A 57671-nucleotide genomic window follows, 5' to 3' on the forward strand; every position below is an offset into this window, starting at 1 on the left:
CTCGGCTGGGCCAGCCGGGCAGTGTGCGCGACATGGTGGAACTGGCCAACAAAAACGGCTTTTACTGGGGCGGGCACTTCGGCGGCAGCCGCACTGATGGCATGCACTTCGAGATAGCCAAGCTGCTGTAGCAGCCCAGGGCATTGCAGGCAGAGTTGACGGCAGAAATGCAGTCATCGGGCCAGGCTTGTGGAAGCGTCGGGTGATGAAATGGCTATAACCGTATGCCGGAACAGGTTTAGGGAACAATTCTTGCGCGGAGTCGGGCCCAGCTTCTTTTCCCTGTTTCCCTATGCCCAACGCTACTTTATTCGCTTGGCTGGCAGCCGGCTCCTTGGCTTTGCTGTCCCTGTTGCCATCCACCTCACAGGCCCAGCAGCTCGACCCTACTTTCCATCCCCCGCATTTTGAATTATTTGCCGGGCAGGACGGCTTTGTGCAAAGAGTGCTCCGGCAGGCCGATGGCCGATACTTGGTGATGGGCGCCTTTCAATTGGTAGATGGCCGTGCGGCGTCAGGCTTGGTCCGTTTGCTTCCCAATGGCTCTGTAGACACCACTTTTGTGTATCGCTCGGGCACTACGACCAGTACCAACTGGCCGGGTTATCCTGCGGTAGCTGTACAGGCAGATGGAAAAGTGCTGATAAAAGCAGCTAGCAGCACTTATCAGCCATTAATTCTCCGGTTACTGCCTTCGGGGCAACCAGACAGCACCTTTCGATTTGTGCTGCCCCCGCGGCTAGGCAGCAGCGGGCGATTTAGTCTTTATCAGATGCTGATGCAGCCCGATGGAAAGCTGCTGCTAACGGGCTTCGTTTCCGATTCGGTCAATACGGGGTTACTTCGACTTATGCCCAGCGGACGGGTTGATTCGACGTTTACTCCGCCAGCCACAATGCCTCCTGCCACAAGTGCGCTGCTGGAACCTAACGGCCGGATAGTGTACGTGAGTGCCGACTTTGCCTACAACGGCAGTGGTTCGCGGTTGGGCCGCCTGTTGCCTTCCGGGCGGGCAGACTCTTCCTTTGTTTTCACGCCTCAGGCTAATGCCCGTATTGGCAGTATCGCGCTTTGCCCCGATGGCAGCTATGCGCTGGGCGGCGCAATGATTGTTCCTGCGGTTTCTACCTCAACCGTAGCCCGGCTGCTGCCAAATGGTGCTTGGGACACCCAATTTCCCTTTTCCCTGCAAGGTGGAGCAGTTGCCACACTGGGCGATATTCCTGATTTTGTGTCGACGCTTGCTGTGCAACCTAATGGGCAAATAATTGTCGGCGGCTACCTGCGTTCGGTAACGTATGCTGATGCGCCAATTGGCCGTACGCTGGCCCAGGGAGGCACGGATACCAGCTTCGATGTCGATTTTATCAGGCTGCTACGTACAGTTGGCCCTGCATCCAATCCGATTCTGGTTTATAACGCGGCTCGGATTAATACCTTATCCGTAGAGTCCGGCAACCGATTGGTTGTGGGTGGAAGATTTGAGCAGGTGGGTGGAGTACCTCATTTTGGCTTGGCCCGTTTGCTGCTCACTGGTCCGTTAGCTACCGCCTCAACTCAGAAATCTACGCCATTAGAAGTGTGGCCCGTGCCCGCGCACGGCGAGTTGCATGTGCAACTGCCCGCTACGCAAGCTGCCCAGCAAGTTGAGCTGTTGGATGCCACCGGCCGCCGCGTGCTCACCCAGCCAGTGCGCACGGCCGCACTCACGCTTCATACCACGGCCTTGCCAACCGGCCTATATGTGCTGCGCGTGCGCTACACCGACGGCACTGCTGCCACGCGCCGGGTTGTGCTGGACTAAAGCACGATTTTAGAACCGGGCCAGCTCATTTTCTGCAAAATCCCACTCCGGCGTAGCCACCGTTCCATCTTCAGCCTGAACCTTGAACCAGGGGCTGACCCCATCGTCCTTGTGCAGAATATGGATGCTCTGAGCCGGCATGTAGCTCTGGGCCAATAGCATAAATTTCTCGTGCGTTTTTGGGTTCTCGGCCACGTCTACCACCAGCACGGCGTGGCCGGGCGCGCCGCCATGAATGAGGACATCGCCGGGCTGCACCTGGGCCAGGGGCCGGGGTGTCAGCTCACGGCTGAGCGAGAGCGTACCCGCGTAGCCGAACGTGGGGATGAGGTAGCGGGCCAGTGCCGCGTGCGTGGTCGCTTCGGCCGGCCGGGCAGCGGGCGTCACTTCTTCCCCGCGCACCTTGAATGTTTTGCCGGCCACGTAGTCCGAAAACCGAAAATCATAGCCCGTGGTAAGGTGGAAATGCACCTTGTTGGGGTCGTGGCTGAACAAGTACTCCGCCCGCAGGCGAATCACGGCATCGGCGCACTGCTGCAAATCCTGGGTGCCCACGTCGATGTCGACCACGGCCGCCACCACTTCGGGGCGGGCTTTGGGCTTGCCGTCATACGTGCGCGCTTTGGTGCCCACGGGCTGCAGCGGGAGCCAGCGCAGCCACTCGCCCCAGGAGCCTGCCACCACCGGCATGCGCTGGCTCCCGGCCGGCGGCGCGAAGCGGGCCGCCAGTGCCTGGCCGGGGCTGCCGGGCTGGGCCAACCAGGGGTAGGAGAGGCCGGCCGGGCGCGTTGGCATTGCGGGCGACTTGGCGGGCGGGGCTGCGGGCGGCGTTGCACGCACGGTGCCAGGGCTGGCCGGGCAGCTGGTAAGGGTGAATAAAAGCGCCGAAATAAGGAGGTGGCTGCCGTGAGTGGCCATGAGGAAGCGTAAGAAAAGCGCGGGTAATTCGGGTAAAGAGTTGCCGGACGCAGCGCCAACGCGGAAATGCGGCAGCTATTTCATCGGAGGTGGTTTTCGGCGACTTTTAACCGGGGTGTGCAACCAGGCGCGCAATATAAATATCTTTGCTGCTCTATGTCTGCCCCCGCCGAAGATGCTACCCTGGATGCCCACCTCGCACAGCTGCGCCGCACCGACGAGGCCGCCTGGATGGAGGCCGTGTTCCGGGAGTTCTACGCACCATTAGGGCAGGTTATTTACCGGGTGGTGCCCGACCGGGCAGCCGTGGAAGACTTGTTGCAGGACGTATTGCTCCGCCTGTGGCAGGGCCGGGCCGAGCTGCCTGAGCTGCAATCGCACCGGGCCTACCTCACCCGCGCGGCCCTGAACGCGGCACTGCGCTACCAGCAGCGCGGGCAGCGCCAGGTGGCCTGGGAGGCTGCGCCGGCCGAAGTAGTCCCCACCGCCTCCCCCGATGCGCTGGCCGCCCTGCACCACGCCGACACCGAAACCGCCGTAGCTGCGGCCCTCGACCTGCTGCCGCCGCAGTGCCGCACCGTGTTCGAGCTCAGCCGCTATGAGGAGTTGAGCTACCAGCAGATTGCCGAAACGCTGGAGATTTCGCCCAAAACCGTGGAAAACCAGATGGGCAAGGCCCTGCGGGTGCTGCGCGGGGCGCTGGCCGGGGCCTTGCGGAATCTGTACGGGCTGGTGCTGTAAGGAGGGCTAGGAAGCGCCAGTGTAGTATCTGTCATCCTGAGCGCAGCGAAGGACCCTATCACCGCTGAACAGTTCGTAGTAATTCAACTGGCGCAGGTGTGGTAAGGTCCTTCGCTTCACTCAGGATGACGGATGTTTCTAGGCAGTCGTAGTGGGCACGCCACCATGTTCTAAAAAATATTTTCGCCCGGCGTAGGGGTAGCGGGCGGGCTGGGTATCTACTACCCAAACGCACTACTCTTTTCGTATGAAACAACCCTTTTTTCTGCTGGTCGGACTGGCCGGGGGACTGGCCCTGACGCCGGCCCCCGCCTCCGCCCAAAACTCGCCCAATCCCCGAGCTGCCGGGCCGAACGTGACGCTGAGCGGCTACCTAAAGGACGCCGCCACCGGCGAAGCCCTCATTGGAGCCTCGGTGTTTGTGAAAAGCCTGGGCGTGGGTGCCACGGCTAATGAGTACGGCTTTTATTCGCTTACGCTGCCCAAGGGTCGCTACGTGGTCACGTACACCTACGTGGGCTCGGCTCCCCGCGAGGAAACCCTGGACCTGACCACCAGCCAGACGCTCTCGGTGAAGCTGGCCGCCAAAGGCGTGGAAACCGGCGAGGTAGTAGTAACCGGCCGGGCCCCCGACCAAAACGTGCGCAGCACCGAAACCGGCGTGGCCCGGCTCGATGCCCGCCAGGTGAAGATGGTGCCGGCCCTGCTGGGCGAGGCCGACGTGGTGCGCACCATTCAACTGCTGCCGGGGGTGAGCACGGTGGGGGAGGGCGCCACCGGCTTCAACGTGCGCGGCGGTGGTGTCGACCAGAACCTGATTCTGATGGACGAGGCCCCGGTGTATAATTCCTCGCACTTGTTTGGGCTGTTTTCGGTGTTCAACCCCGATGCGGTGAAGGACTTGAAGCTGGTGAAGGGTGGCATCCCGGCGGCGTACGGCGGGCGGCTATCGTCGCTGCTCGACATCCGGATGAAGGATGGCAACTCCCAACGGCTGGGGGTGAACGGCGGGGTGGGCATCGTGAGCAGCCGGCTGGCGGTGGAAGCGCCCATCGTGAAGGACAAAGGCTCGTTTATCGTGGCCGGGCGCCGCTCCTACGCCGACTTGTTCCTCAAATTCAACCCCGACCAGAAGGACAACCAGGCGTATTTCTACGACTTCTCAGCCAAGGCCAACTACACGCTGGGCGAGCGCGACCGGGTGTATTTGAGCGGCTACTTCGGGCGCGACGTGTTCAAGTTCGGCGACTTGTTTGAGAACAGCTGGGGCAACAAAACCGGCACGCTGCGCTGGAACCACGTCTTCAACTCGCGCCTGTTTATGAACGTAACGGCCCTGGCCAGCCGCTACGACTACGGCCTGGGCGTGCCCACCGGCACCCAGGGCTTTGAGTGGACGTCTAACATCACCGACTACAGCGCGAAGGCCGATTTCGAGTTTTTCCGCAACCCCAACAGCACACTGCATTTCGGGGGCAGCAGCATTTTCTACACCTTCGAGCCGGGCCACGTGGTGCCCACGCAGGCCACGTCCATCTTCCGGGAGCTGCGCTTGCAGCAGCAGCAGGCCACCGAATGGGCTGCCTATCTGGACGAGGAGCGGAGCTTCGGCCCGGCATTTTCGGTGCAGTACGGGCTGCGGGCTACCATGTTTGAGAACACCAGCGCCGGCACCTTTTACGACTACACCGGCGAGCTGGGCAAGCAGCTCAGCCCCGTGAACCCGCAGACCTACGGCCGCAGCCACCGCCTAGCCAGCTACCCCAACCTGGAGCCGCGCCTCTCGGCCCGCTACGCCCTGAGCGAGAGCGGGTCCATCAAGGCCAGCTACCACCGCATGGTGCAGTACATCCACCTGATTTCCAACACCACGGCCGCCACGCCGCTCGACGTGTGGCTGCCCAGCACCCGCAACGTGCGTCCCGAGCACGCCGACCAGGTCACCCTGGGCTACTTCCGCAATTTCCAGCACAACGCCTACGAGGCCTCGCTGGAAGTCTTCGGCAAAAAGATGGATAACCAGATTGACTACATCAACGGGGCCAACACCCTGCTCAACCAGAACCTCGAAGCCGAGCTGCTCTACGGCCGGGGCCGGGCCTACGGGGCTGAACTGTACGTGAAGAAGAACGAGGGCCGCTTCACCGGCTGGCTGAGCTACACCCTGAGCCGCTCGGAACGCCAGATTGATGGCATCAACCAGAACAAGTGGTACGCCAATAAGTACGACAAAACCCACGTGCTGGCCCTGGTGGGCAGCTACGCGGTGTCGGACCGGCTCTCACTCTCGTCCACGTTCAACTACAGCACCGGCGTGGCCACCACCGTGCCCGACAGCCGCTTCGTGTACCAGGGCCTGGTGGTGCCCAATGTGAATGGCGATGTGCGCAACAACTACCGCGTGCCCGCCTACCACCGCCTCGACCTGGCCGCCACCCTCAAAAACAAGCTTCACCCCGAGCGCCGCTGGCAGGGCTCCTGGACCTTCAGCATCTACAACGTGTATGGTCGCCGCAACGCCTTCGGCCTCTACTTCCGCCAAAACGAAGACCACCCCACCCAGACGGAGGCTGTGCGCCTGTCCATTTTCGGCACCGTGCTGCCCAGCGCCACTTACAACTTCACTTTCTAGCGTAATCGGAGAAAAAAGAGCCTCATGCTTCGACTACGCGCAGCATGAAGTTCCTACATCCAAATAATCGTCCCAAACTATGACTCGCTTCCTCCTTTTCTTAGCGCTTTGCCTCGCAGCATTCGGCCTCAGTTCCTGCCTTGATGTGGTGAATATCGACGTGCCCGAAGCCAAGCCGCTGCTGGCCGTCGATGGCCACATCACCGACCAGGGCACGCCGGCTTTCGTTAGCCTGAGCCTCACGCAGGCGTATTTCAACGATACCCCGCCGCCGCCCGTGCGCGGGGCCACCCTCTCGCTAGTCGACGACCAGGGCAATAGCGACGTGCTGCGCGAGGTGAGCCCCGGCCAGTACCTGGGCAGTGGCTCGGTGCGCGGGCGCATTGGCGGGCAGTACACGCTGACCATGGTGGTTGATGGCCAGACCTACCGGGCCGCAACTGAAATCCGCCGCACCCCTCGTATTGACAGCATCAGTCTGGAATATAAGCCCAAGCAGACGGGCTACGACGAAGGCTACTATGCCCTCTATAACGGCCCCGAGCTGCCCGGAGTGGGAGATTATTACCGCTTCATGGTCTATAAAAACGGTGCGCTATTCAATCAGCCCGACGACCTGATTGTAAGCTCTGATGAATTGGTAGATGGCCGCTACATCGGCGGCGTCGAGTTGAACGACGACCCGCTGGTATCCGGCGACCGGATAAAAGTGGAGATGCTGTCTATCCCGCGGGACTACTACTATTTCCTGAACGAGATGACAGCCCAGATTAACAACGTAGGTCTGTTTGCCACTAGCCCCGCCAACGTCCGCACCAACATTATCAACACCCAGACGGGCTCAGATAAAACCGCAGTCGGTTACTTTGCAGGCTACACCGTGCGCGCCGACTCGGTAGTGGTCCGCTAATCAAACTCCCCTCCTCAACCGAGGAGGGGACGCTGACGCGAAGCAATAGCTGGGGTGGTTGAAGTCGTTGAACGAAATCCGGACGACATGTCCGCAAGCCATTCAACGCCCACAACCACCCCCGTTTCAGCTGGCACTGAAACTTCCCTTCCTTGGCAAGGAGGGAAGTTTGTCGTTCTATCCAATTGTTCATTCCTAATTCTTCATTCCTAATCAGTAATATATGCCCCAACGCTACCCCGACCCGGACGACGCGCCGTGGGCATTACTGGCCCGGCACCTGGCGGCCGAAACCACCCCAACCGACCAGGCCGAGTTACACAACTGGCTGCGCGCCGACCCACAGCACCTGAAAATCCTGGCTACCGTGACCCGGGCCTGGGAGCGGGCGGGAGAGGTTGCGCCCGCGCCGCTGCTGTTCTCGGCCCAGGATGTGGAAGCCGCCTGGCGTCGTTTCCAGCCACTGATGACGGCCCCCGCCGCTCCCCCGAAACCAGCCGCTGCTTCCGAAGCCGTGGTGCGTCCGATGTGGCCCGCCACCACTTCCCGCTGGAGTTCCGCGCTAAAGCTGGCTGCCGGGGTGGTGCTGGTAGCCGGTGCGGCGTATGCACTCACAACTGGCCCTTTCTTCGGGACTAAAAAAGAGGCGTCCGCCAGCTACGCCAGCGTCGCCCAGCGCCAGCTCGTGCGCCTGCCCGATAGCAGCCGGGTGTGGCTGAATGCCCATTCACAGCTGCGCTATAGTAGTGTAAGCGTGACCCAGCCGCGCCAGGTACAGCTTACCGGGGAGGCTTACTTTGAAGTGCAGCCCGCTGCGGGCCGGCCATTTCTGGTGAATACAACCACGGCCCAGCTGCGCGTAGTGGGCACGGCCTTCAATGTGCGGGCCTACGCCGCCGAAGACTCGGTGGAAGTCAGCGTGATCCATGGCCGCGTGTGGCTGGCCCGCCTCAGCACCCCCGACAGCGTGCTGCTGACGGCCCACACCCGTGCCGCTCTGCACGCCACCGATGCCCCCGGCCGCGTACCTGCCGCTCTGCGCGCTGTGCCCGCGCCTAATGCCAACTTCCGCGCCTGGCAAACCGATACCCTGCGCTTCGTGGATGCACCCGTGCTCCAGGTAGCGCAGGCGCTCCGGGCTACTTTCGGAACCCAGCTCTCTCTAAGCGGTGCTGGCTTGCAGCAGTGCCGGTTCACGGGCACGTTTGCGCATCCGCAGCCCGCGCAGGTGCTGGCCGTGCTGCAGGTAGCAACCGGTGCCGCGTTGCAGGCTACCGGTCCGGGGCAGTATACGTTGAGCGGCAATGGTTGCTCGGCTGCTCCCAATCCGGCCACCAATCCGACTGTCAATTAATAAGCTGATGCGACCGCGCCGCCATTGGGCCCGCATTGGGCCATATTGCCTGGCCCTGGCAGGAGGCCTGTGGAGCCGTCCGGCGACGGCTCAGCCCGCGGCTGCGCCGCCGCTCAACCAGCTGGTGCGCCTGCCGGCTGGCTGGGTCACGCTTGCGCAGGTGCTGGCCGAAGCTTCGCGCCAAAGCAAGGTGCCCATCTCGTACAGCAGCACCCGGCTGGCCACCTCGCGCCGGATATACGTGCCTGCCGGGCCACCCCGGCCCCTGCGCACCGTGCTGAGCGAGGTGCTGGGCGCCCAGCACGTAACCTATGGCTTGCTGAACGGGCAGCTGGTGCTCTGGCCCGCCCGACAGGCACCCCCGCCCGGCATTACAAACGTAAACGGCCGTGAAACTGCGGCTGCAGCCGAAACCCTAGCTGCGGGTGCAAGCTCCGGCATTACCCCAGTAGCCAAGCCCGTTTCTCCCCGTTCAACTTCTCTGCAAGAAAAAGTAGCCGGTGCGGTTCCCGGCAATACCAAGTCGGAAAAGGACCTGCCAGCCGGGCCAGCACTCCAACTGCCCGTTCAGCAAGCCACAGGCCAGGAGCGAAACGGAAGTAGGGGTGGGGTGAAGTCGGTGCGAAATGCCTCCGGACAGCATAGCCGCGCCTTTCCTACACCGGCAGAGGCTGCGGAGCACTTACAGGTCACTACTGCTGATGTTGGGAAACTAACGGCCTTATCTGCCACTTCCAAGCCACTGGCAATCCGAGGGCATTTCAACGAGCAGGGTAGCAAAGCCGCGAAGCGAGGGCGGAGTCTTCACGTCGCCACATCCAAAGTGGCGACTGGCCGTGACGATAACGCAGCAATGGCGGCAACAGCTGCTTCCAAAACTACTGCGAAACCGGCTTCAAGCTCCAGCGCCAGTTCAAGCTCCGGGCGACTAGGCCGGAGCGGAGAAGTCCCTCTGCTACCAGTGCGGGAGGTACGGGCCGCGAGCATACCCAGCCGCGTACCCAGCATCGCGGAGTTGACTCCAGTACCGCTTGCACCATCAGCGGCCCCTTCGTTGCTCACCAACCGACTGGCCCAACTGAGTTTGGTTTACCCGCTCAGTACCAACTTGCTGGCCAATGCCCGCGCCAATAACCTTCTCTCCGTAAACATGCTGGCGGGCTACGCCGGCGGCGTGCGGGCTGTGGAACTGGGTAGCCTGCTGAACGTGGTGCGCGATTCAGTGCGGGGCTTGCAGGCAAGCGGGCTGGCCAATGTGGTGGGTACTGCCGTGCGTGGGGTGCAGCTGGCCGGAATGGCCAACATCATCGGTGGTTCGGTGAGTGGCCTCCAGGGGGCCGGGGCGGTGAACATCTGCCGCGATGACGCCCGGGGCATTCAGCTGGCGGGCATTGTCAACGTGGTAGGGGGAGCGGCCCACGCGCGCACTCGCCCCGACCAACCCACCCGCGTACGGCGCTGGTTGGGCCTGCCCCGCCTGCTGTCCACCGATGCGCTGGGCCGGCTGCCGGCTGCGCCCTCCGTCAGCGCTCCGGGGCCGTTGTTTCAGTTTGCTGGGCTGGCCAATGTTACCGGCACCGATGTGCAGGGCCTGCAAACGGCTACCCTTGTAAATCTGGCCCACCAGGTAAAGGGCGTACAGTTTGGCCTGGTAAACGTAGCCCGGCACGTGCGGGGCGTGCAGTTTGGTCTGGTCAACATCGCCGATTCGGTGGATGGCATCCCGCTTGGGTTCATCAATATTGTGCGTCATGGCTACTTGCAGGGCGAAGTATGGTCAAGTGAGTCTTTGCCGCTCAATGCCGTGGTCAAGTTGGGAGTGCGTCGCTATTACACCATTCTCGGGGTCGCTGCTGAGCCCTTCGGTAGCCGCGTGCAGTGGGCCGGAGGCTTCGGCTTTGGCACCGTGGGCCAGCCTCACGGCCGTTTCACCTTTAGCCTCGACGCCATCCAGTGGACCCTGGCCGGTACTGCCGAGGCCGCCGGCGTCCAAACCGACCAGCGCCTGCTCTCCCAGCTGCGCCCGGCCGTGGCCTGGCAAATTGAGCGCAACGGCCATTTGCAGCTCGTGGTGTCGCCCACCCTCAACCTGGCCATTGCCTGGAGCAACGAAGGCCAGCCCAACTGGGACTTTGGCGCCAATCAGCTGCTACTCATCAATGCGACCGGTGAGCAGTCGCGCACGCGCATGTGGCCCGGCCTGCAAATCGGGCTGCGGTTTTAAGGAGTCAAGCAACAGTAATCGTAACGAATAACCCGTCATGCCGAGCGTAGCCGAGGCATCTCTCGTGCGGCACTAATTAAACCGCTTTGGCAGACAAATGGAAAGGGCCGTTGATAAAGCACATGCTCTATCAACGGCCCTTTCCATTTGTCTGCCAGCTACCTAAGCTTTGGTAGCAGCTTTCGCTTTCGCCGCAGGCTTTTTCGCGGCGGGTTTCTTGGCAGTGGTTGCCTTTTTAGCAGCAGGCTTTTTCGCCGCAGCTTTTTTGGCTGGCGTGTCTACTTTCTCCTCCTTTGCTGCTGGTGCCGCTTTCTTGCCAAAACGGCCGCCTTTGGCCGGTTTATCCGGCGTAGCATCGGCTAGTTCGATGCAGCGTTCCAAGGTGAGTTCTGTCGGCTCTTCGCCTTTCGGAATTTTCACGTTCTTCTTACCTGCCACGATGTAGGGGCCGAAGCGGCCATTCAGCACCTGAATGTCGGGATTCTCAGGAAAGGACTTGATGAGTCTCTCGGCATCGGTTTTGCGCTTGTTCTCAATCAGGGCCACACCTTCCTCGGCCGTGATGGTGTGCGGGTCCTGCTCCTTGGTGAGGGAGTAGAATTTGCTATCGTGGCGGATATAGGGGCCAAAGCGACCGAGATTGGCCGTCATATCCTTCTCCTCAAACTGGCCCACAATGCGTGGCAGTTTGAACAAATCCAGTGCTTCTTCCAGCGTGATGCTTTCGATAAACTGGCCTTTGCGCAAGTTAGCATAAGCCGGTTTTACCTCCGGGTCGGTCGTGTCGCCCAGCGCCACATAGGGGCCATAGCGGCCCAGGCGGGCGGTAATTTTCTCGCCGGTTTCGGGGTGTACCCCAATTTCGCGGGTGCTGCCCAGCGTGTTGCGCTCGATGTCCTGTCCGGCCTCAATGGTCGCATGGAACTTGTCGTAGAAGCCAGTCAGCATCTGCGTCCAGTTCTCGTGGCCGTTGGCAATTTGGTCGAACTCATCCTCTACCTTGGCCGTGAACTGAAAGTCCACAATCACCGGGAAGTGAGCCACCAGGAAGTCGTTCACCACCATAGCCGTATCGGTCGGGAACAGCTTGGCTTTCTCCGCGCCGTAGCTCTCCGTCTTCACTTCGGTTTTCACCGCGTTGTCTTCCAGCGTCAGCACGTTGAACTTGCGCTCCTTGCCCTCACGGGTATCTTTTTCCACGTAGCCACGCTTCTGCACCGTACTGATGGTAGGCGCATAGGTCGAAGGCCGGCCGATGCCCATTTCCTCCAATTTCTTCACTAGCGAAGCCTCCGTATAGCGGGCTGGTGGTGCCGAAAACCGCTCCGTGGCACTCAGCCGCTGCAAGGGCAGGGCCTGGCCCACGCTCAGCGGCGGCAGGCCGCGCGAGAAGCTCGATTCGCCGTCTTTGGCGTCGTCCTCATCCTCGTCGTCCTTGCTCTCCGCATACACTTTTAGGAAGCCCTCAAACGTAATCACTTCGCCCGTCGCCGACAGTGTTACACCCGGCTGCGTGCTGATGCCGATAACCGCCGTGGTGCGCTCAATTACCGCTTCCGCCATTTGCGAAGCCATGGCCCGCTTGCGAATGAGGTCATAAAGCCGTTGTTCCGATGCATCCGAGCCCGCTTTCACGGCGCTGAAATCGGTCGGTCGAATGGCTTCGTGCGCCTCCTGGGCCGAGGCCGACTTGGTTTTAAACGTGCGGTGGTGGTGGTATTCGGCTCCGTAAGCCGCCGTGATGGCAGCCTGCGCCCCCGCCAGCGCCTCCGCCGAGAGGTTCACTGAATCCGTCCGCATGTAGCTGATTTTACCAGCTTCGTACAGTTTCTGAGCTACGCTCATCGTTTGCGCCACTGAGTAACCCAGCTTGCGCGAGGCTTCCTGCTGCAGTGTAGACGTGGTGAACGGAGCGGCCGGGCTGCGCTTGCCGGGCTTTTTATCCAGGCTTTCAATCTGATACGAAGCCCCGACGCAACGCTGCAAAAATGCTTCGGCCTCGGCGCGGGTCTTGTAGCGGGTGGGCAGTTCGGCTTCCAGCACCGCTCCGCGGCCAGCATCGAAGCGGGCTACGACACGGTAGGCGCTGGCGCTTAGGAAGCTGGCCACCTCACGTTCGCGTTCCACTACCAGGCGCACGGCTACACTCTGCACACGGCCGGCGGAAAGACCCGGTTTTACCTTTTTCCAGAGCACCGGGCTCAGCTCAAAGCCCACAAGGCGGTCGAGCACGCGGCGGGCTTGCTGGGCATTCACCAGGTCCTGGTTCACCACGCGCGGGTTGGCGATGGCACCCAGAATGGCGTTCTTGGTAATTTCGCGGAATACGATGCGCTTGGTTTTGGTGTCAGGCAGGTTCAGGGTTTCGGCCAAGTGCCAGCTGATGGCTTCGCCTTCGCGGTCATCGTCACTCGCCAACCAGACGGTTTCGGCTTCCTTGGAAAGTTTTTTCAGCTGCGCGATAAGCTCCCGTTTATCCGCCGACACCACGTAAGTGGGCTTAAAACCGTTGGCAATATCGATGGCATTATTGTCCTTAGGTAGGTCGCGGACGTGGCCGTAGCTGGAGCGCACCACAAAATCTTGGCCGAGGTAGCCTTCAATGGTTTTGGCCTTGGCTGGCGACTCGACGATTACTAAATTCTTGACCATGTGGGCGGGTAAGGGTGACGACAAACGGAAAGGGAAGTGATAATGAAACGGCCGGGCGTCGCGAAATGTTAAAATTGGCCGCAAAGATGCCGGATAAATCCTAGCAAAAGTGCATCGAGCAATAATCTAGCCGTGAAGGGACTGCATGAACGCGGAAAACACCCCCTCCGGTTCATTGCGAAATGAAGGAACGTACCTTTGCTTATTCATGGTTAAGCCGCGTACTTTCGCCTTCCCAATTTTCTTCCTTTCATCCGATTCTGATACCTATACTATATGGCTTCCCCCAAGACTCCGCAATCTAAGCCCCGCCGGACCTCCGAAGTGGCTACGTCGGATGAAAATAACGGCGGAATGCCGGATGCCGGCGCCGTTTCGGCCCTCGACGTGGTGCGGACTAACAACGACCTGACCCGTAAACGCGGCGGCTCGCGTGGCTCGATTGATACGCAGGACCCCGGCTACGTCAACGACCAGCTAAACCGCGTACTCTTCGCCCTCGATGCCTTTAAAAAAGGCGACGTATCGGTGCGCCTCACCAAGCAGAACGACGATATTTTCGCCGAAATCGCCGAGGCTTACAACTCGATGGTGGACATGATTGCAGGGGTAGGCGGCGAGGTGTCGCGCATCTCGAAAGTAGCGGGGGTTGAGGGTAACCTTAAGGCGCGAGCCTCGGCCGACGGTGCCGCCGGCTTCTGGCGCGACATGGTGAACAACATCAACGGCCTCGTGGACAGCATCGCAGTTCCGGTACTGGAAGTGGGCAAGGTGTTGAAAAATATCAGCCGGGGTAATCTGGACGAAAGCTTCCAGATTCCTGTCTCGGGCGACTTCAAAGTGATGGCCGAAACCATCAACAAAACCATTGACAACCTCAACATCTTCGCCGGCGAGGTAACCCGCGTGGCCCAGGAAGTAGGCACCGAAGGCAAACTCGGCGGTCAGGCCAGCGTGCCCAACGTGGCCGGCGTGTGGAAGGACCTGACGGATAACGTGAATTACATGGCCAGCAACCTGACGAGTCAGGTACGGGACATTGCCAACGTGGCTACGGCCGTAGCCAAAGGCGACCTGAGCCAGAAGGTAACGGTGGACGTAAAGGGCGAGTTGCTGCAACTCAAGCAGAACCTGAACCAGATGGTGGACTCGCTCAACCTCTTCGCCGGCGAGGTAACCCGCGTGGCCCAGGAAGTAGGAACTGAGGGGCGCCTCGGCGGTCAGGCCAGCGTGCCCAACGTGGCGGGTATCTGGAAGGACCTGACGGATAACGTGAATTACATGGCCAGCAACCTGACGAGTCAGGTACGGGACATTGCCAACGTGGCTACGGCCGTAGCCAAAGGCGACCTGAGCCAGAAGGTAACGGTGGACGTAAAGGGCGAGTTGCTGCAACTCAAGCAGAACCTGAACCAGATGGTGGACTCGCTCAACCTCTTCGCCGGCGAGGTAACCCGCGTGGCCCAGGAAGTAGGCACCGAAGGCCGATTGGGTGGACAAGCCGTGGTGCCCAACGTAGCTGGTGTGTGGAAAGACCTGACGGATAACGTGAATTACATGGCCAGCAACCTGACGAGCCAGGTACGGGACATTGCCAACGTGGCTACGGCCGTAGCCAAAGGCGACCTGACGCAGACGGTTACCGTCGATGTAAAAGGGGAGTTCTTGCAACTCAAGCAGAACCTGAACCAGATGGTGGACTCGCTCAACCTCTTCGCTGGCGAAGTAACCCGCGTGGCGCAAGAGGTAGGCACCGAAGGCAAGCTCGGCGGCCAGGCTTCCGTGCCCAACGTAGCTGGTGTGTGGAAAGCGCTGACCGACAACGTAAATGACATGGCTGCGGCTCTAACCTCGCAGGTGCGGGACATTGCCAACGTGGCCACCGCAGTAGCCCGCGGCGACTTGAGTCAGAAGATGACGGTGAACGTGAAGGGCGAAATCCTGGAGTTGAAAAACATCCTCAACCAGATGGTGGACTCGCTTAACATCTTCGGTGACGAGGTGACCCGGGTGGCCCGCGAAGTAGGAACCGAAGGCAAGCTCGGCGGCCAGGCGGTGGTGCCCCGCGTAGGCGGCACCTGGAAGGAGCTGACGGACAACGTGAACACGATGGCCTCAAACCTGACGAGTCAGGTGCGGGACATTGCCAACGTGGCCACCGCCGTATCGAAAGGCGACCTGAGCCAGAAGGTAACAGTAGATGTCAAAGGCGAACTGCTCGACCTAAAGGACAACCTGAACCAGATGGTGGACTCACTCAACATCTTCGCTGGTGAAGTAACCCGGGTGGCCCGCGAGGTAGGAACCGAAGGCATCCTGGGTGGCCAGGCCAACGTGCCCAAAGTGAGCGGCACCTGGAAAGACTTGACGGACAACGTGAACACGATGGCCAGCAACCTGACTTCGCAGATGCGGGACATTGCCAATGTGGCTACGGCCGTAGCCAAAGGCGACCTGAGCCAAAAAATCACGGTAAACGTGCGCGGTGAGCTCCTGCAGTTGAAGGAAAACCTCAACGAAATGGTGGACTCACTCAATATCTTCGGTGACGAGGTAACCCGGGTGGCCCGTGAAGTAGGCACCGAAGGCAAACTCGGTGGCCAGGCCAAAGTGCCCAACGTACGCGGCACCTGGAAGGACCTGACGGACAACGTGAACACGATGGCCAGCAACCTGACGAGTCAGGTACGGGACATTGCCAACGTGGCCACCGCCGTATCGCGCGGCGACTTGAGCCAGAAGGTTTCGGTAAACGTCAACGGCGAGTTGCTGGACCTGAAGGACAACCTGAACCAGATGGTGGACTCGCTCAACCTGTTTGCCGGCGAGGTAACCCGCGTGGCCCAGGAAGTAGGCACTGAGGGCAAGCTCGGCGGCCAGGCCAGTGTGCCCAGTGTGGCCGGTGTGTGGAAAGACCTGACCGACAACGTAAACTACATGGCCAGCAACCTCACCACGCAGGTGCGAGGCATTGTGAAAGTAGTAACGGCCGTATCGAAAGGTGACCTTACCCAAAAGCTGACCCTCGAAGCCAAAGGCGAAGTAGCCGAGCTGGCCGACACCATCAACCGAATGGTGGATGACCTGAACCGCCTCGCTTCCGAAGTAAGCCGCGTGGCCAAAGTGGCCGGGGTGGAGGGCAAACTCACCGAGCGTGCCACGGTAGGTGGCGTATCGGGCTCGTGGAAAGAACTGGTGGATACGCTCAACGCGCTGATTGAAAGCATTGCCTCGCCGGTGCTTGAAGTGAGCCGGGTGGTGCGTGCCATCTCTGAAGGCGACCTGACCCAGCGCGTGGAAGTACCGACTACGGGTGATATTCTCGCCATGTCGAACGCCCTTAACCTAGCCGTTGAAAACCTGAACGAGCTGCTTGGTGAAATCAACGACTCATCGCAGATTGTGGGAACTTCTTCGGAAGAAATGGCTGGCAAAGGCCAGGAAATGAGCCGGGTAACTGTCGACGTGGCGTTGGCCATGCAGCAGATGGCTGAAGGTGCTCAGAACCAAGCCTTGAAAACGGACCAAGCCTTCAAGCTGATTGAAGAAATCATGCAAGCCACGAAGGAAACGGCCAACAAGGCCGATGTGGTGAACAAAGCGGCAATTCTGGCTGAGCAAACCTCGCAGCTAGGTCTGAAAACAGTAGCGGAAGTGGTGAAAAACATGGAGGAAATCTCCAGCGCTTCGTCGCAAACCTCGCGCACCATCGAAGTACTGAGCACCCGCTCGCAGGAAATCAGCAAGTCGCTGGGTGTGATTACCGATATTGCCTCGCAAACCAACCTGCTGGCCCTGAACGCCGCCATCGAAGCGGCCCGCGCCGGGGAAGCCGGCCGCGGTTTTGCCGTAGTAGCCGAAGAAATCCGGAAGCTGGCCGAAGGCTCCCGCAAGTCGGCCAATGAAATTGCGACGCTGGTTGAGGACGTGAAAAAGGATACCACCTCGGCTGCAACCGCTATTTCGACCATGGAAGGTCGGGTACTCAAGGGCAAGAACGCAACGTTCGAAGCCAGCTCGGCCTTTAAGAACATTGCCACCAGTTCCGGCGAAACGCTCCGAACCTCGCGCGACATTCTCACGGCAACGGAGGTGCAGAAAACGTCCATCGGCGACGTGGTGAAGTACGTGGAAGAAGTAGTAGCCATTGCCGAGCAAACGGCAACCGGCACCCAGCAAGTGGCCGGCACGGCCAAGCAACTTTCCACTGCCATGCAGGAGCTGACCACCAGTTCGCAACGCCTCACCGACATTGCCGACGACCTTCAGGCCGGCCTCGAAACCTTCCAGCTCAGCACTTATACCTACGAGCCCGAGCCGGAACCCGAACCCATTCGCCGTCGCATCAGCGCCCGTCGCGACTACGAGCCTACGCCCGCGCAAGTCCAAAGCAATGGTACCCGTCGCCCAAGCAATGGCCGGGCCGAAGCTGCTGCCGTTGCCGAAAATGGACATTCGGAAAGGGGAGGACGTCGCCGGCCTGCAAATGAAGCCGCGCCCGCGATGACTCCTAGGGCGGAGCGAGTTGCCCGGGTTACGGCCGAAGCTGAAGCGGCTTCGTCGCCCGCCTCCCGGTTGGCAAAGGCCAAATCTGCTGCCAAGGCCAACCCGGGTAAAGCCGCCGCCAATGGTCAAGCAGTCAAAGAACCTGCCCCTAAACCGAAAGCTAAGAGCAAGTAGTCATTCAATTCTGGGTGAATGAACTAAATTGATAACGCATTAAGCCTTAATAAACTAGATGGCCGATATTGAATTGGCGGCTTCGTCGTCCAAAGCCGAGCGCGCCAAGCCCGTTGAGATGGTGCAGCTGATTGTTTTTCGGCTGGGCGATGAAGACTACGGGATTCGCATTGAGCAGGTGAAGGAGGTGACAGTGACGCCTGAAGTGGCCCGCATGCCCAAAACACCGCCCTTTATCAAGGGCATTGCCAACCTGCGCGGCGATATTATTGCCATTCTGGACCTGGAAGAGCGTTTTCGGCTACGACCAGCTGGCCGCGAGCTGCCCGAGCGTAGCTACACCGTGGCAGTAGAAGCGGCTGATTACACCCTGGGCCTTGTGGTGCGTGAGGTGCCCCGGCCGCTCACGCTACCCCTCAGCCAGATTGAACCGGCGCCGGAGTTTGTGCAGGACACTGGTGCCCGCGACAAATACCTGGAAGGCATTGCAAAGCTCCCCGATGGGAACATCATCATCGTATTGGACATGCGCAAGCTCCTGACCCCAAGCGAGGTGATGCGGCTGCCGGGCAAAACGGCATCTAAGTAGCCGCACAACCGTACAACTCGTGCCTGACCGCCAAGTCAGTTACTTATCGAATCAAATTTCCCAACTCCATGAATAAGCGCATACTCATCGTCGACGACTCCTTTTACATGCGGACGATGCTCAAGAACATGCTCACCGATGCCGGCTACGAGGTAGTGGGCGAGGCAGCCAACGGCGCCCAAGCTGTGGAAATGGCCACTTCGACATCGCCCGACTTGATTACCCTCGACGTAATTCTGCCCGACAATACGGGCCTCGATGTTCTTAAAAGCCTGCGCCAGGTGCAGCCCACTGCTAAGGTGGTGATGTGCAGTGCAGTTGGGCAGGAAGTCATTGTGAACGAAGCTATTGAGAACGGCGCCCTTGCCTATATCGTAAAGCCTTTCTCCGAAGAGAAAGTCTTGGAAATTGTGGGCGCTGCCCTGCAAAACGACGCAGAACAAACCGCCTAACGTGATTCGACAACGCCTCGTCGCAGTAACGCAACCCGCCGCCATGGGTGGGGCACAGACGTGTGCGCCGGGCAGTAGAATGATGAACTTCTCTGATTCTGGCCAATGAAAACGCGCGACCAGGAATACCGGGAGATGTTCATGGCTGAGGCCTTGGAGTATTACGACTCCATGAGCCGGCATCTGAGCGAGCTGGAGCGTAACCCCAGCGCCGGCCCCGCGCTGAATGAGCTGTTTCGGTTGATGCACAACCTCAAGGCCAATGCCCGCGCCATGGGCTTTACGGACCTTGGCGAGATGGCGCATCACCTTGAAACGCTGTTTGGTTTGATTCGGGACCAGCAGCGCACCTTTAGCGGGGCGCTGACGCGCGTAGTCTTTGCGGGCGTCGATGCTATGGGGGCCATGATTCGGGCCATTGGTGCCAACCAGCCCTTACCCGATGCCCAGGCCCTCATTGAAAATCTAGACCGGCTGGTACGCGGCGAAGAGCCCGTTTTTGAAGAAGACGAGGTTGCGGAAACCGATGAAGAGGCAGGCAAGAAGATGGAGCTTTCGGACCTGGTTTATATCCAGGTTAAAAAGCTTGACAATCTCCTGAATCTGGTGGGCGAACTGGTCATTGACCGTGACCGGATTATGACCCTGGCGCAGGAGCTTGACAACCCGGCGCTGCTCGCAACGGCCCAGCATCTGTTCCGAATTTCCGACGACCTGCAGTACAGCGTGATGGATGCCCGTCTAGTAGGCGTGGGCGTATTATTGAATAAATTTCCTCGCGTGGTGCGCGATGTGGCCTCCGCTGAGGACAAGGAAGTTGAATTGATACTGAGCGGCCAAGATGTTCAAATCGACCGCAACATTCTGCAAATCATCACCGATGCCTTGCTCCACTTGGTGCGAAATGCCGTCAGTCATGGCCTCGAAACAAAGGCCCAACGCCAGCAGGCTGGTAAGCCTTTGGTGGGGCATCTCACGCTGTCAGCCATGACAGAGCGCGACGATGTACTTATCCAGGTGCGCGATGACGGTCGGGGCATCGATACCGAAGCCGTGCGCCGCAAAGCCGTAGAGCGTGGCCTGACGACCGCCAATATTGCAGCCACGCTTGACGAGCAGGCCGTATGGGCCTTCTTGTTTGAGCCTGGCTTTTCGATGGCTTCCAAAATTACTGATATTTCTGGCCGGGGCGTGGGCCTGGATGTGGTGAAACTGGCCTTGGATTCCTTGGGTGGCCAACTGCGCGTGGAGTCCGAATTGGGGGCAGGAACCACTTTCACCCTGGTGCTGCCTACTTCGATTGCTGTAAAAGGTGCTCTACTCATTGAAGTGGAGGAGCGGCCCTACGCTGTGCCCCTGATGCACACCGATACTGTGCTGGCCCTACAGCCCGAGCAAATTTCGGTAGTGGGTGGCGTGTTACTCACCCACTTCCAAGGGCAGCCAGTGCCGCTGGTACCGTTGCAACTGCTGCTGAACGATGAAGGCGATGAGCCGCTGCCGCTTGCTACCCGCAACGATGTGCAGGGCGCCCAGCAGGTACTGGTTGTCAATTACAACAACCGCCGCCTGGGCCTAGTCGTCGACCGCTTCATTCGGCAGCAAAACATTGTCATCAAACCCCTGAGCAAGCCACTCGATACCATCGACTTGTTTGGTGGGGTCACCCTGCTGGGCAGTGGGCAGGTGTGTCTGGTACTTGACGTACCGGCACTTACCCGCCTTTTCATTACCAAACGCCCGTAACTTTCCTTTCTTTCACCCCAGTCCTCGCAGCTGCACTTTCCCTATATTTGACGTTATGGATTTATCGATGACCGATTTAGAGCGTGATATAATCCGCGAGATTTTGAATATTGGTCTGGCTCGTGCCGCCGATTCATTTGCCGTGATTGCCCAAGAGCGTGTTCTGCTGGAAGTGCCGAACATCGACCTGTTGGTAAGCGACGACATCCTGCGTAAAGTGCGCGAGTACCAGTCCCGGCACGTCGCCATCCAATCCGATATTCGGGGTGATTTCAACGGTACAACGCTCATGTTTTTCTCTGGGCAGCACGTGCAGCGGCTCTCGCGCGTATGCCTGCGCATGCAGACCACCGAAACGCTGGAAGTGAACGAGTTGCAGGAATCGTTGCTGCTCGAAATCAGCAACATCATTACCGGTGCTCTGGTCACGCAGCTGGCCAATATCCTCAAGGCCAACATCTACGGTGCCCCGCCCATTGCCCCGCGAGGCGACATCGCCGAAAACATGCAAAATCTGCTGCCTGCTCAGCAGCTACAGCCGCTCATCTTCTCCGTTATCACGCAGTTCTCTGACCGCGACAATACTGTTGAACTGCCCTTGATGCTGTTTTTCGACCGGGTAACGTTCGTGAAAATTCTGGACATCATTCGCAGCTACGACTTCCTCGGCAGCCAGATGTCGGCCTGAAAATCACCCCTCCGCTATTTCTAACCTGATGTAATCAGCACGTCATGCTGAGCTTGCCGAAGCACTTCTACTGCGCGAGTAATTAGTTACTTTCCCGGTAGAGATGCTTCGGCAAGCTCAGCATGACGTTCTTTTGTCACTCCCACACTCTTCAAAAACACCAATGTCTAAAGCTGACGCTCTCGCCAAAAAAATAGCTTCCTTCGACCCCAATGCGCCCGGCGATGCTGATGGCGGCCTTTTCGGTCTGCCCTTCACACCCGAGGAAGCACAAGTAGTGGTAGTGCCCGTGCCGTGGGAGGTAACTGTAAGCTACCGTGCGGGTACCGCCGAAGGTCCGGCCGCTATTCGCGATGCTTCCTTGCAGGTTGACCTGTATGACTCCGATGTGCCCAATGCCTGGAAGCTGGGCTTGGCCATGGAAGAAGAGGACGAAACCATTGCCGCTACCAGCCGTGAACTGCGTCCTCTTGCTGCCGATTATATCACCTGGCTGGAAGAAGGCCAACCCGAAGCCGGCCAGAAGAAATTCGAAGGTGTGCCAGCCAAAGTCACGGCTGAAGGCGACAAGATGCTGAAGTGGCTCAAGGAGAAGACCGGGGCATTGCTCGATGCCGGTAAGGGCGTAGTGGTGCTGGGCGGCGACCACAGCACGCCGCTGGGCTATCTGCACGCCTTGGCCGAGCGCCATGAGGAATTTGCAATTCTACAATTTGACGCACACTGCGACCTGCGCCCGGCTTACGAAGGCTTCAAGTACTCGCATGCCAGCATCATGCACAATGCGCTGGAATTGCCGCAGGTGAAAAAGCTGGTGCAGGTGGGCATCCGCGACTTCTGCCAGCAAGAAGCCGATGTTATTGACCAGTCAAATGGCCGGGTGGCACTGTTCAGCCAGCGGTTTCTGAGCGACGAGAAGTTTGCTAAAAAATCCTGGAAGAAAGTGTGCGGCAAAATCATCGCCCAACTTCCCAAGAAGGTCTACATCAGCTTCGACATTGATGGCTTGGACCCCAAGCTTTGCCCCGGCACCGGCACGCCCGTTCCCGGCGGTCTGGAGTTTGAAGAAGCTACGTATCTGCTGCGCAGTATTGTGCGAGAAGGTATCCAAATCATTGGCTGTGACCTGAATGAAGTAGCGCCCGGCGACACCGAATGGAATGCCATCGTGGGTGCCCGGCTGCTCTACCAACTTTGCAACTGGATGGCCGTATCTCAAGGCCGTCTCGGTGCAAAAGGCATGGCGACGGAATAAATTTCTTACCCTTCAACTCCTGTTCCGATGGTTGGTTTTATTCTCAAATTCATTCTCACGGCGGTGCTGGTGTACGGCCTCAGCATGGTGCTGCCGGGTGTGGCGCTGGCGGGCCTCGATAGCGCAGCCATTCTGGTAGTGGTGCTGGCCATTCTGAACGCCATTGTGAAGCCAATTCTGAAAATCCTGGGCTTTCCCATTACCGTGCTTACCCTGGGCTTGTTCCTGCTGGTTATCAACGTCATCATCGTGAAACTGGCCGACTATCTGATGAGCAGTTTCGATGTGCATGGCCTACTGAACGCCCTGTTATTCAGCCTTGCCCTGTCGGTGGTAAATGCGGTGGTAGACATGGTAATTGACTAGTCATTGCTTCGATTCAAGCTTAAAAAGGCCTCTTGCGAATGCAGGAGGCCTTTTTTGTGACAAGCAGAAAACGACTACGAGCTAAGCCGCCGTCTGGCGGCGGTTGCGCCAGCGACGCACTGCCCACCAGATAACTGGTGTGAGCAGTAAGAAAGGCCACAAAGCAACCAAGCCGATGAAAAGGCTGGTAATAATCGTCCAACCGGTATAGAAGGACTCGACTACCCGGCTGGCAAATGATACCACTGGTGCCTCGGGTACGGTTTGGGACAGGAGTTGGTAGCAGGTTAGAGAAATGGTGGAGTAGGCTACCTCATCGTTCAGGGTTTTGAGGCGGCTTTCGGTGCTTTCGATTTCCTCGCGTACTTCGCCAATTTTACCTTCGATTTCCAGCACTTCGCTGATTTTTTTGGCCCGTGCCAGCAAGTCGATGTAGCGTTTTTCGACGGCGCGTTTGGTCGCGAGGCGGGCGGCTACGTCGGCATGTTGGGCGGTTACGTCGTCGGTGGTTAGCTTTTTTTCTTCTACCGTGCCCACTCCACCCAGGGCGGCCATCAGGGGTTGAAACCGGGCTGGTGCCACCCGAATGGTCATTTCCTGACGCCACTCGCCGTCGGCCCGTACTTCGGTAGAGGCGCTTAAGTAGCCGCTGTTGCGACGCACCAGGCTATCGAGGCTGGTGCTGGCGCGGGGCAAATTGTCTACTTTCAGGCGTAGGTCGGCGTGGTAGATAAGCAGCCGGGATGGGGCCACGACGGGTTCGGCACCAGGCTTGGGACCAGATTTTATTTCGGCGGTGGCATCCTCCGATTCTTCAGCGGCGGCGGATGGTGCATTTGCTTGAGGAGCGGACTCTGCAGCATCTTGCCTCATTGCACTGTATTCGGCCTTATTATCCGCACGACCACATCCTCCCAACAGTACAGCCAACCCAAACACAAAACACAAAGGGTACTTCATGATTTTCAGTAGTAAGGTGAATTCTAAAACCGAGGCAACCCGGCCAGTTGTAAGCCAACGAGCAATGCCTAAGTATGCATATGGTAGTTAGCAGCAAAGGCTATTGATGAACAGCTAAATAATTAGCCCTGTGTGGGATGACGCAGCCGCCACCAGCGCAGGCCCCACGCTCCGGCGCCACTTAGCAGCAGCAGCCACAGGTTGGTGAGCAGCACCAATACACTCAGCACCACCGACCAGCCCCGGTTGAAAGCATCCAGAAACTGTGGCGCAAAGGCCGGTAGCGGTTCGCTGGGCTCCGGAGTGGGCAGCAGCTGGCGTACGTGCAACGTGAGGGTGGCCCATTTGCGTTGTGCTCCAAATTGTTGCAGACGGGCCTGGGCAGCAGCAATGTCTTCTTTTGCCTGACGCTCCTGCCCAACCAGGCGCTGCACCTCCGCCGGATTGGTGGTTTTGGCTAGCAGTTGCTGGTATTTATTTTGCGCAGCTTGCTGCTCGGCCAGGGTATTGCTGGCCGACAGGATGTCGGCCGTCACATCAGCCGAGGCCACGTCTTTGCTCTCGATGTGACCCAGCCGGCCCAGCGCGGCCACCAACGCCACAAATTTGGTGGGTGGCACTTTGATGGTCATTTCTTGGCGGAGCAAACCGTCGGCCCGGGTTTCGTGGGCAGTAGCCAGGTAGGCACCGTGTATGTTGACCAAGCTGTCAATTTTTGGGCTGGCCTTCTCAAAGTTATTTACTGCGAGTTCCAGTTTGCCTTCGTACACCACGGTGTGCGCAACGGGATTGGGTTGAGCGGGCAACGATGGCAAGTCGGTGGTTTGAGAACCCGAAGCAATGGGTGCGGCGACCGAATCGGTGGGAGCGGGGGCAGCCGTCGTTTGAAGGTCGGGAAGAGTTGCTTCCTCTTTAGATTGGCTGCAACCTACCAGCCCCAGTCCGAGCAGGACGGGAAAAATCAGGTATTTCATCGGAAGATTTTTGGGAAAGCTGAATGTGGAAACGAACAGCGGCGCAGCTGACCCTTTATCCGACTTCTGTATTCGGGTAACCCAAAACTTCAAAAAAAACAGCCCGACCTCTTCAGGTCGGGCTGCTCAAGTACCGTAAGAAAGTTAGTAAAATGACTGATTATCAAATGCGTCGAATGTCGGCACCCAATGCTGTCAGGCGTTCATCAATGTGCTGGTAGCCGCGGTCAATCTGCTCTACGTTGAGGATGGTGCTCTTGCCCTCGGCGCTCAAGGCGGCGATGAGCAGGGCCACACCGGCCCGGATATCCGGCGAAGTCATGGTGATGCCGTGCAACTGCTTCTGCTTGTCGAGGCCGATGACGGTAGCGCGGTGCGGGTCGCACAGAATAATCTGTGCACCCATATCGATGAGCTTATCGACGAAGAACAGCCGGCTTTCAAACATCTTTTGATGGATGAGTACCGTGCCCTTGGCCTGGCAGGCTACCACGAGCACAATGCTCAGCAAATCAGGCGTGAAGCCCGGCCAGGTATGGTCCGAAACCGTGAGGATGGAGCCGTCGAGGTAGGTAGCAATTTCGTAGTGGTCCTGCGCCGGAATGTAGATGTCATCGCCCCGGAATTCCAGCTGAATGCCCAGCTTGCGGAAAGTATCCGGAATTAGACCCAACTCGGGAATCTTGCAGTCTTTGATGGTGATTTCCGAACCCGTCATAGCCGCAAGACCGATGAAAGAACCAATTTCAATCATGTCGGGCAGCATGCGGTGGTCGGTGCCGCCGAGGCTCTCCACACCCTGAATGGTGAGCAGGTTGGAGCCAATGCCTTGGATGTTAGCACCCATGCGTACCAACATGCGGCACAGCTGCTGCAGGTAGGGCTCGCACGCCGCGTTGTAGATGGTAGTAGTGCCCTCAGCCAGCACGGCCGCCATTAGAATGTTGGCGGTGCCGGTTACCGAGGCTTCGTCCAGCAGCATATGGGTGCCCGTCAGCTTGCCATCTACCTTGATGCGGTAGAAATCGGTGCCTTCCAACGTGAGCTTACCGCCCAGCTTTTCGAGACCCAAAAAGTGTGTATCCATGGGCCGACGGCCAATTTTGTCGCCGCCCGGCTTGGGCAGCTGGCAGCGGCCGTAGCGACCCAGCATCGGTCCCAGAATCATCACCGAGCCGCGCAAAGCGCCCGCCTGCGCCACGAACTCGGGCGAGTCCATGTAGTCCAGGTTGACATTTTCAGCCTGAAAGCGGTAGGTGTCAGATGCTAGTTTGCCCACTTTCACACCCATGTCACGCAGCAGCTCAATGAGCTTGTTGACGTCGCGGATGTCAGGAATATTGCTGATGGTTACGGGCTCCGGGGTGAGCAGTACCGCGCAGAGAATCTGGAGAGCTTCGTTCTTAGCGCCCTGGGGCGTGATTTCGCCGCGTAGCGCTTTGCCGCCGCGTACTTCAAATGCTGCCATTCGTTTGGTTGTCAGTTACAAGTGTTCTGGTAAAAAGAACGTCATGCCGGGCTTGCCAAAGCAGCTCTACCGAGAAAGTAACTAATTACTCGCGCGGTAGAACTGCTTCGGCAAGCCCGGCATGACGTCCATCATAAATTACTGAGGCGGCTGCTGCGGCTCCTGGCTGCGGCCTTTCTTCCGCTTTTTGCCATTTTTATTGCCGAAGCTATTGTTGCTCCGACCGTCTCGGTTGTCGCGGCCCTCGCGGCGGTCACGCTGCTGTGGCTGGGGGACAATGAAGGCCGGAGCGCGGCCCGTACCTACCGGCATCTCGAACAGGTTTTCCGCGTCAACAACGGCTGGGTCGAGCTTGAGCTGCCCGCCCGATAACTCGCTTAAATGCCGTAGAATGGTCACATCCTTCGCATTCTCCTTGTTGTGCTGGCGGTACAGAAACTTCATCGTCCGGCCAATCTGGACGGTGGCCTGCTCGCGTTCGGCGGCATCTTCCAGGGTCAGGGCTTTGGCAATCAGGGCTTCAATGGCCGCTCCATAGGCCCGCAGTTTGGGTGCGGTGCGGGGGTAGGGTACACGGGAGGGCTTCTCGGTGCGCACCGTAAGGCTGCGTAGCGGCACCGGGGCTTCGAGCGCCACTTCTTCACCGGCCATGGCATGCAGGTGGTTCCAGAGGCGGGTCTGGATTTCGGGCAAATCGCGGAGTGCGGGTTGTAGGCGCAGCATGAGCTGCACAATCTGGGTGGCCCGCTTGGTGCGCTCAGCCATGTCCTCAATCTGGACGAGGCCTTGGATAAGCTGGTACGTACTGTGCCCGTATTCGCGCACCAGCAGTTGCAGGTGGAAGGGCAGGGAATTTATATCGGTCATAGAAAAACAGGAGGGAGGGCGCCGGGGGCGGGGGCTCAGGCCAAAGATAAGAGGTTCGGCCGGCTAGCATGTAAGGATTCGCCAGAACGCCATGCAGGTCAGAATGCGTTGCATGGCGTTCTGGCGATTTCGTCGCCGCAACCTAATGTACCCGGAGCTTGGCGAAGCTCAGCAGCAGCACTTTCTCGCCCACTTCTTCAAAAAGAATAGTCGCCTTGGTGGTGCCCTGCTGGGTTTCCAGCGCATTCACCACGCCAAAACCAAACTTGGCATGCTCTACGCGCTGCCCGGTTTGCAGGTTAGACGTATCGGAAGGCTTAAAGTCGGCTGGGGCCACATATTTGGTGGCCTGCACCTTACGGGGAGCGGTCGGAATCAGGTTTGAGCGCCGCTCAAAAACGTGCTGGAAGGTAGACTCGCCGGCTGGGCCGGGTCCGGGCGCAAATTTAAAGTTGATGTACTGTGGGTCAATTTCATCCAGGAAGCGGCTTTTCTCGCAACTGCGCAGGTTGCCCCACTGGTAGCGCGAAGTGGCATAGCTCAGCGTCAGCTTCTTCTCGGCCCGCGTAATGGCCACGTAAAACAGCCGTCGCTCCTCTTCCAAATCGGCCCGCGAAGTAATCATCATTTGGCTCGGAAACAGGTTCTCTTCCATGCCCACGATGTATACATTTCGGAATTCCAAGCCCTTAGCCGAGTGAATGGTCATCAGCGTTACAGCTTCCCCTTCCTGCGCGGCATCCTTCAGGTCGGAGTCCGTCACGAGGGCAATATCCTGGAGAAACGCACCCAGGCTTTTGTCCTCTCGCTCGGGGTCATCCACGTATTCCTTGATACCATTAAGCAGCTCCTGAATGTTTTCGTAGCGGGAGAGGCCCTCAATGCTTTTATCAGCATATAATTCCTCCAGCATTCCCGAGTTCTTGGCGATGAACTTGGCGGCTTCGAAGGCATCTTCCTTCTCCGCAACCACCACATAGCTCTTTATTTTCTCCGCAAAACCCACCACCGGATTCGATACCCGCGCCGGCATGAATTGGTCGGCGTTGGCCACTACTTCCCACAGCGTATGGTTAGCTTCATCGGCCGTGGTAATTAGTTTACTGATGGTCGTGTCGCCGATGCCACGCTTCGGATAATTAATAACCCGGCGAATGGCCTGCTCGTCATTCTGATTGACAGTCAGGCGCAAATAGGCTACTAAGTCCTTGATTTCCTTGCGTTGGTAAAACGACAGGCCCCCAACAATCTTGTATCTGATATTCAATTTCCGCAACGCTTCTTCCATCGCGCGGCTTTGCGCGTTGGTGCGGTACAAAATGGCAAAATTGTCGTAGGAAAGATGCCCATTCATCTTGTCTTCGAAGATGGAAGTGGCCACCAATTTGCCCTCTTCGTTATCCGAAGCGGCTTTAATTACCTCAATTAGCGTTCCATCTTCATTCTCCGAAAAAACGTCCTTGCGCAGCTGCGCCTGGTTGTTTTTAATCACCGAATTAGCGGCCCACACGATATTTTTTGTGGAGCGGTAATTCTGCTCCAATTTAAATACCTGCAATTCGGGATAATCTTTCTCGAAATTCAGAATGTTGGAAATATCCGCGCCGCGGAAGGCGTAAATACTCTGCGCATCATCGCCTACCACGCAGATATTCCGCTCTTTAGCGGCCAGCTTACGGGTAATTAAATATTGCGAATAGTTGGTGTCCTGGTACTCGTCTACCATCACAAATCGGAACATATTCTGGTATTTATTCAGAATATCGGCATGGTCCCGAAACAGCACGTTGGTGTTGAATAGCAGGTCGTCGAAATCCATCGCGCCGGCCTTGAAGCAACGCTGCTGATACTGCTGATAAATCACGCCGATTTTGGGACGGAGCGCCGCTTCATCATCGGCTTTAATGGCCGGGTCGTTCAAGTACTGATTATGAGAAATCAGCTTGTTTTTAGCTGCCGAAATCCTTCCCAGCACCAAGCTCGGCTTGTAGAGCTTGTCGTCGAGTTCCAACTCCTTTACAATCTGGCCAACCAGGGTTTTTGAGTCCTGCGAGTCGTAGATGGTGAAGCTGCGCGGGAAACCAATCTTGTCGGCCTCGGAGCGCAGGATTTTAGCAAACACGGAGTGGAAGGTGCCCATCCACAGGCTGCGGGCCGCCGGCCCGACGACCTTTTCCACGCGGGCGCGCATTTCCTTGGCGGCTTTGTTGGTGAAAGTTAGGGCGAGGATGTTGAACGGGTCAACGCCTTTTTCGAGCAGGTGGGCGATGCGGTAGGTGAGCACCCGGGTTTTGCCCGAGCCAGCACCGGCGATAATCATGCACGGGCCATCGGTTTGCATCACCGCAGCGCCTTGCGACGGGTTCAGAAGGGAAAGATAATCTAGTGCCATCAGCGAAATAAGCCGCCTTTTGGGCGGGTTTGCAAAGGTACTGCCCATGGGGCGGGGGGCGAAAGGAATTTCTACCCCCGCCGCAGGGGTTAACTTTGCTGTATGATTATTATCCAGGAAACAGTCATCTCCGACGACATCGCCGACCATTTTTTTGTCTGCAACCTCGAGGCTTGCAAAGGAGCCTGCTGCGTGGAGGGTGACCTCGGCGCCCCCCTTGAAGAACCGGAATTGAAGATTCTGGAGCAGGAGTACGCCAACATCAAACCTTTTCTGACCGAGGCCGGGCAAGCCGCTATCGAAGCCCAGGGCCTCTACATCAAGGATTGGGAAGGTGACTATAGCACAACCACAATTGACGACAAAGAGTGCGCCTACGCGCTCTACGACGAGCGCGGCATCCTGAAGTGCGGCATCGAGCAAGCCTATCTGGCGGGCGCTACCACCTTCAAAAAGCCCATCAGCTGCCACTTATATCCCATTCGCATTACGAAGTATGAGGGCTTCGATGCGCTGAACTACGACCGGTGGAATATTTGCAATCCGGCTTGCTCGTTTGGCAGTACGCTGGGCGTTCGGATATACCAGTTCCTGAAAGACCCGCTGATTCGCAAGTACGGCGAGGGTTGGTACAGCCAGTTAGTTGAGGAAATTGAAAACCCAAAGCCAGGCAAGAAATAAAAAAGACCGGCTGTGAGGCCGGTCTTTTTGGTCAGACAGAAAACGAGGAATTAGGCCTCCTTTATTACAATCCGCTCAATTTCATCGTCCTGACGAACTTGGTCAATGATTTCCAGGCCTTCCACTACTTTGCCGAACACGGTGTGCTTGCGGTCTAGGTTGGCCGTGTTGGGGTTGCGGTCGTGTACAATGAAGAATTGCGAGCCGCCCGTGTTTCGGCCAGCGTGCGCCATGCTCAGGGCACCCCGCTCATGGTACTGATTCCCTCCACTGGTTTCGCAGTCGATTTTATAGCCAGGGCCGCCGGTTCCAGGCCGGCCCTGCGCGCCCACGCGGGTATTGGGGCACCCTCCCTGCACAACAAAGTTTGGGATGACGCGGTGAAACGTCAGGCCGTCGTAATAGCCTTTTTCAGCAAGGTCGATAAAGTTTTTGACGGTGTTGGGCGCGTCTTGTTCGTAGAACTCAACTTTCATAACACCCCGACGGGTATGGATTTCGGCGGTTTTCATGGATTCGCGGTATTGGGTGGATGAAATAAATGTATACGGCAACAGATGCTGTTTCCGGCCGCGAAGGTAAGCAGCCTGCTGATGTGCCAAACGTCCGTCCTGCCCCGTTTCTTCGTAAGCTCAACGGCCCTATCGGCTTACACGCTCCAAACCTTTTTTCACAATCTCTTTTTCATGAAAAAGCACTTCGCTCCCCTGTTGGCCGCCCTGGCAACTTCGCTGATGCTGGCCAGCTGCGGCAACGACAAACCCGCCACCACCGAAACCGAAACCACCAGCACCGTTAACCCCGCCGATTCGCTCGCGGCGCTGGCCGGCGACTCGGCTCGTATGGCCAAGCCTGAGGGCGTAATGGTAGACGGCGTAGCCATGACCGCCGATAAAGACATCGTGGACAATGCGATGGCGGCCAAAAGCGTAAGCACGCTGGTTGCTGCCGTGAAGCAGGCCGACTTAGTGGAAACCCTGAAGGGAGCAGGTCCTTTCACCGTATTCGCGCCCACCAATGCGGCCTTCGACAAACGGCCTAAAGGCTTCTTAGCTGGTCTAATGGACCCCGCCAGCAAGGAAAACCTGAAAGGCTTGCTCACCTACCATGTCATCCCCGGCCGCCTGGTTGCAGCCGATTTCAAGGATGGTCAGGAATTCACTACGGTGAATGGCGAGAAGCTGCACATCTCCATTAAAGACGGCAAGGTGATGGTGGGCAATGGCAAAGATGCCCCGGCTACCGTGCAAATCCCCGACGTAATTTCCAGCAACGGCGTGACGCACGTCATCGACGGCGTGGTGCTGCCGCTGGCAAAGTAAGACGCCTGCAGCTTAATGAGGAATGAAGAATGGGGAATGAGGAATTGTCGTCAGGATAATTCTTCATTCCCCATTCTTCATTAAGCGAAGCGTTAGTGGCGGTTGTCTTCGCCGGCCAGCATGCTGAGGTAGCTGTCGTAGCGGGGGAGGGCAATGCGGCCTTGGTCCACGGCTTCGCGCACGGCGCAGCCGGGCTCGTGGGTGTGCTGGCAGTTGTGGTAGCGGCACTGGCCCAGCAGCGCCCGGAATTCAGGGAAATAACCGGCCAGCTCAGCCGGCGGCACGTCCACGAGGCCTAGCTCTTTGATGCCGGGCGTGTCGATGATAAAGGTGCCGGGACGCACTTCCAGCATCTCGGCGAAGGTAGTGGTGTGCACCCCTTTATCGGAAAACTCGCTGATTTCTGCCGTTTTCAAGTCGAGGTCGGGCACCAGGGCGTTGATGAGCGTGCTTTTACCCACCCCGGAATGGCCGGCCAGCAGGCTTACTTTACCATCCAGCAGTTGGTCGATTTCGGCTACACCCTCGCCGGTGGTGGCGGCGCAGGTGCGGCTGGGGTAGCCCAGGCTGGCGTACATGCCCGCAATTTCAGCCTGGTATTCGAAGCCGTCGGCATCGTACAAATCGGTCTTGTTGAAGAGGAGCGTGACGGGAATGTGATAGGCTTCGGCCGTGACGAGAAACCGGTCGATAAACCCGAACGAGGTAGCCGGCGAAACCAGCGTAACCACCAAGAGCGCCTGGTCCAGATTGGCCGCTACGATGTGAACGTGGCCGGTTTTGTGCACTGACTTCCGCACGATGTAGTTACGGCGCGGCGCAATGTGTGAAATGACGCCCGCACCCTCCGTCTGAGCTTCCACCGTAAAGTCGACTTGGTCGCCCACGGCGAGCGGGTTGCTGGCTTTCAGGCCCTTGATTTTGAACTTGCCGCGCAGGCGGCAGCGGTGGAGCTGCCCATCCTCGGCGCCGCGCACCAAGTACCACGAGCCGGTAGATTTCACAACGGTGCCATGCAGCACCTGGGCAATAGTTGGAGCCGGAGTATCCACGGTTATGAGTTGGTGAGGCCGGGTAGGGCGGCCATGATGGTACGGGTAGCACCGGCCTGCTCGTGCACGTAGTCGAGCATGGTGTCTTGCAGACGCAGGCGGGCATCCTCATGCTGCCACAGGTAGCGAAATGCCTTGTCCAACTCGGCCGCATCGTGCACCGGGAAGGCGCACTTCAATTCAACTAGTTCGATGGCCTCCTGAAATTTAGCATACGTCGGACCGAAGAACAGGGGCAGGCCAAATGCTGCGGCTTCCAGAGTGTTGTGCAAGCCCTTGCCGAAGGCCCCCCCGATGTAAGCATACTTCCCAAAGCGGTAGAGCTGGCTCAGCAAACCTACGTTATCAAACAGCAAAATGCGGGCCTGGGCCACCGTCGCGGCATCGGCTTTGGAGTAGCGTACCACCTGGCCCGGCAATACTTCTTCCACCAGTCGCAGGTTGGTTTCGCTGATTTCGTGCGGAGCTACCAGCACCCGCAGCTCGTTCTGGTAGTGCTGTAGCAACGGTGCGAGAGCCGGCAGGTCTTCGGGCCAGCTACTGCCCGCCACCAGCACCGGCGCGCCATCGGCCACAAAGGCGTCGACCACGGGCAGGTGGCGCGGCGCGGCAGCGGCCGTGGCCACTACGGTATCGAAACGCGTGTCGCCGGCTACGCTCACCTGCGTTAGGCCAATGCCGCGCAACAGCGCAGCAGACGACTCTGTTTGGGTGAAAATATGGGCGAAGCGGGTAAGGATTTTTCGAAAGAAACCGCCCCAGGGTTTGAAAAACACTTGCTCGGCCCGGAAAATGGCTGACACCACAATGGCCGAAATACCGCGCCGGTGGGCTTCGTTCAGAAAGTGGTACCAGAATTCGTACTTCACAAACACTACCAGCCGCGGCTGCACCACGTCGAGAAAGGCCCGCGCATTGCTGCGGGTATCCTCCGGCAGGTAGAAAATATAGTCGGCACCCGGCCAGTTTTTGCGGATTTCGTAGCCCGAAGGTGAGAAAAACGTAAGCACGACCTTGGTGCTGGGGTGGGTCTTGCGGTAGGCCTCAATCAGCGGCCGGCCCTGTTCAAACTCACCCAGCGACGCGCAGTGAAACCACACTCGGGGTGCAAGGTCGTTGCCAATAGTTTGGCGAATATGAGCCAGCAGCCCACGGCGGCCGGCCACCCAAGCCGCGGCCTTGGGCACAAATGGCGCTACTAGGCGCAGCAGCAGGCCGTACAGGCCCAGCGCAATGTTATACAGGAATAGCAAGCCCCAAAATTACGCAACAAGGGCGTAGTCGATGTTTCCAGTCATTATTTAGCCGTATCGGCTTCCCAATCGACGGGGCAGGCCTCGCCGTTTTTCTCAAAAAATTGCAGGGCATCAATCATCCGAATGGCTTCGGCAAGGCTGCGGCCCAGCGGCCGGTCGTTCACCAGCTGGTGCCGCACAATGCCGTCGCGGTCAATCAAAAACAGGCCCCGGTAGGCCATGGGCGAGCCTACAAAGGTCATTTCGGCTTGTTCGGTGTAGTCGTAGTGGCCGCCCAGCACATCATAGTTAGCCGATATGGTTTTGGTAGCATCGGCCACCAGCGGATACTTCACGCCTGCAATGCCACCCTGCTCGCGCGGCATTTCCTGCCAAGCCAAATGGGCGTATTGCGAGTCGGTAGAGCAACCCACCACGGCCACCCCCCGGCGCTCAAATTCCTCCAGCCGGTCCTGGAAAGCCAGAATTTCGGTGGGGCACACCCGGCTGAAATCAGCCGGGTAGAAGTAAAATAGAACGTGCTTCTTGCCAAGGTAGCGGTCCAGCGAAAACTCTTCTTCGAGTTTGCCGTCAATCACGGCGGTGGCCTTAAAGGAAGGGGCACGCTTGCCCACGAGAACTGCCATTGTAAAAGTTTGGGACGGAGATAATACGCATTAACGCAGCTCCTGAAATAAATAAAACAGGCTGCCGCGAATCAGTTAATGTGACGCTTTACTGTTTTGGCCAGCCGTTGGTTATGCCAATTGGCGCATCTCAGGCCTGGCACACAAACTGAAACGTGTTGCGGGTGCGCTGCTCCAGCAGCAGCCGCTTATCCGCCGTGAGGCGGCTGATGCTGGCCGAATCGTAGTTCTTGATGGTGAAAAGCGTGAGCCCCGCGTTGTAGTGCAGCGTGAACTGTTCCCGCAGCAAATCGAGCAGTGCGTGGATGCGTCGCTCCGAAAAATCGGTGCACACCGAAAAGCTGATGGCCGAATTCTGCATCAAATTGATTTTGAGCTTAGCCTGGGCCAGAGCGGCAAAAATAACCGCCAGGTTTTCCTCCGAAATAAACGAAAAGTCCTTGCTGGCGAAGGACACCAGGCACTGATCCGTCTTGCGGATATACGCCGGAGCCAGCGCCGGGTGCTGGCAATCGTGAATGAGCGTGCCCTCCGCTTCGGGGTTCACAAACGACTTCACCCGCAGCGGAATATTGCGCTCCGCCAGCGGCTTCAGCGTTTTCGGGTGGATAACCGAGGCGCCGTAATACGCCATTTCAATGGTTTCGCGGTAGCTGATTTCGGGGTATCGCACCGTGTCCGGGAAGATTTTTGGGTCGGCATTGAGCAGGCCGGGCACGTCCTTCCAGATGGTCACGCTCTCAGCTCGCAGGCAATAGGCGAGAATGGCGGCGGTGTAGTCGGAACCCTCGCGGCCGAGCGTGGTGGTCGCGCCAGCTACAGTGCCACCCAAGAATCCTTGCGTGACCATTGGCCCCTGAGCTAACTGGAGCATGATGGCCGCCTGTACGCGCTGCTCAGTGACACGCCAGTCTACGCGGCCTTCGCGCCAGGTATCGTCGGTACGGATAATGGAGCGGATATCGAGCAACTGCGCACCCAATGCCTGCGCCACAATGCTGGAGGCTAGCAACTCACCAAAGCTTACAATCTGGTCGTATTGCTGGTCGTAATCGCCGGTTTGCAGATTGGCCAGACGGTCGGCTAATTGCTGAAAATAAGTAGTGATTTCGGCCGAAAAAGACACCGCAGGCTCTATGCCAGCTGGAACATTCTGCAGGCCGGCTATTACCTGATAGTGGTACTGCTCAAGGGCCTGCAGCTGCGTGTTGTAGTCAAGTTTCTGGTACGCCAAATCAAAAATCTCCTCCAGCGCATTCGTGGTCTTGCCCATCGCCGACACCACAATCACCAGTGGCCCTTTTGAGCCATAGTTCCGCACAATGCGGCAGAGGTTGAGAATAGCTGCCGCATCCTTCACCGATGCCCCACCAAATTTATATACCTGAAGTCCTTGTGCATTGTCCATAGGCCCCAAAAGTAGCGCCGCCGGCCGCAAATGCGGTTTTTCCGAGTCATGCGCTACTGCTGAGAGACCTTGCGGCTCGGTATTGAGCCGGTGCTCTCTCGTAGCTAGGCGTTCTGCCAAGGTTCCGGAACAGTGTGCTACCATTCCTGCGGGTGCGCCACAGATGCGGGGCCGAGCGCCATCGTTTTAAGGTAGTGTACCACGTTGCTAGCACCGTACGCCACGAGTGTGGGGCCGTGCGCTCCCCTAATGCGACGTTGCGCCAGCAGGGCTTGATTCTGGAGCAAAAACACCGGATTCAAGCCTTGGAAAATGTGTAAAAAGACAACCGTTTGCGCTTTGAAAATAGCATTACTACGGCCATTTTTAGGAGAAAAATATCGGCTTCTGTGGAGTAGCTTTGTCAGGCGTTCCCGCCACACTCACAATTGTTATCCCCACCGCTTATGGACCACAATAAACTGGCCCTGCCCGTCGGCACCACGCTCGACCGTTTTATCATGCGCAAGCAGGAAGATTTCCCCTACGCCACGGGGGAATTGTCGCAGCTGCTACGTGACATCGCATTAGCCGCCAAAATCGTCAACCGCGAAATCAACCGCTCCGGCCTCATCGACATTGCTGGCGCCTACGGTAGCCAAAACGTACAGGGCGAAGACCAGCAAAAGCTCGATGTCATCGCCAACATCCGCTTCATCCGGGCCCTGCGCAACGGTGGCGAAGTCTGCACCATCATCTCGGAAGAAGACGATGAGATGATTCAAACCGGCAACAACCAAGGCAAGTACGTGGTGGCCATCGACCCGCTCGACGGCTCGTCGAACATCGACGTGAACGTGAGCATCGGCACCATTTTCAGCATTTACCGCCGCGTGTCGCCCACCGGCCGGGAAGGCACCGCCGCCGACTGCCTGCAGCCCGGCACGCACCAGGTAGCCGCCGGCTACGTCATCTATGGTTCCAGCACCATGATGGTTTATACCACCGGCAACGGCGTCAACGGCTTCACCTACGAGCATTCGCTGGGTGAATTCTTCCTCTCGCACCCCGATATCCAAACTCCCCAAACCGGCAACATCTACTCCATCAACGAGGGTAGCTCCGATTCCTTCGCGCCGGGCGTGGCGGCCTTCGTACAGCACTGCAAAAACCAGAATTTCTCGGCTCGCTACATCGGTTCGCTGGTCGCCGACTTCCACCGCAACCTGCTCAAAGGTGGTATCTACATCTACCCCGCCACCGCCAAAGCACCCAACGGCAAGCTGCGCCTCATGTACGAGTGCAACCCCCTGGCCTTCATTGTGGAGCAGGCCGGCGGCAAAAGTAGCAACGGCCTCCAGCGCACCATGGAAATCGAGCCCAAATTGCCGCACGAGCGCTGCCCCGTTTTCATCGGCAGCAAAGACCTGGTAGAGCAGGCCGAAGCCCTAATTGCCAAAGCCAACCAACCCAAAGCCGAAGAAGCTAAGGAAAAAATGGTGAAAGAAATACCCGTAAAAGTGGCGGTTGCGAAGTAGCACTACAGTTCATTAACTGCACAAAAAAGCCCTTCCTGTTTGCAGGGAGGGCTTTTTTGTGGTAAGGTCTACTGGCTTACTACTCGGCTTTCTTACGGCTTTTCTTCGCGGGGGCCGCAGCTTCAGGATTGCCTTCTGCATCAGGTGCCTCATCGGCAGCCGTGATAACGCCACCAGTGCTCAAGGGCTCATCGGCGCTGGGCTCGGTGGTTTTAGGAGCCTTTTTGGCTTTGGCCTTGGGAGCGTCCTCTGCTGTTTCGGCCGCAAGAGCTTCTTCGGATGTTTCGCTTGCAGCCGCCTCCAGGTAGGGGCGGTGCTTGCTCACGATGCCGTACCAGCTGGCCAGTTTCTTGATATCGGACAGGTAAACACGGTCACGGTCATAGTCAGGAATTACGCCGGCCAGAAAATCGGTCAGCTCGCCTTCACTCGACTTCGACGTAACGGGCGAAGCCGCGCCGTGCTTCTGGTAAATGCGCTCGAACACCTCTGTCAGGGGCACCGTTTCGTCGGGGTCCTGGGTGTAAATGGAGATTTCCGACAGCAGCGACACCTTATTGCGGGCCGGAGCCAGCGTGCGGGTTGCTTTCTCGTCGAGGCTTTCCACCAGCACGCCGTGGCGTGCGGCGCGCACCAGGCGGTACAGGCCGGGCATGCCGCTGATGGCGGCCAACTCTTGCAATTCGTAGGGCATTGTAACGTTAATGAGGAATGAAAAATGAAAAATAAAGAATGAGGAACGAGAGACGAAGAGTGGCCACAAGGCCGTTCCTCATTTCTCATTCCTCATTCTTCATTCAACAAGGCAAAACTACGAAATTATTGTCCTTCGGTCGCGTTCGAACCGGTTACACCGAGCTTGAACACGATGGGCAGGCTGGTCAGAATTGGATACTCCGGCTTCTTGAATTTAAGCAGGCGCACCACGCGCAGGGCCTCCTCGCCGGTGCCACCGCCCAGCTGCTTTATCAGCTTCACTCCTGACATTGTGCCGTCGGGATTTAGTGTGAAGCTCACAATGCACTGACCCTGAATGCGATTGCGTTTAGCCAGCAGGGGGTACTTAATTTCTTTGCCGATAAACTCGTACATGGCGGCCTGGCCACCTTCGTAGTACTCAGCCACCGGAATGGACTTGCCCACCGAGCCAATGCCAGTGCCTTGCTCGGCCTGCGACTTGGGCGGCGCAGTGTTGGGAGTAGTTTGGGCAGCGGCCGGAGCGGCAGCAGCCAGCAATAGGCCAAGGGCCAACTGCGGGAGGGAAACGTTTTTGGTCATGATAAAATAAAAGGGGGCGGGGAGATGAGAAGACAATACAAACCGGCCGGGTTCAGGGCGCGATTGGCAATTTAAGGGCCAATCTACGCACTGGCTGCGGCATCGTCCTTCCATTGCTGATTTACTTCCTCAATAAAGGTGAGCACTTCTTCGCGTCCCAGTCGGGTTTCGGCCGAAGTCACGAAATAGCGTGGCAACTCGTCCCATATTTCGCTCATTTTGCGCAGGTATTCGGCCAGCAGGGCTTTGGTTTGGGCCGTCGACTGCTTGTCGGCCTTCGTAAATATCATGACGAATGGAATGCCTTCTTCTCCCAGCTTTTCCATAAATTCCAAGTCCACAGACTGTGGTGAATGGCGTGAATCAATGAGCACGCAAACGCACATTAAATTGCTTCGATTGAGCAAATAATAATTAATCATGCGTGCCCATTCGGCGCGCGATGTTTTGCTCACTTTAGCATAGCCGTAACCGGGTAAATCTACCAGATACCAATTATCGTTAATAACGAAATGGTTAATTAATTGTGTCTTTCCGGGCGAGGCCGACGTTTTTGCTAAGCCGTTGCGCCCGGTCAGCATATTTATCAGCGACGATTTTCCGACGTTAGAACGGCCAATGAATGCGTATTCGGGCAGTTTAGGGTCCGGGCAAAGGTCAGCCCGTGAATTACTGGTTAGGAATTGAGCGTCGTGAATAATCATGAAATAAGAAAGAAGTAATAGGAACTGTACCGACATGCAAAATTACATCCGAACACCAGCCGGACCCGGACAAATAAAAATGCTGCCATGAATGGCTATTTCAGTGGCGCTTCTATATTTGCGCGGCATGCCTGCCAAACAAGTGGGCCGCTGCTGTTGCACTCGACCACCGTTGAATGGCCGAAAATTTGCTCAAAAACCGCTTTTCGCAGGCTCGCAGCCTATCTTTGCCCGTTAATAGGCCATGCTTTGACACGGTCCGGTGCGGAGTTCTTTGCGAAAGAGGACGGTTACCTTCGGCGCAAATGCGCATTAAGGGCTAACCCTACCGTGGTTTTTCAGTATAAGCCCAAAATATAGTCCGCTCCCGCTACCCTTGGGCTTCGGCGTTTTCACTTACAACCCCTTCAGAAATTTCTTTTTTTCAAATCACTCCTCCAATGGACAACTTATCCAGAAGGTTACTGCAAGCGTCGTGCGCCGTTGCCCTCACCGCCGCTATCGGCTCTCCGGCCCAGGCGCAAAGCACGCGTAAGGACCTCAAAACCGGCAACAAGTTCTTCGAGCAGGAAAACTACCGCGCTGCCATTCCTTACTATGAAAAGGTATTGGCCAAAGACCCTAACAACGCCAAGGCGCTGTTTAATGCCGGCATTTCCTATATGTCGTTCGACAAGGAGAAGGCCAGCGACTATATCTATAAAGCGCAAAAGCTAAAGCCGAAAGTTTCGAAGGACGTGGAATACTGGCTGGGCCGGGTTGACCACCTCAACTATAACTTCGACGAGGCCGTGGCTCACTTCCAGGCCTATAACGCCACGCTGAAGAAGAACGACCAGCGCAAAGAAGAACTTGCCCAGTGGATTCAGCACAGCAAGAATGCTAAGGTGCAGTTTAACTCGCCCAAAGACATCTTCGTGAAAAACCTGGGTCCGGTTATCAATACGCAGTTTTCGGAGCACAGCCCGGTAATTTCGTCGGATGATAAGCTGCTCATCTTTACCTCGCGTGGCGAGGCCGTGACCGGTGCCAGTGGCAGCGTGAGCGACAAAAAGAACAAGAGCGTTGCCGCCGATGGTGAGTACTACGAAGACATCTTCGAAACCACGCGCATCGACGACGAGAACTGGCAGAAACCCCGCTCGCTGAGCGGTGTGCTGAACGGCAAAGGCCACGATGCTTCGATTCAGTTGTTCGACAACGACACCAAGATGCTGATGTACCGTAACGATAACAACGGTGACATCTTCGTGACGGATAAGAGCGGTGGCGATTGGACGGCCCCCAAGGCACTGGATGGTAACATCAACTCGAAAGCCTTCGAGTCAGATGCTTTCATCACGCCGGACGGCCTGACTATCTACTTCTCAACTGGTAAATTCTCGGAAGACGGTACGCTCGACCTGTACGTGGCAACCCGTGCTTCGACCGGTGCTGACTGGGGAACGCCAAAGTCGCTCGGTGCCAATATCAACACCAAGTATGATGATGATAGCCCGTACCTGAGCAAAGACGGCAAAACATTGTATTTCTCGTCGCGCGGCCACAACACGATGGGCGGCTACGATATCTTCAAGTCGGAGTACGACGAGGGTGGTCGCAAGTGGGGCCCGGCCGTGAACATGGGCTACCCCGTGAACACGCCCGATGATGACTCTTACTACCGCTTGAGCCCCGATGGTTCGTATGCTTACCTGAGCTCGTACCGCATTGGTGGCTACGGTGAAAAGGACATTTACACCATCAACTATATCAAGAACGCCAATATTGTTGGTAAGGTGTTCTCGGCCAAAGACAGCACCACTGTTATTCCTGGTGTGGAGTTGGTGTTCAGCGGAACCCAGGCCGACAAAACGGCCCTGAGCTTCCGTGATATCAGCAAGCCGGATGGTGGTTACCAGGTAGCCGTGCTTTCGGGCCGTACCTATCAGGTTGCCGTGAGCAAGGATGGCAAGAACATTGAGACGCAGGAATTCCCCGTGCCGGTGTCGACGAATGACTCGACGACCATCACGAAGAATTTCTACATCAACTATGTGGATACGACTTCGAACAACCTGTTTGCAGCTAAGAACATCTACTTCGATACCGACAAGTACAAGCTGCGTCCAGAGTCGATTACGCGCCTGAACGAAATCAGCCAGATTCTGACGGCTAACCCCGGCATCAATATGTCGATTGAGGGCCATTGCGACTCGCGTAATACCGACGAGTACAACATGGTACTGGGTCAGAACCGTGCCAATGCTGCCTTCAATTACCTGAAGAAGCAAGGTGTGGCCGAAACCCGCATGACGACCGTGAGCTACGGCGAGCGTCGTCCGGCTGCCCCGAATGATTCGCCCGAGAACATGCAGCTTAACCGCCGCGACGAGTTCAAGGTGGTGCTGAAAGAAGGCGAAACCATGCCCGTTATCAATAACAACTCGGGTGCTACTACCACCACGGGTACCGGCACTTCGACTACCACTACTACTGCCGCACCGCTGGTGCCCGGCAAGAGCAAGGTGAAAATGGCCGACGGCACGAAGGTGAAAACCAAAGTGGACGAGGATTCAGACAAAGTGAAGGTGAAAACCAAAGGCGCAGCCGGAGACAAATCTAAAACCACCACCAAAAACGGTGAATTGGATGCAAAAGCCAAAGATGCCAGCGGCGAAAAAACCAAAGTAAAAGCCAAGAACTAGTTTATAGTTCAGGTAATTAAGCTGCGAAGCGGGCCGGGCAATTTGCCCGGCCCGCTTTTTTTACGCGCCCCCTGGCGTCTTTCCCGTTCTTTTGTAGCTGCGTTGCTTAACAAACCGGCCCGGTTGGGCGTTGGGAGAGGGCAATTTTCCCGCATCACTTACGTTCTTTGCGCTCGCTCATGGCTGTATTACCTTATAAAGACAATTCCGCTGATAAGAAATCGCAGGTTGCCCAGATGTTCAACTCCATCGCGGGCAAGTACGATTTCCTCAACCACTTCCTTAGTGCTGGCACCGACATCTACTGGCGGCGCAAGGCAGTGGATGAGTTGAAAACATTGCGTCCGGCGCGCATTCTGGACATTGCCACCGGCACGGCCGATTTCGCTATCGAAACCCTGCGAACTGCCGCGCCCGACGCGCAGGTGACCGGGGTGGACATTTCGGAAGGCATGCTGGAGGTAGGCCGTCGCAAGCTGGCGGCCAAAGGCCTGGGCAACCGCATTCAGTTGGAGCTTGGCGACTCTGAGAACCTGCCCTTCGAAGATGGCGAGTTTGATGCGGTAACGGCTTCTTTTGGCGTGCGCAACTTTGCGCACCTGGAGGCTGGGCTGGCGGAGATGCGGCGCGTGCTGCGGCCGGGCGGCAAACTCGTTATTCTGGAATTCAGCAAGCCGACGGCGTTTCCGCTCAAGCAAGCGTATAATTTTTATTTCCGCCGGGTACTACCGGTTTTTGGTAAGATGATTTCCAAAGACCAGTCGGCCTATACTTACCTGCCGGCTTCGGTACAGGCATTTCCGGACGGCCCCGATTTTTTGGCAATCCTGACCAAAGTCGGCTTCAAACAACCTGCATGGCAACCACTCACTTTCGGAATCAGCTCCATTTACACGGCGCACAACTAAAGCAGCTGGCACTGCTGGCGTTAGTGGTTGTGCTGCTGCCCACAGCGGCGCAGGCGCAACGCAAAGCGAACTCGCAAGCCAACCGTGGCAAAAACGGCAAGCTCAAGTCCATCACCGTTAAAAACCTGCCGAACTACGACGACCGGTGGTTTCACCCCGGCATGTACCTGAGCTTTTCGGCCTCGCGGTTTGTGATTGAGCAGTCGGCTCAATACGTGGCCAACAAGAACGTCACGGCCAATTCCATTTACAGCCCCAGCCTGGGAGTGGGCTTTATCGGGGATGCGCGTCTCGGCGGGCCAGAGTCGCCGTTTATCCTTCGCTTTGCACCGGGCGTAAACTTTCTGACCCGCAAGGTGGAGTTCACGCCGCATGGCTACCAGAAGCCGGATTCCATTGTAACGCAGGAGGTGACTTCCACGGTGGTGCAGTTTCCCATTTTGCTGAAGTATCAGTCGGACCGCCGCCGCAACTCGCGCATGTACATGATAGCGGGCATCAACCCCGTACTGACGGCGAGCAACCGCCGCAGCGACCCGCTACGTAACCAGTTGCAGGCCCTCGACAGCGACCTGACCCTGGAATATGGCGTGGGACTGGACTTGTTCTATCCGCTGTTTAAACTGGCGCCGGAGCTGCGCTTTTCGCATGGGCTGAAGAACCTGTTGATGCCGCATAACGACATTTTTAGCAATAGCCTGCAAAGCATTAGCACCAACTCGGTGACGCTGTATATCAATATTCAGAACTAAGACGATTGTTGCAGTTGTCAGACTCGGATATACCTGATTGACGGAATACTAACATCGAACGACCGACAACCAGCAACTGATAGTTAAACTATGCGAACAGCATTTATTACGGGCGCATCCTCGGGAATAGGACGAGCGACGGCGGTAGCCCTAGCCGGTGCCGGATTTGAGTTGGTGGTGACGGGGCGGCGGCGTGAGCGGTTGGAGGAACTGGCAGCGCAGTTGGCCCCGGTGCCGGTGCACATTCTGATGTTTGACGTGCGCGACCGGACCGCAGTGGATGCCGCGGTGGCTACGCTGCCAGAAGCATTGCGTGCGCCCGATGTGCTGGTGAATAATGCTGGTGGTGCGCACGGCCTGAGCCCTATTCAAGCCGGCGACCCGTCCGACTGGGACCAGATGCTGGACGCCAATGTGCGCGGCCTGCTGAACGTGACGCACGCGCTGCTGCCGGGCATGACGGCAAGAAAAACCGGTTTCATCGTGAATATTGGTTCGATTGCCGGCCAGGAGGCCTACGCTAATGGCAACGTGTACTGCGCAAGTAAAGCGGCGGTGAGCATGCTCACCAAAACCATGCGGCTGGACTTATTGCCTACCGGCGTACGGGTGGCTGAAGTGAACCCCGGCGCGGTGGAAACGGAGTTTTCGCAAGTGCGCTTCAAAGGCGACGAGGCGCGAGCAGCCAAAGTGTACGAAGGCTTTGAGCCGTTAAGAGCCGAAGACATTGCCGACGTCATCGTGTTTATGGTGACACGGCCGCCGCACGTTACCATTGCCGAGGTACTGGTGCTGGCGGGCGCGCAAGGGGCTGCCACCACGATTGCCCGAAAATAGGTTGATAGACAAAAAGAGAAGGTCCTGCTAGCTGCAGGGCCTTCTCTTTTTGGGCTACTCTACACCGGCTATCTGCTCCAGTACCGTCCGGTTTAGCTCGTGTTTGCCGGCGAAGGTGATGAGCGTAGGAGAGCCGCCGAATTGCTGAAGCTGCTGCTCTTGCAGCGCTGCTTTTTCGGGCGATATGTACTCGTCCTCGGTCCCGACTACCACCGTCAGCTGCAAGCCTTGGAGCAGACGATTTACGGCTGTCGCTTCTATATCTTCGGGAAAGCCACCGGCCCAAAGAACGAGGTGGGACGGCCGAAACCACGCCTGCGCCAGCCAGCGGCTAACGGTAGCGGTGCCCTGCGAAAAGCCCAGGACCGTGACCTGCACATCGGGCAGGCACTCGTCAAGTACTTTTTCAGCCAACTGATTGAGGAAGTTGACGTGGTCTTCGATTTCGTACAGACGGTCGTCGCGCGTCATCCAACTGGCACCTACGCGGCCGCCGTTGCCGCTGAGGTAAAAGCGGGAGAGGCCTTCGGGTGCGATGACGACGGTGTGCGGGTCGGCTTCGGTGAGAAAAGCGAAGTGACGAACGAAATACGCGGCCAACTGCCCATAGCCGTGGCAGACGAACCACACGTGCTTGGTAGCAGCCGACAGGTCGCCTAACTGCTGGTAGCGGGCGGTGCGGGCTACGGTGAGGTGGCGTTCCATTTAAGCAGGGGGCAGGTCGTCGGCCAGAAAGTTGAACGGCATAAGGGAAGCCAGAGAGGGAAAGCGCAGGATGGTGCCCGTGCGGCTGGGCAGCAGCAGCGGAATGGGTTCGGCCTGGCGGGCTTCGTAGTCGAGCATCACCTGGCGGCAGGCGCCGCAGGGGAAAGCTGGGCCAAAGTCGCCGGTAGCCGGGCGGGCAGCCACGGCCATGCCCACAATGGGCGCGTGGCCCGGCTGGGAGGCCGCCAGGCCAAAAAGAGCGGTGCGCTCGGCGCAGAGGCCACTGGGGTAGGCTGGATTTTCCTGATTGGTACCGCTAAAAATGGAGCCATCGGCCAGGAGCAGCGCGGCACCTACATGAAAGCCGGAATAGGGAGCGTAAGCGTGGTCGGTGGCATCGCGGGCCGCTTGCCAGAGAGCTTGGGCCATGGGCGTGAGGTCGTGCGTAGAGTCGAGCTCATCATAGGAAATAAGTTGCTGGCGGGGAATGCGGGCCATATAGATAGGAATAGGGGGCGGCGAAGATAGGTGAAGGGCTGGAAACAACCTCTCAAAACGGTTCTGCCGGGTGCAGCCAAAGCATCTCTGCTGGGAAAGTAATCCGTTTGCTGTTGCGGTAGCGCTGCTTCGGCTGCGCTCAGCAGGACGTTCCTCCTTCCAAATTCCTACTTTTGCCGCATGACTTCCCGCCTCCTGCTCCTGGGTGCCGGCCGCTCGGCCTCGTCCCTCATTCAATACCTGCTGCGCCACGCGCCCACCGAAAACTGGTTTCTGACCGTGGCTGATGTTAACCCCGCTCATCTTGTGCCGGTGCTGGCTGCCCACTCGCAATACGCCCGGGCCGTACCGTTTTCGACGGAAAATGAAACGCTGCTGGATGAGCTCGTGGCCCAGGCCGATGTAGTGATTTCGATGCTGCCGGCCCTGCTGCACCCGGTGGTGGCGCGGGCCTGCGTGCGCCACGGCCGCCACTTGGCCACGGCCAGCTACGTGAGCCCCGAAATCCGGGAGTTGCACGGCGAGGCGGTGGCAGCAGGCGTGACCTTGCTCATGGAATGCGGGCTGGACCCCGGGCTGGACCATATGTCGGCCATGCGGGCCATTGCGCACATTCGAACGCGGGGCGGGCGCATCACGAGCTTTAAGAGCTACTGCGGCGGGCTGCTGGCCCCGGCGGCGGAGGGCGACAATCCGTGGAAATACAAGTTCACCTGGAACCCTCGCAACGTGGTGCTGGCGGGCCAGAGCACCGCTAAGTTTCTGGAAAACGGCCACCTGCGCTTTATACCCTACCAGCAGCTGTTTTGCCGCACCGAAACGCTGGCGTTGCCGAAATACGGCGAGTTTGAGGGCTATGCCAACCGCGACTCGTTGAGCTACCGGGCCCCGTATGGGCTCGATGATATCCCAACCATCCTGCGCGGTACCTTACGGCGGCCGGGCTACAGCGCCGCCTGGCACGCGCTGGTGCGGCTGGGCCTGACGGATGACAGCGTGAACCTCGACAACCCCGAAACCATGACCTGGGCCGAACTGGTCGAAGCGTATCTGCCGGTTTCACTCATTCCGCACCTGGATGTGGCCGCGCGGGTCGCGGCCTGCCTGGGGCTGAACCCGGTGGGGGAGGAAATGGGGCGTCTGAACTGGCTGGGCCTGTTTTCGGACCGCGCCGTGGGCCACGCCCATGCCACGCCCGCCCAACTGCTGGAGCGCTTGCTGAGTGAGAAGTGGCAGCTCCAACCCCACGACCACGACCTCATTGTGATGCAACACCTGTTTGAGTATGAGCTGGACGGTGCCACGCACCGCCTCACCTCCTCGCTGGCCGTGGAGGGCGACGACGCCACCCATACCGGCATGGCCAAAACTGTGGGCCTGCCGCTGGGCATGGCCGTGCGCCTCCTAGTGCGGGGCGAAGTACCCCAGCGCGGCGTGCTCATTCCCGTGAATGCCGACCTGTACGAGCCCATTCTGGATGAGTTGGCGGCGGAGTACGGCATCCAGTTTCACGAAGAAGAGCACTAGCCAAGGCGCGAACAGTATTGGCTAAGACTTATTTTGGTTCTAGCTGATACCCAAACAAACATTCTGAATGCTGAAAAGGCTCTGGCGAAGACTATTTCGGTCTTCGCCAGAGCCTTGTTTTGGGCACCGCCAACGGGCCACGTCTTAGCCGTCATTTGGGCATCGCGGCGGGAGTAGTCGTGCAACTCGGTGCAAAGACCGGCCAAGTCGATGGTTTCGCCGTTTTCCTTCTTTCCCTCTTTATGGATTACTCTACCACCAAGCGTTTGACCAGCGGCCCCTCGGGCGAGGCCAATTGCAGGGAGTAGAAACCAGTGGGTAGGCCCGAGAGGTCCAAGGCTGTATCGGCCGCTGCGGCTAGCGGCTGGCGGCGCACCACCTGGCCCAGGGCGTTGAGCAATTGTACCGAGGCACCGGGCCCGCGCAGGGCGGCCGGCACGGTGAGCGTGGCCGTGCGGCTAGCTGGGTTGGGAAACAGGCCCACCTGCGCCGCCAGGGCTGCATTGCGCGAGGCCAAAGGCGTGGTAAACCCAGTGCCGCTGGTAGGCACCGACCCTACACCTGCCCCGCAATTGGTCGTCAGGGCCACGGTGTAGGCTGTGCCCGGCACCAGGCCGGTCAGCAGCAAGGGCGATGTGGCACCACTCACCGCCACCACCGCGCCGCCCGTGGCTGGGGTAGCCGTGGCCGTGTAGCCCACCGCCCCGCTCGGCCCCGTGAAGGTGACGGTAGCCGTGGTGCCACCGAGGCCGGTGACGGTGACGCCCGTAGCCGTGGCGCAGGTAGCCAGCGGCGTCAGGGTCACGAAGCGCACCGTTTCGGTGGCCGACACGGTGCTGCCAGCGCAGGCGCTTTGCAGGGCTACGGTGTAGCCAGTGCCGGGCAGCAGCCCCGTAATGGTGAAGGGCGAAGCCACCGGCGCGGGGGCAATGGCTTGGGCTGTGCCCCCAGCCGGGGTGAGGGTAGCTAGGTAGCCACTGCTGCCACTTGGTGCCGTGAAGGCAATGGTGGCTGCCGTGCTACTTACCGCCGTTGCCGTTAGAAACAGCGGCGCGGTACAGCCGCTGGTGGTCGTGAAGCCGGTGCTGACCAACGGCGCCGGCCCCACCGCGCAGGTCGCTTGCAGCGTGACGGTATAGGTGGTGTTGGGCAACAAGCTGGTGAGGGCGACGGGCGAGGTGGTGACGGGGAGCGACTGGGCTGTGCCGCCGACCCGCGTGTACGTCAGTACGTAGGTGGTGCCGGCCTGGGGCACGAAGTTCACATTGGCCGATGTGCCAGTGACGCTGCCCACGTAAAACGCCGTAGGGGCGGGACAGATAACTGGTGGCGTGAGGGTGGTGAAGGTAGCCTGCACGCCCGGCCCCAGTTCCGTACCAGAGCAGATACTGGCCACCGTGACCAGATATGCAGTGCTGGGCTGTAGCCCCGTCAGGCTGATGGGCGAAGTGGCATCCGCCTCCTGCACCGCCGGCCCCCCACCGATGGGCGTTGCCGTCACCGAAAAGCCGATATTGCCCGCGGCGGGCACAAAGGCCACGCTGGCCGTGGTGGTGGTAACGGCGCTGACCGTGACGCCCGTAACCTGAGGGCAGGGCAGGGGCGAATCGAGCGCACAGATGGCGAACGGCCCATTCACGGCGTAGAGGGAACCGGCCAGTGGCAAGGCCCACACCCGCACGTAGAGCGTACTACCTGGCGTGCCGCCCGTCCAAGCGTCGATGTTATCGCCGCTATCGCCCAGAAAGCATTGCAGTTGGGTGAGGTTGTTGCAAGAGCCCGTGTAAAAAGTCAGTGACTTCCCGCGTAGCGAGGAGCCAGCCACGCTGTCGAGCCGAACTTCTACTGTACCGCTGGCCGGTATCACCAGCCGATACCATACATCGGCCGGGTTGCTGTTGCCGATGCAGTCGGGTACGGGCACACCGGGGGCCGACACGGTGGCATCGAGCGTGGTACCCGGCGTGGAGACGCAGGTGGTTCCCACGGACAACACTTGCGCGGTGGCGCAGTTGTCGTTGGCAGGAGGTGGCCCGGGGTTGGGAACTGTGCCTGCGGCCGTAGTGAAGGAGATGGTGCTGGGAGGCGACTGGGCACCTCCGGCGCAATTGGCCACTACGCTCACGGCGTAGGTAGTAGCGGGCTGCAGCCCGGTTAGAATGGTATAGGTGGAGGTTGGCGACTCTCCTGGAATAATAACCGGCACGTACGTGATGGTAGTGGGCGCGCCACCACTGGGCGTGTAAGTAATGGTATAGCTCTGGGGCTGGCGCGCCGTGGAAGGCAGCACAATTGCCAGTGCGGCCGTGGTAGGCCGGATGAGTGCCGGAGCCACCACCAGTCGGCTAATGGTAGGGCAGGCCAGGGTAGGGGGTACCACGGTGGCGCAGATGGTGAAGTCTATGTTATAAGAAGGCGACCCAATTAAATAGACCGAGGCGTAGTAGCGCGTATTGGGCAGCAGGTTGGTAGCTGCTAGCGTCAAGGGACCCAGTTGCCCGGCCTGGGCCACGGCACACCCTACCTCCGCCATTGGGGCCGAGCACGTAGGCGCGGCAAAGAGCCGCAACTCGCCGGGTTCGGCGGTGCCGTCTACCGTGAGCACGGTGCTGGTGCTAGCCGGGCCGCTGGGTGCCGTCTGGAAGGTATACCACACATCATGGCCCAAGCCGGGGCCGGCAGAAAATGTCCCTGCCCCGCAGCCTGGCCCGTAGCCGTTGGGCGTGGTGGGGGTAGCACCGCTTATCGTGCCGGGCGTGGGCGAGCAACTGCCCCCGGCGCCTACCAGCAGCGGCATGGCCCCGCAGGGCTCGTCGTTGGGCGGGGGCACGGTGAAGGTGCGTTGCCCGCCCGCTGCCCCGCCACCGGTGCAGAATACGCCTACCGCTACTACGTAGCGATGACCAACTAGCAGGCCAGTTAGCACAACAGGGACCACCGTGGTTGTAGTGTAGCGGCTTACCTGAATCAGGTTGATGTCGTCATAGCGCGAAATGGTGACGGTGTAGGCCGGTATATAAGCCGAACCCCCGGTAAAGGTCACCGTTGCGGCCGTGTTGTCGGGGTTGGAATACGTCGGGTTGCTAACCGTAATGGGCGGGCAATAGGGGATGCCGGGGCCGTCGGTGAGGCAAATGGTGAAGGGGCCAGGGGTGTTGGTGGCCACCCGCACGTAGTAGGTTGTGTTCGGGCTAAGGGTCGCAACACTAATGGATGGCGCCGCCGTATTGGGAGCCGTACTGCCCTGGCAATCCAGCTGCGTAAACGGCCCGGCGCAGGTAGCCGCCGAAAATAAGCGAAGCTGGGCTGCCGCATTGCCTGTCACCGAGATGGTGGCGCCCGTACCGGCCAGCCCGCCACTGCTCGTGGTAAACTTGTACCACACGTCGAGCGGCTGGCCAAAGGCGAGGCCGCAGGTATTCTGGTTGGAATAGCCGTTAGGCGTGGTAGGAGTTGCGGCCACCAGAGTGCCCACGGTGGGGGCTGTGCACAACTGCCCGCTGGGCGCGAGCACCACCGCACCGCAGGGGTCGTCGTTGGCGGGGGCCTGGGCATGGGCGTTTAGGCCGCAGGCCAGCCATAGCAATAGCATAGCTAAAGCAATAGGCGAATGGGTAAAATTTCGCATGGCATAAAGGGTATGGTGGAAAGGTTCTGCTAGCTACGCTTGAATTATACTGGTCTGGCAATGCTTTAAATTATCGGTTATTCAGCAAGTTGAGATGAAGAGCCGCACAATATGTTCGCCAGTGCATGGGTAGGCACTATTGCTTGCACGGCCGGAAATTTCAGCAGCTCTAAGCTGCTTATTCCACCATCAGGCGCTTAACTACCGGGCCCTCGGGCGTGGCCAGTTGTAGGGAATAGAGGCCGGCGGGCAGCCCGGTCAGGTCTAGGACCATGTTGGCCGCAGCCGCCAGCAGCTGTTGGCGCACCACCTGGCCCAGCGCGTTGAGCAACTGTGCCGAAGCGCCCGGTCCGCGCAGGGCGGCCGGTACCGTGAGGGTGGCCGTGCGGCTGGCTGGGTTTGGAAACAGGCTGATTTGGGCTGTCAGCGCGGCATTGCGTGAAGCCAGCGGGGTACTGAAGGTGGTGGCACATATTGGCGTTGAAACCAATCCATTATTGCAATTACTGGCCACGCACACGGTATATGCCCGGCCTGGTACCAGCCCCGTGAGCACCACTGGCGAAGCTGTGGGCGCGGGCGACACGGTTTGCACGGTTCCGCCTGCTGCTTGGTAGGTGACGGTGTAGCTGCTGGCCGCCGCATTCGTTACGAAGCCGATGCCGGCCGTAGTGGCGCCGAGGTTGCCAACGTACACCGCGCTGGGCGCCGCGCAGCTGGGCACGGCCAGGGTGGCGAAGCTGGTACGCACCGTGCCGGCCACGGAGCCCGTGCAGCTGCCGGTAAGGGTGACGGTGTAGGCTGTGCCGGGCAGCAGGCCGGTGAGTGCCACTGGCGAGGCCGTAACGGTTTGGGTTTGGGTTTGGGCTGGCCCGCCGGCCGGCGTGTAGGTCAGCACGTAGCCCGTGTTGCCGGCTGGTAGGGTAAAGGTGAGCGTGGCCGAAGTTGTGGTGAGGGTCGAAGCGGCCAGGTTGGTGGCCAACGGGCAGGTCACATCCGTGGTGGCGCAAACAGTGAAGGCACCGCCCGCGATGCTGCCTGTGCGCCACACCTGGGCGTAAACGGTGCTGCCCGGAACCAGACCCGTGGCCCGCGCCTGCGAAAACAGGTTCGTCGCGCTGATGTCATCGTTGCAGTCTACTTCGGTCAGGCTGCCGCAGTTGCCGGTGAACAGTGCCAAGCCCGTATCGTCCACGACCGAGCCCGTAACGGGACCCGTCGTAACCTGCACAATGCCGTTAGGCGGCACCACCATGCGGTACCACACATCCGCGCCTAGGTAGTAGCCGCAGGTAGCGAGGGCTCCAGACAAGCCCACAGCCAGTGCGTTGAGGTTGGTTGTCAGCAACGGGGTGCAGCTGGTGGTGACCGGTAAGACGGTGGCCCCGCTGCATTCGTCATTGGCCGGAGGCTGCGGCACGGTGGCCGCCTGCGTAGTGAACGTGGCCGTAGCTACGCTCGATTGCGCTCCTCCAAAGCAGGTGGTTTGCACCGTCACCACGTACGTAGTGCCGGGCGTCAGGCCCGTAAGCGAGTTCCCGGCCGCGTACAAGGGCGCGTTGGGCAGAAGTGCCGGACCGGTTGGCACCGGCACGGTTGTGGTGGGCCCACCGTTTTGCGGAGTATACGTCAGCGTGTAAGAAGGCGGAGCCGGGGAGCTGCCCGCTGGCACGGTGAACACGACTTGTGCCGAGGTGGCCGTCACCGTCGCCGTAGGGATTAGAATGGTGGGCGTCAGGCAAGGAAATACGGGCGGCGCGGCCGAGGCGCAGATAGTGAAAAAGGTGCCAGTGCGAAATTGGGCCGGCGCGACCGACACGTAGTAGGTCGTATTGGGCACCAGGCCGGTAGCCGTGAGCGGCACGGCGCCCACAGCATTCACCGTGCCCCCGGGGCGCGTGGTGCAGGCCAGCTCCGTAAACGGCCCCGAGCACGACGGTGCGGCAAACAGGCGCAATTGGCTAGCCCCTTCCACGTCGCTCACCGTGAGCGTGGCCCCAGTGCTGCCCGCCCCGCTGGCCGTGGTGGTAAACTTGTACCATACATCGGTTGGCAGGAGCGCGCCGCCGCAGCCGGGGTTGGAGTAGCCATTGGGGGTCGTGGTGGTGGCCCGGGTGCTGCCGGTAACCGGGGTGCAAACCGCCGCCGGGTCCAGTACCAGGGGCTGAGCCCCGCAAGGGTCGTCGTTAGGCGGGAGTATAATCAACGCCTGGGTAAGCTGGAACTGGCCACCGGCCGCGCAAAACCCATTTACACGAACGGTATAGTTCGTGCCCGGCACCAGGCCGGAAACGGTGAAGCCCGGCGCTCTAATGGGAAATGACTGTACCACAGTGGTGCCCGTCGGGCCAGAGAGCAGCGTGAACGTGTACGGGCCCACATTGGAAGCAAGGGGCGCAAACGTAAACGAAGCGGCGGTGTTGCCCGCGTTGGTAAACACCGCCGGCCCCAGCTGCGCCGGTTGGCATGTGGGCGGGGTGCCAGGCCCATCGGTCAGGCAAATGCTGAACGAACCTGGAGCGGTGCCGCTGTTGCTGGCCACGCGCACATAGTAGGTGATGCTGGCCGTCAGGGCGGTAGTGGTGAGGGCGGGGGCCGACGTGTTGGCCTGTGTGGCTGCCTGGCAGGCAATTTCAGTGAAGGGCCCGCTACAGCCCGGGGCCGAAAACAAGCGCACCTGCCCGGCCGCATTGCCCGCTACGGTGAGGGTGGCCCCGGTGCTGCCCAGCCCGCTGGCTGTGGTGGTGAAGGTATACCACACATCGCGGGGCTGGCCGAAGCCGGTGCCGCAACTGGTGGTGTTGGTATAGCCATTGGGGACAGTGGTGGTGGCGCCTTGGGTGCTCCCCACGGTAGGCGTTGCGCAAAACTGCCCGTTGGGCGTCAGCACCACGGCACCGCAAGGGTCGTCGTTGGCCTGGGCCCAGGCGCCAAGGCCGGTGGTAAGCCACAGCAGCAGGGCAAAAAGGAAACGGGTAAAATTTCGCATAGAGCCAAGTGTTTCGTGAAAAGGTTCTGCTAGATACACTTGAATCAGGAGAAGCCTACCTATTTATCAGCATATTTATTCTTCGTCAAGTAGAAACGGGAAGCCGCGCAATAGCTTCGCCGCTGCATTCGTTACCGCCGCCATGCCAGCACTTCGGGCTTACTTGTTTCTGCGCCTGCACCTGTTAGGCCGCCTGCTCCGCGAGGTAGGCGCCGTGCGCCTGGGGCTGCTGGGGCCCATGCTGGTGCTGGCGGGCGGGCGGGGCCTGCTGCTGGCGGCAGCGCATGCCCAAGGGCAGTGGGCTGTGCCCGTGCTCACGATGCTGCTGCTTGCCTCGGCCCACCGGCAGCGGGCCGACCTGCGCTTTCTGGCCACCAGCGCGCCAGGGTTTTGGCAGTGGCTAGCCGTGGAATACCTGCTGCTGGCGCTGCCTGTGGCGCTGGTACTGTTATTGTTCCGGGATTGGGGGGCGGCGCTGCTTACCATTGTGCTGGCTCCTTGGGCTGCCCTGCTGCCGCCCAGGCAGGAAAGCCGCAGCTCACGCCACAAGGCCCACAGCCTGTTTCGCAGCGAGGCCTTTGAGTGGGTGAGCGGCATGCGAACGGGCGGGCTGTGGGCGTGGCCGTTGCTGCTGGCGGGGGCCGTGTGGCAGCACCAGTCGCCGCTAGGCCCAATAGTGGCGCTGGTGCTTTGGCTACTGCTGCTGCTGGCCTACTACGGTACCCCCGAGCCCGTAACCATGCTGGTGCTGGCGGCCCGCACGCCCCGGCAGTTTCTGCGGCGGCGCTTGCTGCTGGGGCTGGGCTACGCGGGGCTTTCGGCGGCCCCGTTTTTCTGGCTGCTGGCGGTGGGGCCGGCGGGGACGGGCGGGACGCTGGCCGTGGGGCTCTTTTGGCTGGGTTTGGTGGGGCTCATTATCCTGGCCAAATATGCGTTCTATCCCAATGCTACCCACATTCGCACCATTCAGGCGCTGGTGGTGGGCGTGGCGCTGCTCTTGCCCGGCAACCCCGTGTATCCGGTGCTGCTGCTGGTGGCGGTGGGGGGCCTCATCTGGCAAAGCCAGCGCCGGCTACAAGTAGTGCTGGGTGAGCAGCGGGTTCCGGAATAGATAGAAATGGAAAAAGAACCCCGGATGAGTACGACGTTTCAGCTACGCCATGATTGAAATACTGAACCTGCGCAAAGCCTACGGCCGCCACGTTGTGCTACACGACGTGAACCTGACCCTGCGGCCCGGCACCATTCACGGCCTGGTAGGCGCAAATGGTGCGGGCAAAACCACGCTCATCAATTGCCTGTATGGGCTGGAAAAGGATTTCACGGGCACTATCCGCGCCACGGGTGGGCATGCTGTGCGCGAACACACCGGCCTGCTGCCGTATGAGCCGTACTTCTACCCGCGCCTCACCGGGCGCGAGTACCTGGAGTTTTGCTTGCAGGCGCGGGGGCGGCCCCTCATCGATTTCGCAGGCTGGAACCAACTGCTGGAACTGCCCCTCGACCAATATGCCGATGAGTACTCGGCTGGCATGCGCAAGAAGCTGGCGCTGCTGGCCCTGCTGGTGCAGCAGCTCGATTACCTGATTCTGGATGAACCTTTCAACGGCCTCGACCTCGAAGCCAACTTGCTGCTGAAGGCAATACTGAAGCGCCTGCGCGACCGGGGCACGGGCATCCTGCTCACCTCGCACATCCTGGGTGCCCTCACCGAAACATCAGACGAAATCTCGGTGCTGGTGGGTGGGCGCATTCAGCGGCACTATGCGGCGGACGAGTTCGGCACCCTCGAAAACGACCTGCTTGATAGCCTGCACCGCGAAAAGCTCGGTTTGCTCACTTCATTAATCTGACAGGAACCGGCGTGCTAACTTGGCGGCTCATATCCCGTCCTTTTTATGCCAGTTCCTACGCTCTCCTACCTCAGCGGGCCCAGCACTATGCCATTGCTCGGCGAAACCATCGGCGAAAACCTGCGCCGCACTGTTTCGCAATATCCTGAGCAGGAAGCGCTGGTGGTATCCCAGCAGCACTACCGCGCAACGTATCAGGAACTATGGGACCAGACCGGAAGGCTTGCCAAGGCCCTCCTGGCGTTGGGCATGGCGGCCGGCGAGCGAGTAGGCCTCTGGGCCCCAAACCGCTCGGAATGGGTGGTCACGCAGTTCGGCTCGGCGCGTATGGGGGCCATTCTGGTAAACATCAACCCTGCTTACCGGGCCTCCGAGCTGCAATATGTGCTCAACCAGTCGGGCTGCCGGGTGCTGCTGCTGGCCGCCAAATTCCGTCAAACCGACTATGTAGCCATCCTCGCCAGTGTCCGCGCCGAATGCCCGGCGCTGGAGCACGTCATTATTCTGGAAGAAGGCTGGGACGACCTGTTGGCCAGCGGCAGCAGCGTCTCGGATGCAGCATTGGCCGCCCGCGAAGCCGAGCTACAGTTCGACGACCCCATCAACATTCAGTACACCAGCGGCACCACCGGCTTCCCGAAAGGGGCCACGCTCTCGCACCACAACATTTTGAACAACGGCTACTTCATCGGCGAAACCCTGCACTACACCGCCGCCGACCGGGTGTGCATTCCAGTGCCCTTTTACCACTGCTTTGGGATGGTGATTGGCAACCTGGCCTGCGCCTCGCACGGCAGCTGCATGGTCATCCCCTCCGAAGCCTTCGACCCCAAAACAGCCATGCAGGCGGTGCAAGCGGAGCGGTGCACCTCCCTCTACGGCGTGCCCACCATGTTCATCGCCGAGCTGGAACACCCTGAATTTTCGCAGTTTGATTTCAGCAGCCTGCGCACCGGCGTGATGGCCGGCTCGCCCTGCCCCGAGGAGGTGATGCGCAAAGTGCAGACCCTGATGAATATGGCCGAAGTGACCATCTGCTACGGCATGACGGAAACCTCGCCCGTCTCAGCTCAGAGCTACACCAACGACCCGTTGGCCAAGCGCGTGAGTACCGTGGGCCACGTCCATCCGCACCTCGAATTAAAAGTGGTGAACCCCGAAACCGGCCACATCGTACCGCGCGGTACCCCCGGCGAGCTGTGCACCCGCGGCTACTCCGTGATGCTGGGCTATTGGAATAACCCGCAAGCCACCGCCGCCACCATCGACCGGGCCCGTTGGATGCACACCGGCGACCTGGCCACCATCGACGCCGAGGGCTACCTCAATATTGTGGGCCGCATTAAGGACGTAATTTTGCGCGGCGGCGACAACATCTACCCCCGCGAAGTGGAGGAGTTTCTTTACACCCACCCGGCCGTGGCCGACGTGCAGGTCATCGGCGTGCCGAGCCTGCGCTACGGCGAGGAAGTGATGGCTTGGGTGAAGCTTAAAGACGGCGTTTCGGCAACGAGCGACGAAATCATGGCATTCTGCAAAAACCGCATTGCCACCAATAAAATCCCGGTTTTCTGGAAGTTCGTCGACAGCTTCCCGATGACAGTGACCGGCAAGATTCAGAAATACCTGATGCGCGAGCTGGCCGTGGAGGAACTGGGCCTGCAAGCCGCTGCTGCCGTAAAAACTGCGTAGCGTCGTAGCGTGGATGCTGCAGTTCGCGCATCGTCCGATTCGTTCGTTCAAGCGCGAACTCGCAGCAGCCACGCTACAG

Annotated in this window: 45 protein-coding genes (2 of these 45 only partly in view); 25 read left to right on the plus strand and 20 right to left on the minus strand. The window is 59.0% G+C overall.

Translation table 11 applies throughout. The annotated features are described in order from the left end of the window. Both J4E00_RS09325 and J4E00_RS09330 read left to right on the plus strand, forming a co-directional pair. Positions 1-131 carry the 3' end of a M15 family metallopeptidase gene (locus J4E00_RS09325; RefSeq protein WP_208174865.1) on the plus strand. It extends 646 nt beyond the left edge of the window, so 131 of the gene's 777 nt are visible here — the last part of the coding sequence; its start codon lies beyond the left edge, outside the window; its stop codon occupies positions 129-131. A gap of 161 nt (positions 132-292) precedes the next feature. Next, entirely contained in the window at positions 293-1804 is a 1512-nt protein-coding gene (locus tag J4E00_RS09330; RefSeq protein WP_208174866.1) for a T9SS type A sorting domain-containing protein, read from the plus strand. A gap of 9 nt (positions 1805-1813) precedes the next feature. Here the strand turns inward: J4E00_RS09330 and J4E00_RS09335 are convergent, their stop codons facing one another. Further along, the gene (locus tag J4E00_RS09335) at positions 1814-2722 is read right to left on the minus strand and encodes a DUF4846 domain-containing protein (protein WP_208174867.1); all 909 of its coding nucleotides are present in this window, start codon (positions 2720-2722) and stop codon (positions 1814-1816) included. Positions 2723-2878: 156 nt separating this feature from the next. On the opposite strand from J4E00_RS09335, the gene J4E00_RS09340 reads away from it, so the two are divergent. The 5 genes from J4E00_RS09340 to J4E00_RS09360 all read left to right on the plus strand — a co-directional run bounded on the left by J4E00_RS09340 (position 2879) and on the right by J4E00_RS09360 (position 10583). Beyond that, positions 2879-3463: a sigma-70 family RNA polymerase sigma factor gene (locus J4E00_RS09340; protein ID WP_208174868.1), complete on the plus strand. Its 585-nt coding sequence runs from the start codon at positions 2879-2881 to the stop codon at positions 3461-3463. Positions 3464-3710: 247 nt separating this feature from the next. Continuing rightward, the gene (locus J4E00_RS09345) at positions 3711-6095 is read left to right on the plus strand and encodes a TonB-dependent receptor (protein ID WP_208174869.1); all 2385 of its coding nucleotides are present in this window, start codon (positions 3711-3713) and stop codon (positions 6093-6095) included. Positions 6096-6174: 79 nt separating this feature from the next. Further along, positions 6175-7005, plus strand: a complete 831-nt coding sequence (locus J4E00_RS09350) for a DUF4249 domain-containing protein (protein WP_208174870.1) — start codon at positions 6175-6177, stop codon at positions 7003-7005. A gap of 223 nt (positions 7006-7228) precedes the next feature. Further along, the gene (locus tag J4E00_RS09355) at positions 7229-8359 is read left to right on the plus strand and encodes a FecR family protein (protein WP_208174871.1); all 1131 of its coding nucleotides are present in this window, start codon (positions 7229-7231) and stop codon (positions 8357-8359) included. A gap of 7 nt (positions 8360-8366) precedes the next feature. Beyond that, positions 8367-10583 carry a hypothetical protein gene (locus J4E00_RS09360; RefSeq protein ID WP_208174872.1) on the plus strand — a complete coding sequence of 739 codons (2217 nt, stop codon included), beginning with the start codon at positions 8367-8369 and terminating at the stop codon, positions 10581-10583. A gap of 162 nt (positions 10584-10745) precedes the next feature. On the opposite strand, the gene topA is transcribed toward J4E00_RS09360, so the two are convergent. Continuing rightward, positions 10746-13235: a type I DNA topoisomerase gene (topA, locus tag J4E00_RS09365; RefSeq protein ID WP_208174873.1), complete on the minus strand. Its 2490-nt coding sequence runs from the start codon at positions 13233-13235 to the stop codon at positions 10746-10748. Positions 13236-13511: 276 nt separating this feature from the next. Between topA and J4E00_RS09370 the strand changes: the two genes are divergently transcribed. The 7 genes from J4E00_RS09370 to J4E00_RS09400 all read left to right on the plus strand — a co-directional run bounded on the left by J4E00_RS09370 (position 13512) and on the right by J4E00_RS09400 (position 23011). Next, positions 13512-17915: a HAMP domain-containing protein gene (locus tag J4E00_RS09370; protein ID WP_236049644.1), complete on the plus strand. Its 4404-nt coding sequence runs from the start codon at positions 13512-13514 to the stop codon at positions 17913-17915. A 58-nt stretch (positions 17916-17973) separates the two neighbouring features. Further along, entirely contained in the window at positions 17974-18504 is a 531-nt protein-coding gene (locus J4E00_RS09375; protein WP_236049645.1) for a chemotaxis protein CheW, read from the plus strand. A gap of 68 nt (positions 18505-18572) precedes the next feature. Next, positions 18573-18956, plus strand: coding sequence for a response regulator (locus tag J4E00_RS09380; RefSeq protein WP_208174874.1), 384 nt, complete (start codon positions 18573-18575; stop codon positions 18954-18956). A gap of 105 nt (positions 18957-19061) precedes the next feature. Beyond that, on the plus strand, positions 19062-20702 hold the full coding sequence (locus tag J4E00_RS09385; protein ID WP_208174875.1) for a chemotaxis protein CheA: 1641 nt from the start codon (positions 19062-19064) through the stop codon (positions 20700-20702). A 67-nt stretch (positions 20703-20769) separates the two neighbouring features. Beyond that, positions 20770-21390 carry a chemotaxis protein CheC gene (locus J4E00_RS09390; protein WP_208174876.1) on the plus strand — a complete coding sequence of 207 codons (621 nt, stop codon included), beginning with the start codon at positions 20770-20772 and terminating at the stop codon, positions 21388-21390. A 163-nt stretch (positions 21391-21553) separates the two neighbouring features. Continuing rightward, entirely contained in the window at positions 21554-22645 is a 1092-nt protein-coding gene (locus J4E00_RS09395) for an agmatinase family protein (RefSeq protein ID WP_208174877.1), read from the plus strand. Positions 22646-22672: 27 nt separating this feature from the next. Beyond that, the gene (locus J4E00_RS09400; protein WP_208174878.1) at positions 22673-23011 is read left to right on the plus strand and encodes a phage holin family protein; all 339 of its coding nucleotides are present in this window, start codon (positions 22673-22675) and stop codon (positions 23009-23011) included. Positions 23012-23092: 81 nt separating this feature from the next. Here the strand turns inward: J4E00_RS09400 and J4E00_RS09405 are convergent, their stop codons facing one another. The 5 genes from J4E00_RS09405 to J4E00_RS09425 form a co-directional block, all read right to left on the minus strand. Then, on the minus strand, positions 23093-23971 hold the full coding sequence (locus tag J4E00_RS09405) for a DUF4349 domain-containing protein (protein ID WP_208174879.1): 879 nt from the start codon (positions 23969-23971) through the stop codon (positions 23093-23095). Between the two features lie 122 nt (positions 23972-24093). Then, positions 24094-24945, minus strand: coding sequence for a DUF4349 domain-containing protein (locus tag J4E00_RS09410; RefSeq protein WP_208174880.1), 852 nt, complete (start codon positions 24943-24945; stop codon positions 24094-24096). Between the two features lie 163 nt (positions 24946-25108). After that, on the minus strand, positions 25109-26413 hold the full coding sequence (gene murA / locus J4E00_RS09415; protein WP_208174881.1) for a UDP-N-acetylglucosamine 1-carboxyvinyltransferase: 1305 nt from the start codon (positions 26411-26413) through the stop codon (positions 25109-25111). A gap of 138 nt (positions 26414-26551) precedes the next feature. Then, positions 26552-27280, minus strand: coding sequence for a DUF4290 domain-containing protein (locus J4E00_RS09420; RefSeq protein WP_208174882.1), 729 nt, complete (start codon positions 27278-27280; stop codon positions 26552-26554). 142 nt (positions 27281-27422) lie between these two features. Continuing rightward, positions 27423-29720, minus strand: a complete 2298-nt coding sequence (locus J4E00_RS09425; protein WP_410779745.1) for an ATP-dependent helicase — start codon at positions 29718-29720, stop codon at positions 27423-27425. Between the two features lie 54 nt (positions 29721-29774). Here J4E00_RS09425 and J4E00_RS09430 point away from each other — a divergent pair, with 54 nt between their 5' ends. Beyond that, complete coding sequence (locus J4E00_RS09430) at positions 29775-30353, plus strand: DUF3109 family protein (RefSeq protein WP_208174883.1); 579 nt, start codon at positions 29775-29777, stop codon at positions 30351-30353. 50 nt (positions 30354-30403) lie between these two features. On the opposite strand, the gene J4E00_RS09435 is transcribed toward J4E00_RS09430, so the two are convergent. After that, on the minus strand, positions 30404-30865 hold the full coding sequence (locus J4E00_RS09435) for a peptidylprolyl isomerase (protein ID WP_208174884.1): 462 nt from the start codon (positions 30863-30865) through the stop codon (positions 30404-30406). 174 nt (positions 30866-31039) lie between these two features. On the opposite strand from J4E00_RS09435, the gene J4E00_RS09440 reads away from it, so the two are divergent. Then, positions 31040-31675 (plus strand): fasciclin domain-containing protein, encoded by a 636-nt coding sequence (locus J4E00_RS09440; protein ID WP_208174885.1) that lies wholly within the window; start codon positions 31040-31042, stop codon positions 31673-31675. A gap of 92 nt (positions 31676-31767) precedes the next feature. Here the strand turns inward: J4E00_RS09440 and rsgA are convergent, their stop codons facing one another. The 4 genes from rsgA to J4E00_RS09460 all read right to left on the minus strand — a co-directional run bounded on the left by rsgA (position 31768) and on the right by J4E00_RS09460 (position 36017). Beyond that, positions 31768-32727, minus strand: a complete 960-nt coding sequence (rsgA, locus tag J4E00_RS09445) for a ribosome small subunit-dependent GTPase A (protein WP_410779746.1) — start codon at positions 32725-32727, stop codon at positions 31768-31770. A gap of 2 nt (positions 32728-32729) precedes the next feature. Continuing rightward, complete coding sequence (locus J4E00_RS09450; protein WP_208174886.1) at positions 32730-33980, minus strand: 3-deoxy-D-manno-octulosonic acid transferase; 1251 nt, start codon at positions 33978-33980, stop codon at positions 32730-32732. 44 nt (positions 33981-34024) lie between these two features. Continuing rightward, entirely contained in the window at positions 34025-34609 is a 585-nt protein-coding gene (locus tag J4E00_RS09455) for a peroxiredoxin (RefSeq protein ID WP_208174887.1), read from the minus strand. A 130-nt stretch (positions 34610-34739) separates the two neighbouring features. Further along, positions 34740-36017 (minus strand): aspartate kinase, encoded by a 1278-nt coding sequence (locus J4E00_RS09460; RefSeq protein ID WP_208174888.1) that lies wholly within the window; start codon positions 36015-36017, stop codon positions 34740-34742. A 446-nt stretch (positions 36018-36463) separates the two neighbouring features. Here J4E00_RS09460 and fbp point away from each other — a divergent pair, with 446 nt between their 5' ends. Continuing rightward, entirely contained in the window at positions 36464-37534 is a 1071-nt protein-coding gene (gene fbp / locus J4E00_RS09465; RefSeq protein WP_208174889.1) for a class 1 fructose-bisphosphatase, read from the plus strand. 79 nt (positions 37535-37613) lie between these two features. On the opposite strand, the gene J4E00_RS09470 is transcribed toward fbp, so the two are convergent. From J4E00_RS09470 to yihA, 3 genes are all read right to left on the minus strand, one after another. Further along, positions 37614-38228 (minus strand): DUF5606 domain-containing protein, encoded by a 615-nt coding sequence (locus J4E00_RS09470; RefSeq protein ID WP_208174890.1) that lies wholly within the window; start codon positions 38226-38228, stop codon positions 37614-37616. A gap of 125 nt (positions 38229-38353) precedes the next feature. Continuing rightward, positions 38354-38812, minus strand: coding sequence for an energy transducer TonB (locus tag J4E00_RS09475; RefSeq protein ID WP_208174891.1), 459 nt, complete (start codon positions 38810-38812; stop codon positions 38354-38356). A gap of 83 nt (positions 38813-38895) precedes the next feature. After that, a complete protein-coding gene (gene yihA, locus J4E00_RS09480) occupies positions 38896-39516 on the minus strand; it encodes a ribosome biogenesis GTP-binding protein YihA/YsxC (protein WP_208174892.1) in 621 nt (206 codons plus the stop codon). Between the two features lie 440 nt (positions 39517-39956). Between yihA and J4E00_RS09485 the strand changes: the two genes are divergently transcribed. The 4 genes from J4E00_RS09485 (at position 39957) to J4E00_RS09500 (ending at position 44700) form a co-directional block, all read left to right on the plus strand. Further along, positions 39957-42203: an OmpA family protein gene (locus J4E00_RS09485; protein ID WP_208174893.1), complete on the plus strand. Its 2247-nt coding sequence runs from the start codon at positions 39957-39959 to the stop codon at positions 42201-42203. 179 nt (positions 42204-42382) lie between these two features. Continuing rightward, positions 42383-43111, plus strand: a complete 729-nt coding sequence (gene ubiE, locus J4E00_RS09490) for a bifunctional demethylmenaquinone methyltransferase/2-methoxy-6-polyprenyl-1,4-benzoquinol methylase UbiE (RefSeq protein ID WP_208174894.1) — start codon at positions 42383-42385, stop codon at positions 43109-43111. Further along, positions 43060-43863, plus strand: coding sequence for a porin family protein (locus J4E00_RS09495; protein WP_208174895.1), 804 nt, complete (start codon positions 43060-43062; stop codon positions 43861-43863). Before ubiE ends, J4E00_RS09495 begins: the two co-directional genes overlap by 52 nt. Before the next feature lie 90 nt (positions 43864-43953). After that, positions 43954-44700: an SDR family NAD(P)-dependent oxidoreductase gene (locus J4E00_RS09500; protein ID WP_208174896.1), complete on the plus strand. Its 747-nt coding sequence runs from the start codon at positions 43954-43956 to the stop codon at positions 44698-44700. 54 nt (positions 44701-44754) lie between these two features. Here the strand turns inward: J4E00_RS09500 and J4E00_RS09505 are convergent, their stop codons facing one another. Both J4E00_RS09505 and J4E00_RS09510 read right to left on the minus strand, forming a co-directional pair. Beyond that, a complete protein-coding gene (locus J4E00_RS09505; RefSeq protein ID WP_208174897.1) occupies positions 44755-45405 on the minus strand; it encodes an alpha/beta hydrolase in 651 nt (216 codons plus the stop codon). Beyond that, positions 45406-45903 carry a cytidine deaminase gene (locus J4E00_RS09510; protein ID WP_208174898.1) on the minus strand — a complete coding sequence of 166 codons (498 nt, stop codon included), beginning with the start codon at positions 45901-45903 and terminating at the stop codon, positions 45406-45408. A gap of 180 nt (positions 45904-46083) precedes the next feature. On the opposite strand from J4E00_RS09510, the gene J4E00_RS09515 reads away from it, so the two are divergent. Next, positions 46084-47430, plus strand: a complete 1347-nt coding sequence (locus tag J4E00_RS09515; protein ID WP_208174899.1) for a saccharopine dehydrogenase family protein — start codon at positions 46084-46086, stop codon at positions 47428-47430. Between the two features lie 247 nt (positions 47431-47677). Here J4E00_RS09515 and J4E00_RS09520 read toward each other — a convergent pair whose 3' ends face one another. Together J4E00_RS09520 and J4E00_RS09525 are read right to left on the minus strand one after the other, a co-directional pair. Next, positions 47678-51058: a fibronectin type III domain-containing protein gene (locus J4E00_RS09520; RefSeq protein WP_208174900.1), complete on the minus strand. Its 3381-nt coding sequence runs from the start codon at positions 51056-51058 to the stop codon at positions 47678-47680. Positions 51059-51236: 178 nt separating this feature from the next. Then, on the minus strand, positions 51237-54047 hold the full coding sequence (locus tag J4E00_RS09525) for a fibronectin type III domain-containing protein (protein ID WP_208174901.1): 2811 nt from the start codon (positions 54045-54047) through the stop codon (positions 51237-51239). 142 nt (positions 54048-54189) lie between these two features. Between J4E00_RS09525 and J4E00_RS09530 the strand changes: the two genes are divergently transcribed. From J4E00_RS09530 to J4E00_RS09540, 3 genes are read left to right on the plus strand one after another with little or no spacing between them, the layout of a single operon-like run. Continuing rightward, positions 54190-55158 (plus strand): hypothetical protein, encoded by a 969-nt coding sequence (locus J4E00_RS09530; protein ID WP_208174902.1) that lies wholly within the window; start codon positions 54190-54192, stop codon positions 55156-55158. Positions 55159-55207: 49 nt separating this feature from the next. Then, complete coding sequence (locus J4E00_RS09535; RefSeq protein ID WP_208174903.1) at positions 55208-55900, plus strand: ATP-binding cassette domain-containing protein; 693 nt, start codon at positions 55208-55210, stop codon at positions 55898-55900. A 45-nt stretch (positions 55901-55945) separates the two neighbouring features. After that, complete coding sequence (locus J4E00_RS09540; protein WP_208174904.1) at positions 55946-57592, plus strand: AMP-binding protein; 1647 nt, start codon at positions 55946-55948, stop codon at positions 57590-57592. 73 nt (positions 57593-57665) lie between these two features. Here J4E00_RS09540 and J4E00_RS09545 read toward each other — a convergent pair whose 3' ends face one another. Further along, positions 57666-57671, minus strand: the final stretch of a protein-coding gene (locus J4E00_RS09545) for a tRNA1(Val) (adenine(37)-N6)-methyltransferase (RefSeq protein ID WP_208174905.1). 744 nt of this gene lie beyond the right edge of the window; the window shows 6 of its 750 coding nt (coding positions 745-750); the start codon falls outside the window, past its right edge; it ends in the stop codon at positions 57666-57668.

This window comes from Hymenobacter negativus (assembly GCF_017571495.1).
Classification (GTDB): Bacteria; Bacteroidota; Bacteroidia; order Cytophagales; family Hymenobacteraceae; genus Hymenobacter; species Hymenobacter negativus.

Excerpts from the sequence above, each read along its gene's own strand:
- J4E00_RS09330 (WP_208174866.1), top strand. The coding sequence starts at position 293 with ATGCCCAACGCTACTTTATTCGCTTGGCTGGCAGCCGGCTCCTTGGCT.
- J4E00_RS09335 (WP_208174867.1), bottom strand. The coding sequence starts at position 2,722 with ATGGCCACTCACGGCAGCCACCTCCTTATTTCGGCGCTTTTATTCACC.
- J4E00_RS09340 (WP_208174868.1), top strand. The coding sequence starts at position 2,879 with ATGTCTGCCCCCGCCGAAGATGCTACCCTGGATGCCCACCTCGCACAG.
- J4E00_RS09345 (WP_208174869.1), top strand. The coding sequence starts at position 3,711 with ATGAAACAACCCTTTTTTCTGCTGGTCGGACTGGCCGGGGGACTGGCC.
- J4E00_RS09350 (WP_208174870.1), top strand. The coding sequence starts at position 6,175 with ATGACTCGCTTCCTCCTTTTCTTAGCGCTTTGCCTCGCAGCATTCGGC.
- J4E00_RS09355 (WP_208174871.1), top strand. The coding sequence starts at position 7,229 with ATGCCCCAACGCTACCCCGACCCGGACGACGCGCCGTGGGCATTACTG.
- J4E00_RS09360 (WP_208174872.1), top strand. The coding sequence starts at position 8,367 with ATGCGACCGCGCCGCCATTGGGCCCGCATTGGGCCATATTGCCTGGCC.
- topA (WP_208174873.1), bottom strand. The coding sequence starts at position 13,235 with ATGGTCAAGAATTTAGTAATCGTCGAGTCGCCAGCCAAGGCCAAAACC.
- J4E00_RS09370 (WP_236049644.1), top strand. The coding sequence starts at position 13,512 with ATGGCTTCCCCCAAGACTCCGCAATCTAAGCCCCGCCGGACCTCCGAA.
- J4E00_RS09375 (WP_236049645.1), top strand. The coding sequence starts at position 17,974 with ATGGCCGATATTGAATTGGCGGCTTCGTCGTCCAAAGCCGAGCGCGCC.
- J4E00_RS09380 (WP_208174874.1), top strand. The coding sequence starts at position 18,573 with ATGAATAAGCGCATACTCATCGTCGACGACTCCTTTTACATGCGGACG.
- J4E00_RS09385 (WP_208174875.1), top strand. The coding sequence starts at position 19,062 with ATGAAAACGCGCGACCAGGAATACCGGGAGATGTTCATGGCTGAGGCC.
- J4E00_RS09390 (WP_208174876.1), top strand. The coding sequence starts at position 20,770 with ATGACCGATTTAGAGCGTGATATAATCCGCGAGATTTTGAATATTGGT.
- J4E00_RS09395 (WP_208174877.1), top strand. The coding sequence starts at position 21,554 with ATGTCTAAAGCTGACGCTCTCGCCAAAAAAATAGCTTCCTTCGACCCC.
- J4E00_RS09400 (WP_208174878.1), top strand. The coding sequence starts at position 22,673 with ATGGTTGGTTTTATTCTCAAATTCATTCTCACGGCGGTGCTGGTGTAC.
- J4E00_RS09405 (WP_208174879.1), bottom strand. The coding sequence starts at position 23,971 with ATGAAGTACCCTTTGTGTTTTGTGTTTGGGTTGGCTGTACTGTTGGGA.
- J4E00_RS09410 (WP_208174880.1), bottom strand. The coding sequence starts at position 24,945 with ATGAAATACCTGATTTTTCCCGTCCTGCTCGGACTGGGGCTGGTAGGT.
- murA (WP_208174881.1), bottom strand. The coding sequence starts at position 26,413 with ATGGCAGCATTTGAAGTACGCGGCGGCAAAGCGCTACGCGGCGAAATC.
- J4E00_RS09420 (WP_208174882.1), bottom strand. The coding sequence starts at position 27,280 with ATGACCGATATAAATTCCCTGCCCTTCCACCTGCAACTGCTGGTGCGC.
- J4E00_RS09425 (WP_410779745.1), bottom strand. The coding sequence starts at position 29,720 with ATGGGCAGTACCTTTGCAAACCCGCCCAAAAGGCGGCTTATTTCGCTG.
- J4E00_RS09430 (WP_208174883.1), top strand. The coding sequence starts at position 29,775 with ATGATTATTATCCAGGAAACAGTCATCTCCGACGACATCGCCGACCAT.
- J4E00_RS09435 (WP_208174884.1), bottom strand. The coding sequence starts at position 30,865 with ATGAAAACCGCCGAAATCCATACCCGTCGGGGTGTTATGAAAGTTGAG.
- J4E00_RS09440 (WP_208174885.1), top strand. The coding sequence starts at position 31,040 with ATGAAAAAGCACTTCGCTCCCCTGTTGGCCGCCCTGGCAACTTCGCTG.
- J4E00_RS09455 (WP_208174887.1), bottom strand. The coding sequence starts at position 34,609 with ATGGCAGTTCTCGTGGGCAAGCGTGCCCCTTCCTTTAAGGCCACCGCC.
- J4E00_RS09460 (WP_208174888.1), bottom strand. The coding sequence starts at position 36,017 with ATGGACAATGCACAAGGACTTCAGGTATATAAATTTGGTGGGGCATCG.
- fbp (WP_208174889.1), top strand. The coding sequence starts at position 36,464 with ATGGACCACAATAAACTGGCCCTGCCCGTCGGCACCACGCTCGACCGT.
- J4E00_RS09470 (WP_208174890.1), bottom strand. The coding sequence starts at position 38,228 with ATGCCCTACGAATTGCAAGAGTTGGCCGCCATCAGCGGCATGCCCGGC.
- J4E00_RS09475 (WP_208174891.1), bottom strand. The coding sequence starts at position 38,812 with ATGACCAAAAACGTTTCCCTCCCGCAGTTGGCCCTTGGCCTATTGCTG.
- yihA (WP_208174892.1), bottom strand. The coding sequence starts at position 39,516 with ATGATTATTCACGACGCTCAATTCCTAACCAGTAATTCACGGGCTGAC.
- J4E00_RS09485 (WP_208174893.1), top strand. The coding sequence starts at position 39,957 with ATGGACAACTTATCCAGAAGGTTACTGCAAGCGTCGTGCGCCGTTGCC.
- ubiE (WP_208174894.1), top strand. The coding sequence starts at position 42,383 with ATGGCTGTATTACCTTATAAAGACAATTCCGCTGATAAGAAATCGCAG.
- J4E00_RS09495 (WP_208174895.1), top strand. The coding sequence starts at position 43,060 with ATGGCAACCACTCACTTTCGGAATCAGCTCCATTTACACGGCGCACAA.
- J4E00_RS09500 (WP_208174896.1), top strand. The coding sequence starts at position 43,954 with ATGCGAACAGCATTTATTACGGGCGCATCCTCGGGAATAGGACGAGCG.
- J4E00_RS09505 (WP_208174897.1), bottom strand. The coding sequence starts at position 45,405 with ATGGAACGCCACCTCACCGTAGCCCGCACCGCCCGCTACCAGCAGTTA.
- J4E00_RS09510 (WP_208174898.1), bottom strand. The coding sequence starts at position 45,903 with ATGGCCCGCATTCCCCGCCAGCAACTTATTTCCTATGATGAGCTCGAC.
- J4E00_RS09515 (WP_208174899.1), top strand. The coding sequence starts at position 46,084 with ATGACTTCCCGCCTCCTGCTCCTGGGTGCCGGCCGCTCGGCCTCGTCC.
- J4E00_RS09520 (WP_208174900.1), bottom strand. The coding sequence starts at position 51,058 with ATGCGAAATTTTACCCATTCGCCTATTGCTTTAGCTATGCTATTGCTA.
- J4E00_RS09525 (WP_208174901.1), bottom strand. The coding sequence starts at position 54,047 with ATGCGAAATTTTACCCGTTTCCTTTTTGCCCTGCTGCTGTGGCTTACC.
- J4E00_RS09530 (WP_208174902.1), top strand. The coding sequence starts at position 54,190 with ATGCCAGCACTTCGGGCTTACTTGTTTCTGCGCCTGCACCTGTTAGGC.
- J4E00_RS09535 (WP_208174903.1), top strand. The coding sequence starts at position 55,208 with ATGATTGAAATACTGAACCTGCGCAAAGCCTACGGCCGCCACGTTGTG.
- J4E00_RS09540 (WP_208174904.1), top strand. The coding sequence starts at position 55,946 with ATGCCAGTTCCTACGCTCTCCTACCTCAGCGGGCCCAGCACTATGCCA.